We start from the raw sequence: 41,665 nt of genomic DNA on the forward strand, positions 1-41,665 counted from the left end.
CCCCACCCCCGCCCCGGGTCCGCGCCAGCTGCCGCGCGCCTCGGACGTGCTGCGGTAGAAGTCTCGCAGCTCGATCTGTTTGTCCCGCAATACCAGGGCCGTGCCCGGTGTGGCGGCCGCCGCCTCCTGTTCCGCGTCCTGCTTGGCCTCCGCCAGCCGCCGGCCGATCCGCGCCGCGAACGCCGACTGGAAGTTCAGCCGCGCGGTGACGGCCGCGACGGGCCGGCGCACCCGGGTCCGCACCCGCCGTCCCCCGCGGGTCTCGACCACCGTGCGCACCGTCGTCTCCTCCTTGTAGGTGCCCGAGCGCAGGTACGCGTCGGAGGCGCGGACCATCTGCACCAGCAGCGACGAGTACAGCGCCTCACACACGTCGATGTCGGAGGCGAAGCCGTAGGCGTAGATCACCGTCGACGTCGTGGTGATGTCGCACTGCACGTCGTTGGCGGCGGCGATCGCCAGGAACAGCTGCGCGTACGTCCGCAACCCCTTCCGGCCGGCCTCGCCGATGGTGATCAGGCGCTGCACGGGGGTGGCCCGGCGCTCCCGGCCCGCCGTGTGGGCACGCGCCACCGCCAGATCCACCGACGCCGCCGTGGCCAGCCGCTGTGCGGCGGCGAGGAACGCGTCGGCCTCGTGGGGGTTGTCGGTGGATTCCGCCTGACGGAGCAGGCCACCGATGCGGGTCAGCATCTTCTCCGAACTCACCCAGGCAGGCTACGCCCGCCGGGGTGCCCTTTCGGACCCGTGGTGATCCGAAAGGACACCACGGCGACGGGGTCGCCTATTCTCCTGCCATGGCCCCAGTGACCTTCGACCACGCGACCTGCCTGTTCCCCGGGTCGACCACGCCTGCCGTCGACGCGTTGAACCTGGAGATCGAGGACGGGGAGTTCCTCGTCCTGGTCGGTCCGTCCGGCTGCGGCAAGTCCACCTCCCTGCGGATGCTCGCGGGACTCGAACAGGTGCACAGCGGACGCATCCTCATCGGCGGCCGCGACGTCACGGCGCAGGAGCCCAAGGACCGGGACATCGCGATGGTGTTCCAGAACTACGCGCTCTACCCGCACATGTCCGTCGCCGAGAACATGGGCTTCGCCCTCAAGCTCGCCAAGACACCGAAGGCGGAGATCCGCGCGCGGGTCGAGGAGGTCGCGAAGATGCTCGATCTCGAGCAGTACCTCGACCGCAAGCCCAAGGCGCTGTCCGGTGGGCAGCGGCAGCGTGTCGCCATGGGCCGCGCCATCGTCCGCCAGCCGCAGGTGTTCCTGATGGACGAGCCGCTGTCCAACCTCGACGCGAAGCTGCGCGTGCAGACCCGCACCCAGATCGCGCAGCTGCAGCGACGCCTCGGCACCACCACCGTCTACGTCACGCACGATCAGGTCGAAGCCATGACGATGGGCGACCGCGTCGCCGTGCTCGACAAGGGGATTCTGCAGCAGTGCGCGTCGCCGCGCGTGCTCTACAACAAGCCCGTCAACGTGTTCGTCGCCGGGTTCATGGGCTCGCCGGCTATGAACCTGTTCAGGCTGCCGGTCTTCGACCGCGGGGTGATGCTCGGCGACACCACCGTGCAGGTGCCGCGCGACGTCGTCGGCCGGGTCACCGAGTCGGAAGTGGTGGTCGGCATCCGTCCCGAGCATTTCGAGATCGCGCCCGACGGCCTGGAGATGGATGTCGACGTCGTCGAGGAACTCGGCTCCGACGCCTACATCTACGGCCGCGCCCAGATCGCCGGCCGCCCGCAGCAGGTCGTCGCGCGCGGGGACTGGCGCAATCCGCCCCACAAGGGCGAGCGGGTGCACCTTCGGTTCGACCCGGACCAGGTGCACGTCTTCACCACGTCCGACGGCCGTCGCCTGGGCTGAACCGGGTGGCAGGGCACGACACGGAACCGATCAAGGTCGTGTGGAATCCCTGCAGTCCGGTGCCCTCCATGCCAGAGTAAGGGCCGATGTCGGTGGCCGGGTGCCGCCGACGAGGCTTTTCTCACGATCTCAACGGGGAGTCATTCATGATTCTGAACTCGAAGGCGATGCGCCGCGCGGCGGTCGCGGCGTCCGCCGCGTCGATGCTGGTGCTCACGGCCTGTTCCTCCGACGGCGGCTCGGACGCGGGCAGCGAAGGGGGCACCGCCGCCGGCGGTGAGGGCCGCGGCCCCATCACGATCGTCGAGGGTCAGGATCCGCTGAACACGGCGCTCGAGAGCATCATCGCCGACTGGAACGCGGAGCACCCGGACGAGCAGGTCACCTTCAAGCCGCTGGGCAAGGAAGCGGACCAGCAGCGCGACGACATCACCCAGCGCATGCAGGCCCAGAGCGACGAGTACGACCTCATCGCGGTGGACGTCACCAACACCGCCGAGTTCGCGGCCAACGGCTGGCTGCGGCCGCTCGAGGGTGACTACGCGATCGAGACCGACGGCCTGCTGCCCGCCACGGTCGACTCCGCCACCTACAACGGCACCGTGTACGCGGCGCCGAAGAACACCAACGGCGCGTTCCTGTACTACCGCACCGACCTGGTCGACCGGGCACCCACCACGTGGGCGGAGCTGAAGGAGCAGTGCCCGAAGGCGCAGGAGGCGGGCATCGACTGCTACGTCGGCCAGTTCAAGAACTACGAGGGCCTGACGGTCAACGTCTCCGAGATCGTCAACGCCTACGGTGGCAGCTTCGTCGCCGAGGACGGCACCACCCCGGCCATCGACGACAAGACCGCCGAGGGCCTGCAGTTCATCGTCGACTCGTTCGAGGACGGGACCATCCCCGAGGCCGCACAGACCTACACCGAGGGCGAGTCGCAGAACGCCTTCGGCGAGGGCCGCGCCCTGTTCATGCGCACCTGGCCGGGCTTCTTCACCGACGGTGAGTCCTCGTCGGTCGCCGGCCGCTACGGCATCGCCGTGCTGCCGGGCGTGGACGGCCCCGGCGCCTCCACACTGGGCGGCTACAACGTCGGCATCAGCGCGTTCTCCGATGCGCCGGCGACCGCCCGCGACTTCCTCGAGTTCATGCAGACGCGCAAGTCGCAGACCTACTACGCCGAGGCCGGCGGTGCGCCGGTCCTCGAGGAGGTCTACGACGACCCGCAGATTCTCGAGCAGTACCCGTACTTCGCGACGCTGAAGGAATCCCTGGCCAACGCGCAGCCGCGTCCGGTCACCCCGTACTACTCGCAGGTCTCCAAGGCCATCCGCGACAACGCCTACGCGGCGATCCGCGGTGAGAAGACGGTGGATCAGGCGCTCGCGGACACCAAGGCCGGCATCGAGACCGCCGGCAACTGATGCAGGAGTAGTACATGGCGAAGCCGCAGGTCGAGCCCGCGGACCAGTCGCCCACCACCACGGTCGGGACCGCAGTGATCGGTCCCGACCGTGGCCGTGGAGGCGGCCGGCACCGGGCTCCCGAGCCCCCCGAGCCGCCGGCCGCGGCAGCGAAGGCGCGCCGGCGGATACCGGTGTGGGCGTTCGTCGCGCCGACACTGGTCGTGCTGGCCGTCGTCATCCTGTATCCGCTCGGCCGGGCGGTGTGGATGTCGTTCCACGGCGACGCGAAGAAGCTCGATCCCGAGACGGGGCGGTTCGTCACCGGCGGCTTCGTCGGCGTCGAGAACTACGTCCGCTGGATCACGCAGAGCTGCGGCACCGCGACGGGCTCGATCCCGTGCCCACCGGGCACCCTCGGTTCGCAGTTCTGGGGTTCGGTGGGCAACACCTTCTTCTTCACCGTGGTGACGGTGGCGCTCGAGACGGTCATCGGGTTCGCGATGGCGCTGGTGATGGCGAAGTCGTTCCGCGGCCGCGGCCTGCTGCGCGCGTCGGTGCTGGTGCCGTGGGCGATCCCCACCGCGGTCACCGCGAAGCTGTGGTTCTTCATCTTCGCCAACGACGGCATCGCCAACCAGATCCTCGGCACCGAGATCCTGTGGACGGCCGACCCGTGGCCCGCGCGGTTCGCGATCATCGTCGCCGACGTGTGGAAGACCGCGCCGTTCATGGCGCTGCTCATCCTGGCCGGCCTGCAGATGATCCCGTCGGACGTGTACGAGGCCGCCAAGGTCGACGGCGCGTCCGCCTGGCAGCGGTTCACCCAGATCACGCTGCCGCTGGTGAAGCCCGCGCTCATGGTCGCGATCCTGTTCCGCACGATGGACGCGCTGCGCATGTACGACCTGCCCGCCATCATGATGGGCTCCAATCCGGCCACCTCCACCATCTCGGTGCTGGTGGTGGACCAGATGCGCCAGGGCGCGAACTCCGCGTCGGCCCTGTCGACGATCACGTTCCTCATCATCTTCGCGGTGGCGTTCGTCCTGGTCCGGTTCCTCGGCGCCAACGCGGTGCGCACGCAGGAAGAACAGCGGAAGGGGACCCCGGCATGAGCCACCCGGGCACCGGCAAGGCCCTGCGCGGCAGGATCGGCACCTACGCCGGCGTCGCGCTCATCGTCGTGTGGGGCCTGGCCCCGTGCTACTGGATGATCGTCACCGCGCTGCGCGACCCGGCCGACACGTTCAGCACCACGCCGTGGCCGTCGAACCCGACGCTGCAGAACTTCGCGGATGCCCTGGACCCGTCGGCAAAGGTCAACTTCTCCCGGGCGCTGCTCAACAGCGTGATCATCGCCGGGGCCACCACCGCGATCGCGCTGCTGGTCGGTGTCTTCACCGCCTATGCGCTCTCGCGGTTCGACTTCCGCGGCAAGTACTTCGTCACCGGCATCATCCTCGGCGCATCGATGTTCCCCGTGGTCGCGCTGGTGACGCCGCTGTTCCAGCTGTTCACCGACATCGGCTGGATCGGCAGCTACAAGGCCCTGATCATCCCGAACATCTCGTTCGTGCTGCCGCTGACGATCTACACGCTGACCTCGTTCTTCTCCGAGCTGCCCTGGGAACTCGAGGAGGCCGCCCGCATGGACGGCGCCAGCCGGGGCCAGGCGTTCCGGATGATCATGCTGCCGCTCGCGGCGCCGGCGCTGTTCACCACCGCGATCCTCGCGTTCATCGCGACCGTCAACGAGTTCCTGCTCATGTCGCAGCTGTCGAGCGAGAAGACCGCCCCGGTGACGGTGGCGATGGCCCGGTTCACCGGGACCGACCCGTATGTGACGCCGTATGCGTCGATCATGGCGGGCGGCACCCTGGTGATGGTGCCGCTGGTGGTGATGGTGCTGATCTTCCAGCGTCGCATCATCGCGGGCCTGACCGCCGGCGGCGTCAAGTCGTGAGCCGCCGGCCGTCGCGCCGGCAGCGGCTCGAGCTGCTGCTCGGGTTCCTGACGATGTTCACGCTGCTGGCGCTGGTCGGTGCGGTCGCCGAGCTGCTGTCCGCCGCGCCCGGGGTGGTCCCGTCGCTGGTGCTGCTCGGGTGTGCGGTGGCGTGGGGGCTGACGTTCCGGGCCTGGCGGCGCGCGGGCCCCTGAGGGGCGCAGTATCGCCGCAGCTCGGAGGCGGTTTCTCCGCCGGAGCGCGGGGGCCGGGCGGTGTCCGTGCGCCCTGCGGTACCCGTCACATCGGGTCGGAACTCCGTACCATGCGATCGAGAGGGTGCGATCATTCGTCGGACCCGGATCTTCCGAGAAAGTGGTACGTGTGAGTTCTACGACCCCGTCGAACCCCCAGCACAGGAAACCCACCGCCGCTGCGAAAGCGCGGCGGTGGCGCATCGTCGGCAATGTCGCGCTCGCCGTGGTGGCCGTGCTGGTGCTGGTGCCGGCGCTGGCGTTCGCGGTGGCGTACATGTCGACGGACGTGCCCCGCCCGTCGGACATGAGGACCAACCAGGTCGCGACGGTCTACGCCGCGGACGGTACCACCGAGTTGAGCCGGATCGTGCCACCCGAGGGCAACCGAGTCGAGGTCGACCTCGCGGAGATCCCGGAGCACGTGCGCAACGCCGTGCTCTCGGCCGAGGACCGCAACTTCTACAGCAACCCGGGCTTCTCGGTGAGCGGTTTCGCCCGCGCGGCCCGCGACAACGTGCTCGGCAAGGACACCGCCGGCGGCGGGTCCACCATCACCCAGCAGTACGTCAAGAACGTGCTCGTCGGCGCCGACCGGACCGTCACCCGCAAGATACGGGAGCTGGTGATCTCGACGAAGATGGCCAAGCAGTGGTCCAAGGACGAGATCCTGCAGGCGTACCTGAACACCATCTACTTCGGCCGCGGCGCCTACGGCATCGCCGCCGCCGCGCAGGCGTACTTCGGCAAGCCGGTCGGGGAGCTGTCGGTGGCCGAGGGCGCTGTGCTCGCCGGGGTGATCCAGACACCGTCGGCGCTCGACCCCGAGTTCAACCGGCCGGCGATCGAGGCGCGCTGGAACTACGTCCTCGACGGCATGGTCGAGATGGGCGAACTCGACACCGCCGAGCGCGACGCCCAGGAGTTTCCCCTGACGGTGCCGGCCGCGCAGGCGACGCAGACCAACGAGGCCGGCGGGCCGGAGGGGCTGCTGCGCACCCAGGTGATCCGCGAGCTCGAGGCGGCGGGCATCAGCGGCCAGGTACTCAGCACCGAGGGCCTGCAGATCACGACGACGATCGATCCGCGGGCGCAGCAGGCGGCGATCGACTCGGCTCGCGAGACCCTCGAGGGCGAACCGGCGAACCTGCGCACGGCCGTCGTGTCGATCGATCCGCGCACCGGCGCGGTCCGGGCGTACTACGGCGGCGAGGAGGGTGCCGGGTTCGACTTCGCGCAGGCACCTGTGCAGACCGGCTCGGCGTTCAAGGTGTTCGGCCTCGTCGCGGCGCTGAAGGACGGCATCGGCCTGAACGCCCGGTTCAGCAGCGCACCGCTGACCGTCGGCAATCTCGAGATCGGCAACGTCGAGGGCGAGTCGTGCGGCGTGTGCACCATCGCCGAGGCGCTGAAGCGGTCGCTGAACACCAGCTTCTACCGGCTGATGCTGGCCATGGAGAACGGGCCGCAGAAGATCGCCGATGCCGCGCACGAGGCCGGCATCCCGCTCGAGATTCCCGGCATCGAGGGTCCCACGCTCAGCCACAACGGCGGCGCACCGGAGGGCGGCGTCGTGCTGGGCCAGTACCAGTCGCGGGTGATCGACATGGCGTCGGCCTACGCCACGCTCGCCGCGTCGGGGACCTACCACCAGCCGTACTTCGTGCAGCGGGTCGTCAACGCGGAGGGCGAGGTGCTGCTGGACCGGCCCGCGTCTCCGGGCGAGCAGCGCCTCGACCCGGCCGTCGCGGACAATGTCACGCAGGCGATGCAGCCGATCGCCGCGTACTCGCGCGGACACGCGCTCGCGGGCGGGCGGCCGTCGGCGGCGAAGACCGGGACCACCCAGCTCGGTGACACCGGCCTGAACAAGGACGCCTGGATGGTCGGGTACACCCCGTCGCTGTCGACCGCGGTGTGGGTCGGCACGCCGGATGGCACCGCGATCACGAACAGCTGGGGCGGGTCGATCTACGGTTCGATGCTGCCGTCGGACATCTGGAAGGGCACGATGGACGGCGCCCTCGAGGGCACCGAGGTCGAGAGCTTCCCGTGGCCCGAGCCGATCGGCGGGCAGGCGGGCGTGCCGGTCGACACCGGGGTGACGGCGCCGTCGAACAATGCCCCGGCGCCCGTGCAGCTGCCCCAGCTGCAGCTGCCGGAGCTGCCGCCGATCACGATCCCGGCGCCGCCGGTGGAGCTGCCGCCGGAGATCCAGGTGCCGCAGCAGATCGAGGTCCTGCCGGGAGTGACGATCCAGATCCCCGGATAGGTGATGGCGCCGCCGTAGAGGTGAGCGGCACCGCCGCCGTGGGGGTGAGCGGCACCGCCGCCGTGGGGGTGAGCGGCACCGCCGCCGGACCCTCGGGTCGGACCGGCCTGGGGTCCGAGAGACGCCACGGCCGCGCCGCGGCCTCGAACGTGGCGAACGCCTGCGCGGCCGTCAGCTCGCCCGCGGCGACAGGACCGAACAGGCCGACGATCCCCCACGCGAGGAACCGCACCGCCGGATCGCACTCCGTCTCCTCCGCGTCGCGCTGTTCCCGCAGGTGGCCGGCAAGGACCTCGTGGACCATGTGGGTGGTGGCGCGCACGAGCACGGCGTCGCTGCGCCGGCCGGCCAGCGCTTCGTACAACCGCGGGTGCTGCTCGCACAGGTCGAACACGGTGCGCACCGGTCCCCACGGCGTCTGTCGTCCCCGAGCGCGTTCCTCGACGGCCCGCTGCACGTATTCGGTGCAGCTGACCACCAGCAGGTCGTCCTTGTCGCGGAAGTGGTGGTAGAACGTGGAGCGGCCGACGTCGGCGCGATCGAGGATGTCGCGGACGGAGACGCGGTCGTAGCCCTTTTCGGTGAGCAACTCGATCAGCGCTCGGTGCAGTTCGTTGCGGGTCCGTCGGACACGGCGGTCCTCGGTGGGCGGCACGGGTTCTCCTGCGGTCGTCGGCGTTACCGCACATTGTGCGCCCGAGTGTCCGGAACCGGACACTTTCCGGGGTTTCGCTCCTGGCGTCGCGCGGCGACCGTCGTAACCATGGAACCATGAGACACAACGACTTCCAGCGACAGTCCACCGTCCACGACGACGGACCGGGGGTGCTGATCACCCGGGTCCGTGGGTATGCCGCCTTCAACACGATCTTCTTCGCCGGCCGGCGGTCGCGGGTCGACGCCGCGGCGGCGGACCTGCTCGACCTCCGGCGGGGGCAGGCAGTTCTCGACATCGGATGCGGACCGGGGGCATTCGCTCGCGTTCTGGCCGAGCGGGTCGGTCCCACGGGGCGCGTGGTGGGGGTGGACCCGTCGCGGCAGATGATCGACCACGCGACCGCACGGGCGCGAAGGCTGCCCCACTGCGAGTTCCGCGTCGGTACGGCGCAGGAGCTCGACGACCCCGACGAGTCGTTCGATGCGGTGACCGCGATGTTCTCGATGCACCACATCCCCGAAGGCCGGCGCGACGATGCGCTGGCCCAGTTCTTCCGGGTGCTCCGTCCGGGCGGCCGGTTGCTGCTCGCCGACATGTACCCCACCGACCGGATCCGCCCGATCGCGGTGCGGGTCCTGACCCGTGCGATGCGCCACCGTCACGACGAGACCGGCACCTCGGACGTCGCCCGGGCGGTCGACCCGATCGCCGCCGTCGACGTCCGCAACTACGCCGGCGCACTGCGGAGAGCCGGATTCGACGAGCCGGCCTTCCACGAGATCCGGCCGTCGACCGGCTGCCTGGTGGCGGTCAGACCCGGTCCTCGCGGATGAGCCGGACGGCATGGTCGACGACGTCCTCGACCGACACGGACGGCTCGGCGGTCCGGTCGATCGAGAGCGACTCGACCATCGCCCACCAGCCCCGCAACCGCATGATCGTCCATGCGTCGCCCTCGGTGCCGAGCGCGGTCAGGGTCCGTTCGACCATGGTGCCCCGCATGGCCTCGCGGATCTCCCGGATCTGTGGGTCGGCGCCGAATCCGCCGTGGAACAGCGCCTGATAGTTCTGCCCGTGCCGGTCGATGAACGACACGAAGGCATACACGACGGCGCGCAACGGATCGGCGTCGTCGGGATCGGGGACCGCCGCCCGGAGCAGGCGACGAGCGGCCGCGGCCACGACCGCGACGTAGAAGTCCTGTTTGGTGGGGAAGTAGCGGAACAGCAGACCCCGGGAGATCCCGGCGATCTCGGCGACCCGGTCGACGGACAACGCGTGGATGGGCCGGGTGGCCAGTTCCTGAAGCCCGATGGCGACGAGCTGGCGCTTGCGTTCCTCCGGAGGCAGGCGTCGCCGCTTCTCGGTGCTCACGGATGGACCCTCCCTCTTGATGGTGTGCTGCGCGCCCGGCTAGTCTAACTAAGCATTGCTCAGTTAGAGCCACGGAGGCCTCATGGATTTCGGTCAATCGGAACGCTCGCGCGAGTATCTCGAGCGGCTGCGCAGCTTCGTCGCCACCGAGGTGGTGCCCGTGGAGGAGAGGCTGCGCCGGGAGCGGGTCGCCCCCTTCGCGGCACGCGGCGACAGTTCGGGTGCCGCGACGTGGTCGGTGCCCGACGAGTTCCGCGAACTGCAGCGCAAGGCCCGCGCCCAGGGCCTGTGGAACCTCTTCCTCCCCGACGCCGAACTCGGTGCGGGCCTGTCGAACGTCGAGTACGCCTCCCTGGCCGAGGAGATGGGCCGTTCCCCGTTCCGGTCGTCGATCTTCAACTGCGACGCCCCGGACACCGGCAACATGGAGGTGCTCTACCACTACGGCAGTCCCGAACAGAAGGAACGCTGGCTGCGTCCCCTTCTCGACGGCGAGATCCGCTCGGCGTTCTGCATGACCGAGCCCGGTGTCGCCTCCTCGGATGCGACGAACATGGCGGCCACCGCCCTCGTCGAGGGCGACGAGGTGGTGCTCAACGGAAGCAAGTGGTGGAGCACGGGCATCGGCAGTCCCGACTGCAAGATCCTCATCTTCATGGGCCTCACCGACCCCAAGGCGCCCAAGCACCAGCAGCACTCGATGGTGCTGGTGCCGATCGACACCCCCGGGGTGAAGGTCGAGCGGATGCTGTCCACCATGGGCTTCTACGACGAGCCCGGCGGCCACGGCGAGGTGTCGTTCACCGACGTGCGCCTGCCGCTCGACGCGATCATCGCCGGCCCCGGCCGCGGATTCGAGATCGCCCAGGGCCGCCTCGGTCCCGGCCGCGTCCACCACTGCATGCGCCTGATCGGGCTCGCCGAGCACGCCCTCGAACTCGCCTGCCGCCGGGGCCTCGACCGCGTCGCGTTCGGCAAGCCCCTGGTCAACCTCGGCGGCAACCGCGAACGCATCGCCGACGCGCGCATCGCGATCAACCAACTGCGGCTGCTCGTGCTGCACACCGCCTGGCTGCTCGACACCCAGGGCCTGTCCGGCGCGCGTTCCGCCGTCTCCGAGATCAAGGTCGCCACCCCGCGCGTGGTGCAGCAGGTGATCGACTTCGCCATCCAGATCCATGGCGGCGCAGGTCTTTCGGATGACTTCCCGCTCGCCGGTGCCTGGACGGCCGCGCGGGCGCTGCGCCTGGCCGACGGTCCCGACGAGGTGCACCAGGGCCTGGTGGCCCGCTTCGAACTCGGCAAGTACACCAACCCGGAGGGGCGCAAGTGACGATTCCCGACAACGCCCGCGCCGTCCGCGACGAGGACGCCTTCGACGTCGCGGCCGTCGCGGCCTGGCTCGGCGAGCACGCCGGCATCGCCGGAACCCCGGAGGTCCACCAGTTCTCCGGTGGTGCTTCGAATCTCACCTACCTGTTGCGCTACCCCGACCGGGACCTCGTGCTGCGCCGGCCGCCGGTGGGGGCCAAGCCGTCCTCCGGTCACGACATGGTCCGCGAGTACCGCATCCAGTCGCTGCTCGCGCCCGCCTACCGGTACGTGCCGCGCATGGTCGGCCTGTGCACCGACCACAGCGTGCTCGGCAGCGACTTCTACGTGATGGAGCGGGTACCGGGGACCATCCTGCGGGCGAACCCGCCGGCCGAACTCGGCCTGACACCCGAGCGCACCCGCACGCTGTGCCTGCGGATCGTCGACCTGCTCGTCGAGCTGCACGGCGTCGACCCCGCGGCCACGGGGCTTAGCGAATTCAGCCGCGGCTCCGGATACGTCGCGCGCCAGATATCGGGATGGACCGCGCGCTACGAGAAGGCGCGCACCGAGAACGTTCCGGACTTCGCCCGGGTCACGAAGTGGCTGAACGACACCCAGCCCGCCGACGTGGCCTCGGCCGTCATCCACGGCGACTTCCGGCTCGACAACGTGGTGCTCGACGAGAACGACCCGCTGCAGCCCGTCGCGGTGCTGGACTGGGAGCTGGCCACCGTCGGCGATCCGCTCATGGATCTCGGCTCGTCCCTCGCCTACTGGGTGCAGGCCGACGACGATCCGATGCTGCTCGCCACCAAACGGCAGCCGTCGGACCTGCCGGGCATGCTCACCCGCCGCGAGATCGTCGACTACTACTCGCAGAAGACCGGCCTCGCCGTGGACAACTGGGGCTTCTACGAGGTCTTCGGGCTCTTCCGGCTCGCGGTGATCGCCCAGCAGATCTACTACCGCTACCACCATGGACAGACCACCAACCCGGCGTTCAAGGACTTCTGGGTGATCGTCGGCTACCTGGACTCGCGGTGCAACACACTGATCGACGACATCGAGGCGGGACGCGCATGAGCACGCGGAGGAACATTCTCATCACCGGCGCGAGCTCCGGCCTCGGCGCCGGCATGGCCCGCGAATTCGCCGCGCGGGGCCGCAACCTCGCCCTCGCGGCGCGACGGACCGAGCGGCTCGAGGAGCTGCGCGACGAACTGCTCGCGAAGCACCCGGGCATCACCGTCGCGGTGCGGCGGCTCGACGTGGACCGGCACGAGGACGTGTTCACGGTCTTCCGGGAGTTCGACGACGAACTCGGCGGCCTCGACCGGGTGATCGTCAACGCGGGCCTGGGCAAGGGACAACCGCTGGGCACGGGCTACTTCCGCGCCAATGCGCAGACGGCGAACACCAATTTCCTGGGCGCGCTGGCGCAGAGCGAGGCCGCCCTCGAGCTCATGCGCCCCCGCAACGCCGGTCACGTGGTGCTGATCTCGTCGGTGAGTGCGGTGCGCGGAATGCCGCGCAATCTCACGACGTACGCGGCGTCGAAGGCCGCCGTCGCGGCGCTCGGCGAGGGCATGCGTGCGGACCTGGCCCGCACGGGCATCCGGGTGAGCACGATCTTCCCGGGGTTCATCCGCTCGGAGATCAACGAGAAGGTCGAGAACGTGCCGTTCATCGTCGACACCGAGACCGGGTGCCGCGCGCTGGCGGCCGCGATCGAGAAGGAACCGCACAAGGCGTACGTCCCGAGCTGGCCGTGGACGCCGCTCGCCTATGCGATGAAGGTGCTGCCGCTGTCCGTCGTCAGCCGGATGGTGTGAGTTCCTGCCCCGACGCGAAGTGGCCGAATGTCACATTCCTTCAGTCGAATCGAAGGAATGTGACATTCGGCCACAGAGGCGGTGGAAGCCGCGGATCAGGCGTCGGCGCCGATGATGAAGGCCTCGAGCTCGGCGCGAGCCTTGTCGTCGGCCATCTGGACCGGCGGGGACTTCATCAGGTAGGCGGAGGCCGGCAGGACGGGGCCGCCGATGCCACGGTCCTTGGCGATCTTCGCGGCGCGGAGGGCGTCGATGATGATGCCGGCCGAGTTGGGCGAGTCCCACACCTCGAGCTTGTACTCGAGGTTCAGCGGCACGTCGCCGAAGGCACGGCCCTCGAGGCGGACGTACGCCCACTTGCGGTCGTCGAGCCAGCCGACGTGGTCGGACGGGCCGATATGGACGTCGTTGGCGCCCATCTCCTTCTTGAGGTTGGAGGTGACGGCCTGGGTCTTGGAGATCTTCTTCGACTCGAGGCGCTCGCGCTCGAGCATGTTCTTGAAGTCCATGTTGCCGCCGACGTTGAGCTGCATGGTGCGGTCGAGCTGCACGCCGCGGTCCTCGAACAGCTTCGCCATCACGCGGTGGGTGATGGTGGCGCCGACCTGCGACTTGATGTCGTCGCCGACGATCGGGACGCCGGCCTCGGTGAACTTGGCGGCCCACTCCGGGTCGGAGGCGATGAACACCGGCAGCGCGTTGACGAAGGCGACGCCGGCGTCGATGCAGCACTGGGCGTAGAACTTGTCGGCCTCTTCGGAACCGACGGGCAGGTAGGACACGAGCACGTCGACCTTCGCGTCCTTGAGCGCCTGCACGACGTCCACGGGCTCGGCCTCGGAGAGCTCGATGGTCTCGGCGTAGTACTTGCCGATGCCGTCGAGGGTGTGGCCACGCTGGACGGTGACGCCGCTCGGCGGCACGTCGGCGATCTTGATGGTGTTGTTCTCGCTGGCGAAGATCGCCTCGGAGAGGTCGAAGCCGACCTTCTTCGCGTCCACGTCGAATGCGGCGACGAACTGGACGTCGCGCACGTGGTACGGGCCGAACTCGACATGCATCAGACCGGGAACGGTGGTGCCCCGCTCCGCGTCCTTGTAGTACTCGACGCCCTGGACCAGGGACGAGGCACAGTTCCCCACGCCTACAATGGCCACGCGCACCGCGGTGCTGTTCTCACCCATGGTCGGGTTCTCCTTCTGTGTTGCGTTGTGCTGTCGACTGCTCGGCGGCGATCAATTCGTTGAGCCAGCGGACCTCGCGCTCGCTGGACTCCAGTCCGAGCTGATGAAGCTGACGGGTGTAGCGGTCCAAGGTGCCGCTGGCCCGTCCGATTGCGTCGCGGAGCCCTTCTCTGCGCTCCTCGACCTGGCGGCGCCTGCCCTCGAGGATCCGCATCCGCGCCTCGGCGGGGGTGCGGCTGAAGAAGGCGAGGTGCACGCCGAAACCGTCGTCGGTGTAGTTCTGTGGCCCGGTGTCGGCCACGAGCTCGGAGAAGCGCTTACGGCCCTCCGGGGTGAGCTGGTACACGCGACGGGCTCGTCGCTTGACGGGGCCGGGTATTCCCGAGTCCTCCTCGATGAGTCCGTCGACTTGCATGCGTCGCAGCGTCGGGTAGAGGGAACCGTAGGAAAACGCGCGGAACGCGCCGAGCAACCCGGTCAGTCGTTTGCGGAGCTCGTAGCCGTGCATGGGCGACTCGAGGAGCAGCCCGAGGATTGCCAGCTCGAGCAAAGGGCCTCCTCCACCGTGTCGATGAACTTATCCGAGTGATGCGATTGTCGATTATATCGCACCGATATATAGGACGATACTGGAGGAGAGTGCATGTGACAACGAGTAGCGGTAAATCGGTCAGGGTTCGTAGGGGAACACCGCGATCGGCGTGCCGTCGAACGCGAAGACGACATGCCCGCCCTGATCCGTGCCGGGACGCTGAGCGTGGACCGCGACCGTGGCCCGGCCCTCGTCGTCGACGTCGAAGCCGACCAGTTCCACCCGGCCGTCGGGCACCCGCAACGTCGCGGGGGCACCGAGGATCATTTCCGACACCGCGACCAGGTCCAGACCCGCCAGATCGAAGGCCACCGCATCCGACGGCCGGGTACTCGGACTGCTCCACGAGTCGAACTCGCCGTCGAAGCTGTACGAGAGGTACCGGTGCGGATCGCCGGCCGCCGCCCGATCGAACGACGCATGCTCCGGGAACAGGGTCAGGTCGTCGACCAGCGTGTCGCCGAACTCGGCCCGATAGTCCGCCACGAACCGGGCCAGCCCCTGCGGCGACGTCAGGTCCGGCAGCGGCTCCGGTCCGTCCGCCGCGTTCCCGACGAGCCCCGCCAGCGCGCCCGTCACGGCCCCCACCGCGACGGTCGTCGCCGCGATCACCACACGCCGGATCCTCACCGGGTCCCCTGGTTCTCGAACCGATGCAGTTCGATCAGGTCGCCCTGCGGCGTCACCTCGAGGAAGCCGGTCTCGCCCGCCGCGTTGCGCACGAAGATGCGCACCGACGGCTGGTCGTACGAGAAGCCGACGGCGATGTGGCCGACCGTGCCGTCCGGCACGCCGACGCTCTGCGGCGCCCCCGCGACGTAGCGGGCGATCTCGTCGACATCCAGCGACGCCAGGTCGACCACCGGGGTGTCCACGGCGCGGGTCCGGGGCGCATCGTCCGGGTCGAAACCGCCGCGGTAGGTGTACGACACCGTGCGGTCCGGGACGTCGGGGACGGAGCGGGTGACGCTCGCGTGCTGCTCGAAGAAGTTCACCTCGTCGACGAGCGTGTTCCCGAACGCCGCCAGGTGGTCGGCCCGGTACTGCTCGAGGCCGGCCCGGGTCACCAGGCTCGGCGTCGGCACCACGACCGGGTGCAGCGCCGCCGGATCGAGGTACAGCGCCTGCTGCGCCTCGGCGGGGGGCGGGTCGGCGCGCACCCAGCGGAACGTCGCCACCCCCGCGACCACCGCCACCGCCACCACGGCCCCGGCGAACACCCGGGGACCCCAGGCGCGGACCTGTGCCGCCGCGGCGACGCCCGGGCTCGCCTGCAGGTCGGCGACCAGTTCGCCGAGTTCGCCGAGCGTGTCGGCCGCACCGGCACGCGCATCCCGGGCCTCGTGCTCGGTGCCCGAGAGCTGTCCGTCCGCATACGCCGCGTCGAGCCGCGCCCGGACCGCAGCCCGATCGGCGTCGCGTGCCCTGATGGAAGGCGAATGGCGGCCGATCATGCGGGAGATCGTAACGACGCAGCTCAGAACACGCGCAGCACGGTGCCGTCGAACAAAATCTTCACGTACCGCGTGGCGTCGCCGGACTCGACGTAGATGTTCATCGCCGGGGTGCCGTCGTGGGCGAACGACACGTGCGAGACCGCGCCGTCGGGCAGGCCGACCAGCGCGGGTGCCTCGGCGATCCGGGCGGACACGGCCCCCGCGTCGACCGCGCCGAGGTCGAAGTCCTGGTAGCCGGGGAAGCGCTGCACCGTCACCGGTTGGGCCCGCATCGCCCCACCCGCGTAGGTGTACGTCGCGATCCGGCCCGGCTCGTCCGGTAGCGCCCGTTCGATGTGGGCCCGCTCGGGATAGAGGACCAGCCGGTACACGACCGTGTCGCCGAAGCGGTCCCGCACCGACGCGAGAACCGCCTCGAACCCGCCGGGCTCGAGCGGCCGGACCGGGGTCACCACGATCGGGTCGACACCGTCGTCGGGGGCCGCCACCGGCGCGGCGGGCTGCTCCCGCGCCGCCGCGGGCCCCGGCACCGGGCCGTCCCGATCCGACAGCATCACCGCCGCGCCGACCGCCGCAGCCGTCACCGCGACCGTCACGGCGACGGCCCGGCGCAGACCCGACCGTCGGCCCGGCGGCGGCACCGCGAGGCCCCCGGGATTCTCCGGTGGCTGCAGGTCGCGGACCAGGTCCGCGAGCTCGCCCAGCGTCTTCGCGGACATCGCCCGGGTCGTCCGATCCCGGTGCTCCCCGAAATCGAGCTGACCGTCGGTGTAGGCGGTGTCGAGACGTCCGCAGACCAGTGCCCGGTCGATGTCGCGTGCCCGCGTTCGCGGCGTGTGTCGGCTCACCACCCGGGCAGCCTAGAACGCCCGATATGGGCGTGTCGCGCAGTCACGCGCCCCACACCCCGCCCACCCACGTGCCGTCCGCACGTACTCTGGACCCGTGCGGATACAGCGGCAGGTGGTGGACTACGCGCTGCAGCGCAGGTCGCTGCTCGCCCAGGTCTACTCGGGGCGGACCGGCGTCTCAGAGGTGTGCGACGCCAGCCCCTACCTGCTCCGCGCCGCCAAGTTCCACGGTCGGGGCAGTGACGTGGTCTGCCCGATCTGCCGCAAGGAGCAGCTGACACTCGTGTCGTGGGTGTTCGGCGACAAGCTCGGCCCGGTGTCCGGGTCGGCCCGCACCGCGGAGGAACTGGTTCGCCTGGCCGCCAGCCAGGAGGAGTTCTCCGTCCACGTGGTCGAGGTGTGCCGCACGTGCAGCTGGAACCACCTGGTCCAGTCCTATGTCCTGGGGGCGGAACCCGCGCCCAAGCGGCCCCGCCGCAGGTCGACCGGCCAGAGCCGCCGCACCGCGAGCGAGTGAGCCGTGCGCGACCCCTGCTGAACCGCCCCGTCCCCGGTGACCCCGTCCCCTGTGACACTGCACTGCCCGAAGAACACTGCACTGCCCGAACGCGCGCTGCCCGACGAGACCGAAGTCTGCAGACGTGAAACGAGGACGCGTGCCACCGCGTCCGCGCTACCGGTTGGAGATGAAGTACGTGAGTTCCCCCCACAACGATCCGCAGGGCGAACGGCCGAGGCCGCCGCACGGGAACGGACCGGCAGGTCCCCCGCCGCCGCGGCGACCGGGACCCGTGGGGGGACCCCCGCCCGGACGCACACCCGGGGGTGTGCCGCCCATGGATCGGCGGATGCCGCCGCAGGGACGCCCCTATCCGCCGCAGCCGCGCCCCCGGCAGGGTGGGCCGCAGCCGTACCCGCCGCAGCAGTTCGCCGCGGGGAACCCCCAAGCGCCGCGACCGCAGCACCCACCGCAGGACCGAACCCGGCAACTGCCGCCCCAGAACCGGCCCCCGGTGCCGAACCAGAACCGTCAGCAGCCGCCCGACCGGCCGGCCGGCGGCCCACCCGGGCCCGGCGGGCGTCCCCCCACGCCTCCGCCCACCGCGCGCGGTGGTGGCGACGAGCCACCCCGCGGTGGTGGCGAGCCCAAGTCGACGCGCTGGCGCACCGTGCGGCGCGTCGGCTACGTGGCCGTGGCGCTGGCTCTGGTGCTGCCCATCCTCGCGTTCATGCTGGCCTACGTCGTCCAGGAGGTCCCGCGACCCGGTGACCTGAAGACCAACCAGGTGGCCACCGTCTACGCGGCCGACGGCTCGACCGTCATCACCAAGGTGGTGCCGCCCGAAGGCAACCGCACCGAGGTGGGGCTCGACGAGATTCCCGAGCACGTCCGCAACGCCGTGCTCGCCGCCGAGGACCGCGACTTCTACAGCAACCCGGGATTCTCGGTCAGCGGCTTCGCCCGCGCGGCCCGCGACAACATCCTCGGCCGGGAGAGCGCCGGCGGTGGTTCGACCATCACCCAGCAGTACGTGAAGACGGCGCTGGTCGGCTCCGAGCGCACCCTCACCCGCAAGATGAAGGAACTCGTCCTCGCGTCCAAGATGGCCAACCAGTGGTCCAAGGACGACATCCTCGCCGCCTACCTGAACACCATCTACTTCGGGCGCGGTGCGTACGGCATCGCCGCCGCCTCCACGGCATACTTCGGCAAGCCGGTCGGCGAGCTCAGCGTCGAGGAGGGCGCGGTGCTCGCCTCCTCCATCCAGCTGCCGTCGCTGCTGGATCCGGAGACCAACCCCGAGGGCGCCCAGGCACGCTGGAACTACGTCCTCGACGGGATGGTGTCCGCCGGCACCCTGAACGCGGCCGACCGGGCGTCGATGCAGTACCCGCGGTACGTGCCGCTGGCCGAGGTCGACAACGGCGGCCAGTCCAACGGGCCGGAGGGCCTGCTGCGCAACCAGGTGCTCCGGGAGCTCTCCGAGGAAGGCATCGACGAGAACCTGCTCAACACCGAGGGACTCCAGATCACCACCACGATCGACCCGCAAGCGCAGGAGGCCGCGCTCGACGCGGTCCGCTCGAACATGGAGGGCGAGCCGGAGGAGCTGCGCACCGCCGTGGTGTCCGTCGATCCGCGCAGCGGTGCCGTCCGCGCCTACTACGGCGGCGACGACGGGGCCGGGTTCGACTTCGCCCAGTCCGGCCTGCAGACCGGCTCGTCGTTCAAGGTGTTCGGCCTGGCCGCCAACCTCGACCAGGGCAACCCGTTGTCCGCCATGTACGACAGCGGCCCGCTCACCGTCAACGGCATCTCGATCGGCAACGTCGAAGGCGAGAACTGCGGTACCTGCACCATCGCCGAGGCGCTGAAGCGGTCGCTCAACACCAGCTTCTACCGGATGATGCTCGAGATGGACAACGGCCCGCAGGCCATCGCCGACATGGCGCACCAGCTCGGCATCCCCGAGGAGCTCCCCGGTATCGGCGAGACCCTCACCGAGCCCGGCGGCGTCGGCCCCAACTACGGCATCGTGCTCGGCCAGTACCAGTCCCGCGTGATCGACATGGCGTCGGCGTACGCGACGCTCGCCGCGTCCGGCACCTACCACGAGCCCTACTTCGTGCAGAAGGTCGTCACCGCCGACGGCACGGTGCTGCTCGACCGCGGCACCCCGGCCGGCGAGCAGCGGGTCGACGAAGCCGTCGCCGACAACACCACCGCCGCGATGATGCCGATCGCCGCGTACTCCAACGGACACGCCCTCGCCGGCAGCCGGCCGTCCGCCTCCAAGACCGGCACCGCCCAGCTCGGCGACACCGGCTCGAACAAGGACGCCTGGATGGTCGGCTACACGCCGTCGCTGTCCACGGCCGTGTGGGTCGGCACCGAACAGGGCCTGCCCCTGGAGAACAGCTGGGGCGGCATGATCTACGGCTCCGGCCTGCCGTCGGACATCTGGAAGGACACGATGGACGGCGCCCTCGACGGCACCGACGTCGAGAAGTTCCCGACGCCCGAACCGATCGCCGGACAGGCCGGCGTGCCGGCGTACTCCGCGCCGGCGCCGCCGAAGACCGCGACCCCGACCCCGACGACGACCGAGCGGACGACGCCGGAGCTGCCCACGCCGCCGGAGATCACGACCCGCAACGTCGAGATCCTCCCGGGCGTGACCATCCCCATGCCGGGGGTGGCGCCGCAGACCACTACGCAGCGGGTGCCCACGCCGACCCCCACCACGGAGGAGGACACGCCGGGCTTCGGGACACAGGACGACTCGACCGGCACCGGCGAAGACCCGCAGTCCGGCAACGGCCGGCTCCAGGAGGACCCGGTCGGCGCCACTCCCGGCGGGTAGCCTCGCGGGGTGACCGAGAAGAGAGAGCTCGCGTCGCCGGGTCCGCTCGCCGCCGACCGCCGATCCGCGGACTGGCGCGACGCGCCCGGATGGACCGATCCGACGGTGTCGCGCCTGTCCACCGTCATCGGCGGTCCCGTCGGGCGGTACGCCCTGCTCGGACGCACTCGCTTCTTCACGCCGCTGCGCGCGATGCTGCTCCTCGCGGTGGTGTTCCTCGCCCTCGGCTGGTTCACCAAGGCCGCCTGCATCCAGCAGGGACCGGTCGGGGAGGGCGGCGCGCTCGGACTGGACTGGAGCGACAACCGGCAGTACGTCGCCATGTGCTACTCCGACGTCGTCCCGCTCTACGGGGCCGAACGCCTGAATACCGGCGCCTTTCCGTACAAGACGTCGTGGGAGGAGCCCGGCCCGGACGGGCAGACCCAGGTCCGGTACATGGAGTATCCGGTCCTCGCCGGCCTCTACCAGTATGTCTCGATGCGGGCCGCGAAGGCCTGGGACGCCACGTCGTGGCTTCCGGGCGGCCTGCAGGTGGCGATCTACTTCGACATCGTCGCCGTGGGTCTCGCCATGGCCTGGCTGGCCACCGTGTGGGCCACCGCCCTCTCCGCCGGCCGCCGCATCTGGGACGCGGCGCTCGTCGCCGCCTCGCCGCTGGTCGTCGTGCACGCCTTCACCAACTTCGACGCCCTCGCCACCGCCTTCGCGGCCGGCGGGTTGCTGGCCTGGGCGCGGCGACGGCCGGTACTCGCCGGGGTGCTGCTCGGGCTCGGTGCCGCCACCAAGCTGTATCCGCTGCTGCTGTTCGGCCCGCTCCTGCTGCTGTGCCTGCGCACCGGGAAGCTGCGGGCGCTCGGGCAGGCGGCCGGTGCCGCGGCCGTCGCGTGGCTCGTGGTGAATCTGCCGATCATGGTCCTCTACCCGCGCGGCTGGGCCGAGTTCTTCCGGCTCAACACCGACCGCGGCGCGGACCCCGATTCGATCTACAACGTCGTGCGGTCGCTGACCGGCTGGTCCGGCTGGGACACCTCCACGCTGAACTCGGTGTCGCTGCTGCTGTTCGCCGTGGCCTGCGCCGGCATCGCGTGGCTCGCGTGGACGGTTCCGCGCCGCCCCCGCCTCGCCCAGTTGTGCTTCCTCGTGGTTGCCGCGTTCCTGCTCACCAACAAGGTGTGGAGCCCCCAGTATTCGCTGTGGCTGGTGCCGCTCGCCGTGCTGGCCCTACCGCACCGGCGGATCCTGCTGGCGTGGATGACGATCGACGCCCTCGTCTGGGTGCCGCGCATGTACTTCTATCTCGGAGCCGAGAACAAGGGCCTGCCCGAGCAATGGTTCACGACCACCGTCCTGCTGCGCGACCTCGCGGTCGTGGCGCTGTGCGCACTCGTCGTCCGGCAGATTCTCCGGCCGGCCGAAGATCTCGTGCGCTACGGCTTCGTCGACGACCCCGTGGGTGGCGTGCTCGACCATGCCCCCGACGCTCCCCCGCGCCGGCTCCCGGACCGTCTCCGGCCCGGCATCCGGCGGACATCACCGCCCGAATCGGCCGAGCGGCAGGCACCCGCGACGAGCACCGTCCCGTAGCCCCGGCCGGAGCCGCGCGCGACGGGTGCCGCCTGCGCGCGTAAAAACGCAACGGGTGCCGCCTGCGCGCGTAAAAACCTGCGCGGAAGAAATTTTCGCGCGCGAGTGCTCGTCCGCGAGAAGCGCCGTCTACACGCGGAGGGCGGTGAAGGACGCGACGGGGAGGTTGCGGACGACGAACCAGCCCAGCACGACCCACAGCACGATCTGCGGCGCCCACCGCCACTGGTACCACTGGGCGATCCGGTGGCCACGGACTCGGCCGGCCGTCCACACGGCGAACGACCACCCCAGGAGGAGCACGGCGAGCACCCCGAGGGCGTTGTACCGCAGGGCGGCCGGAACGTCGAGATGCAGCAGCGAATACAGCATCCGCGACGAACCGCACCCGGGACACCAGATGCCGAACAGGACGCGGGTCGGGCACGGAGGGATCGGTCCGCCCGGCGTCGTCGGGTCGGCCCACGCGACGGTCGCGCACACGCACGCCGACACGGCCGCAACCCCGACGGGTGCGGCGAGCCGGGCGGCGAGCGTCTGCACGACCGATGCCTCAGTAACTCGACGACGAGACCGCCGCGGCGATGACGACGAGGTAGAAGACGACGATCACCGCCCACACCGCCACGCTCGCCACCACCGACCAGATCGCCCACTTCTTCGCGTCGTCGGCCGCCCGGCGTGCGGCATCGAACTGGCCCTGCGCCCACAGCGAGTTGACCTGGCTCGCCTTGATGATCGAGACGATGCCGAGCGGCAGGCAGCACAGGATCGTCGTGAGGATTCCCCACACCAGGTTGTTCTCGGGCGGCGGCCCGAACTGCGGCCCCGGGTAGTACCCGTATCCGCCCGGCGGGGGATAGCCGCCCGGATTGTTCGGCGGGTACTGCGGATAGTCGCTCATCGTCGTCCTCGATCACCCCGTCGGGATCCCGGCCTGTTCCGGGTCCCCCCGCGCGGAAGGGTAGACCAGCCTCGGTGCTGCCGCACTCACGACGACCGCGCCGACCACCCGGACGAGGACGTGCTCACGTGCGCTCGCCGCTCATCGCCGGCATCCGGGGCCGCTCCTCGTCGGGTGGGATCGGGTCGGGCCGGCGCAGCGGTGCGCCGGCGAACACGAAGAACAGTACGACGAGCAGCACGGCCCGGCCCCACACCCCGACGAGGGTGAGCAGCAGCGGGATCGTGGTGTCGCTCCGGGTCATGGTCGCGTCGAACCAGAGGAACACCCCGATGCCGATCGCGAGGTCCACGGTGAGGTACGAGACGATCAGCGGCCACCGCACCCGCAGCAGCACCAGGAACGGCAGCAACCACAGGGTGTACTGCGGCGAATGCACCTTGTGCAGCAGCAGGAATCCGCACAGCATCGCGGCGCCGACCGCCACCCACGGATAGCGGCCGTCGCGGCGGTACCGCCGCCACCCCAGCCACAGCGCCAGCGCGAAGGCGGCGCAGATCAGCAACGGCGAGACGACGGAGACGATGTCGTTGTACTCGGCCGTGACCTCGGTGTCCTGGTAGCCGCCGACGAGAGGCCGCAGCCCCCAGTACCAGATCGAATTGCTCGTGGCGTCGGCCGCGCGGTTGCCCTGGAACTCGAACGATGCGCGCCACCCCGGATACCCGAGCAGCGCGAACGGCAGGTTCACGGCGATCACCGTCGCCGCCGCCGCGGCGCCCACCGCCACCGCGCCCCGCACGTCCCGCCGCGGCCCGGGCTCGTCACCGCCGGTGAGGACGTACGCGATCAGCGGCAGCACGAAGATGCCGGGATACACCTTGAGGCAGAACCCGACGGCGAGCAGGACGGCGGCGACCACCGCGCGCGTGCGCAGCGGCCAGCGGCGCACCCCGAGCACGGCGACGGCCCCGACGGTGGTCGCGACGACGGGCAGGTCCCAGTTCAGGAACGCGTACATCACGAGGGGCGGCGTGGCCGACCAGAGCAGCGCGGCCCACCCGGCGAGCCGGCCGAGGTACCAGGCGACGAGCAGGCCGAACGGTGCCAGCAGCAGCGCGGAGTGCAGGAGGAACTCGGCGTCGGTGTCGGCGCGCAGGGCCCCCACCCACATGAGGATGCCGCTGAGCACCGGGTACTCGACGGTGCCGCCGGTGAGCACGCCGTCGCGGGTGATGCCGCCGTCGAGGAACGGGAACAGGTGCAGGTTGATGCCGCGACCGATCCACAACTGCTGGATGTCGGAGTAGCAGACCGTGGCGTCCTTGACCGCGTCGAAACGCACGCTGCAGCCTTGGGGATCGAACGGCGGTGCGGCACAGCGGGCCTTGTTCAGGTAGCCGAGCCACATGGCGAACGCGCACGTCACCACGGCGACGAGCGCGGGCGTCCGGGAACTCGTGCGCATGTTCTTCACCCTAGGCGAATTTCGCTGGTCAAGGGCGCATCGTGTAGCCTGCATGGGTTGCTGACGCAACGACCCTCCTGTCACGGACCGTCCGTGACCGCCCATAGTCCATAGGAGGTGATGAGGTCTTATGCGTCATTACGAACTGATGGTCATTCTCGACCCCAGCCTGGACGAGCGCACTGTCGCCCCGTCGCTGGATACGTTCCTCAACGTCGTTCGCCAGGACGGCGGCAAGATCGACAAGGTCGACGTGTGGGGTAAGCGTCGTCTCGCGTACGAGATCGCCAAGCACAGCGAAGGCATCTACGCGGTGATCGACATCAGCGCTACGCCCGCCACGGTTGCGGAGCTGGATCGCCAGCTCGGCCTGAACGAGTCGGTGCTCCGCACCAAGGTTCTGCGCCACGGCAAGTGAGTCTGTCGGCGTCCGGCCGTAGGCTCGGGCGCATCAGGACTCCACACACAGCAGGAGGAACCACATGGCAGGCGACACCGTCATCACCGTCATCGGCAATCTGACGGCTGATCCCGAGCTGCGTTTCACCCCGGCGGGAGCTGCGGTCGCGAACTTCACGGTCGCGTCGACGCCCCGCATCTTCGACCGTCAGTCCAACGAATGGAAAGACGGCGAGGCGCTGTTCCTGCGCTGCAACATCTGGCGCGAGGCGGCGGAGAACGTGGCCGAGAGCTTGACCCGTGGCTCGCGCGTGATCGTGCAGGGCCGCCTCAAGCAGCGCAGCTACGAGACGCGTGAAGGCGAGAAGCGCACTGTCGTGGAGCTCGAGGTCGACGAGATCGGCCCCTCGCTCCGCTACGCGACGGCCAAGGTCAACAAGGCCAGCCGTGGCGGTGGCGGGGGCGGCTTCGGTGGTTCCTCCGGAGGATCGGGTGGGGCTCGTGCCAGCGCGAGCACCGGCGGGGACGACCCGTGGGGCAGCGCGCCGGCGGCGGGCTCCTTCGGCGGGGACGACGAACCCCCGTTCTGATCCGACCTTCGATCGGAACATTCGGAAAGTACGGAGAAAGACCATGCCTAAGGCGCCCGCGCGCGAAAAGGTTTTGAAAAAGAAGGTCTGCACCTTCTGCAAGGAAAAGAACGTGCAGATCGACTACAAGGACACGACGCTGCTGCGTAAGTACGTCAGCGACCGCGGCAAGATCCGCGCTCGCCGTGTCACGGGCAACTGCGTGCAGCACCAGCGCGACGTTGCCATCGCTGTGAAGAACTCGCGTGAGGTGGCCCTGCTCCCTTACGTCTCGACGGCTCGCTAAGGAAAGGGAGGGACACACGATGAAGCTCATTCTCACCGCTGACGTGGACAACCTCGGTGCGCCTGGCGACACCGTCGAGGTCAAGGACGGCTACGGCCGCAACTACCTGCTGCCTCGCGGCCTGGCGATCGTCGCCACCCGTGGTGCCCAGAAGCAGGTCGAGGGCATCCGCCGCGCCCAGGAGGCTCGTGCGGTGCGCGGCCTCGATCATGCCAAGGAGCTCAAGGCCGCCATCGAGGGCCTCGAGAACGTCTCCCTGGCCGTGAAGACCGCCGGGGACTCGGGCAAGCTGTTCGGCTCGGTCACCGCGGCCGACGTTGCCGGCGCCGTCAAGGCCGCCGGTGGTCCGGTCGTCGACAAGCGCATCATCGAGCTGCCCAAGGCGCACATCAAGTCGACCGGCAAGCACACGGTCGTAGTGAAGCTGCACCCGGACGTGACCGCGAAGTTCGACCTGAACGTCGTGGCCGCCTGATTCGGCTCTCGAAGAGCCCTGCACACGCCGTGTGCAGGGCTCTTCGTCGTATTTCCACAGGGGCTGTGGATAACCCCACAGGGGGACCGGTAGGTTTGTGATCCGCGGCACGGCATTTCGATGCCGGGAGGGCGGAACACGCCCGGAAACACATCCGCGGCGACACGCCGAGTCGTTTGTTCTCCACACCTGTGAAAGCCGATTTCCCCGGTCTGAACAGCATCGATGCGAAGTGTGAGATGTGTTGTCCCCAGGTTGTCCCCAAGGGGTGCACAAGGCTGTCCTCCTGTTTCCACAATTCATCCACAGTTGTGTGCACAGGCGGATTTGGACGCCGCCCTCCCAGTGCCTAACGTCGAGCGCGCGCGTCCAGAAGACGTGTCGGTGGGGCCGGGTAGAAGTGGTGTCGAGAGCCGGTGGACGGGGTCTGTCCGCGGCGGAGGTGCCGAGAAGGGGAAGGACGGCGTCGCGTGGCTGTAGTTGACGATCGGGGCCATTCCGACTACCCGGGACCGCCCGAGGAGCCGGCCGGCGACTTCGGCCGCCAGCCCCCGCAGGACATGGTTGCGGAGCAGTCCGTGCTCGGCGGCATGCTGCTCAGCAAGGACGCCATCGCCGATGTGCTCGAAGTGCTGCGGCCCGGCGACTTCTACCGTCCCGCCCATCAGGCCGTCTACGACGCCGTCCTCGACCTCTACAGCCGGGGTGAGCCCGCCGACCCCGTCACGGTGTCCGCGGAACTCGACCGGCGCGGCGAGCTCCGCCGCATCGGCGGCGCCGCCTACCTGGTGACGCTGACCCAGACCGTGCCCACGGCTGCGAACGCGAGCTACTACGCCGAGATCGTCGCCGAGAAGGCCATCCTGCGCCGCCTCGTCGAGGCCGGAACGCGCATCGTCCAGTACGGCTACGCCGGCTCCGAGGGCCAGGACGTCGCCGAGGTCGTCGACCGGGCCCAGGCCGAGATCTTCGAGGTCTCCGAGCGCCGCACGTCCGAGGACTTCGTCCCGCTCGAAGAGTTGCTGCAGCCCACCATGGACGAGATCGACTCGATCGCCAGCCGCGGCGGCATCTCCCTCGGTGTGCCCACCGGATTCGCCGAGCTCGACGAGGTCACCAACGGCCTCCATCCTGGGCAGATGATCATCGTCGCCGCCCGTCCGGGCGTCGGCAAGGCACTGGCCCTGGACACTTCCCTGCCCACCCCCGGCGGTTGGACGACGATGGGCGAGGTCGCCGTCGGCGACGAACTCCTCGACGCTCACGGCCGCCCCACCCGGGTGCTGGCCGCCACCGAGGTGCTGCACGGCCGGCCGTGCTTCGAGGTGGAGTTCTCCGACGGCACCGTCCTCGTCGCCGACGAACAACACCAGTGGGTCACCTCCGACGGCGGCCCGGCGCGCGTGCGGACCACCGGGGAGATCGCCGCCTCGCTCGGGCACGGTCACGTGGTCGGCAACGTCGCCGCGCTGCAGCTGCCTGTCGCCGATCTGCCCGTCGCCCCGTTCACTCTCGGCGCCTGGCTCGGCGGCCCCTCTGCCGATCCCCACGTGCACATGCGGGTGCAGGGCGAGGGCGGGTTCGCTGAGGAACTCATGACGCTCGGCGCTCGCATCCCCGGCGCCTACCAGCGGGCGTCGGAACGGCAGCGGCGCGAACTGCTCGCCGGCCTGCTCGACGCCGGCGGCCACGTCGGCGACGACGGCACCGTCCGCTTCGAATCCGACTGCACAGGTCTGCGCGGCGACGTCGCCGAGCTCCTGGCCGGCCTCGGCTACGCCTGCACCACCACCGGCTCCACGGTGCGCTTCGCCACCGACGACGACGTGTTCGTCCTCCCCAGCAAGGCCAAGGCGCACAAGGAGACCCGCAGGGCGGTGCCGCGGGAACGCCGCATCGTCGCCGTCCGCCCCGTCGAGTCCGTGCCGGTGCGGTGCGTCGAGGTCGACGGCGAGCACCTGTACCTCGCCGGACGGTCCATGATCCCCACCCACAACTCCACGCTCGGCATGGACTTCCTGCGGTCCTGCTCCGTCAAGCACGGCATGGCCTCCGTCATGTTCTCCCTCGAGATGGGCAAGACCGAGATCGTCATGCGGCTGCTCTCGGCCGAAGCGAAGATCAAGCTCGGAGACATGCGCTCGGGCCGCATGACCGACGACGACTGGACCCGGCTCGCCCGGCGGATGAGCGAGATCAGCGAAGCGCCGCTGTACATCGACGACTCCCCCAACCTGACGATGATGGAGATCCGCGCAAAGGCGCGGCGGCTCAAGCAGAAACACGACATCCGGTTGATCGTCGTCGACTACCTGCAGCTGATGACCTCCGGTAAGAAGGTCGAGTCCCGCCAGCAGGAGGTCTCCGAATTCTCCCGTAGCCTCAAGCTTCTCGCGAAGGAGCTCGAGGTCCCGGTGGTCGCGATCTGTCAGCTCAACCGCGGTCCCGAGCAGCGCACCGACAAGAAGCCCATGGTCTCCGACCTTCGTGAGTCGGGATGCCTCACTGCGAGCACCCGCGTCCTGCGCGCGGACAACGGCTGTGAGGTCACCCTCGGTGAGTTGCTGGCCAGTGGGGAACAGCCCGTCGTCTGGTCGCTGGACGAGCGCATGCGCATGGTCGCCCGCCCGATGACCAAGGTGTTCCCGAGCGGACGCAAGGAGGTGTTCCGGCTGACGCTCGACTCCGGGCGCCAGGTCGAGGCCACCGCGAACCATCCCTTCCTCACCGTGGACGGGTGGATTCCCCTCGGCGAGCTGACGGCCGGGGAGCGCGTGGCAGTGCCCCGCGCGGTTCCTGCCCCCCTCGAGACGCACGCCGTCTCGGCGGACGACGTCGTCGCGCTGGCCGAGCGCACCGTCGCCGATAGCTCTGTTCCGCCACAGGCGTTCTCGCTGCCGAAGGAACAGATCGCCGCGCTCGTGTGCCACGTGTGGGAGGGCAACGGGATCGTCGCGTGGGACGCGGTCGAAGGACGAGCCGCTGTCCGGTATCCGTCCGCAGACCGGCGCCTCGCCGACGACCTGGCCCGCCTTCTCCTGCGAATCGGTGTCTTCGCTCGGATCGCTGTAGCTGAAACAGGCTGGGGTTGGGATGTTGTCGTCACCGGTCCGGAGAATCAGGCCGTCTTCCTGCACGACGTGGGTGCACACGGCACCGCGGCACAGTGGGTGCTCGCTCAGCTCGGGCCGAAGCTCGTACGCCACGGCGCCGACACCGTGACACCCGACGTCGAGGCGACGCTGAGCTGGCTCCTCGCTGTCGAGGAGCTCGCCCCCCGTGAGCTGGTCGCGGCCGCGGCTTCGCGGTCCGCAGGGGGTTCGCGGTCGAGTCTGGCCCAGGTGGCGGGCGTCCTCGACACCGCCGACATCGAAATGCTCGCCACCAACAATGTGTACTGGGACGAGATCGTGTCCATTGTCAGCATCGGTGAGCAGGACGTGTTCGACGGGACCGTCCCGGGCACGCACAACTTCGTTGCCGACGGCATCTCGGTGCACAACAGCCTCGAGCAGGACGCCGACATGGTGATCCTGCTGCACCGGCCCGACGCATTCGAGCGTGACGACCCGCGCGGCGGCGAGGCGGACCTGATCCTCGGCAAGCACCGCAACGGTCCGACGGCCACCATCACCGTCGCGCACCAGTTGCACCTGTCGCGGTTCGTGGACATGGCGCGGGGCTGAGACGGCCGCGTCTCCGTGCAGAGCCGAAAATTCCCGCGCCGAACCGGAATTCGCTGCGACAGTTCAGCGCGCGAATTCCGGTTCGGCGTGCGGATCACGGTCCACGGTCGTCGTCGCGCCCTGGGCGACCCGGGAACCAACGGTACGAACGTGCGGCTCAGGTTCCGGTGTCCGAGGGATGTCGGAACGGGAGGTCCTGCAGGTGAACTCGCTCGGGCTCGATGAGCGACACGATCGCCGAGCGCATGGGGAAGTCGCTGCCGATGTAGCGGTTACTCATCCGGTCCATGATCGCGACCGCTTCGTCGCCTTCGAGTTCCTCGACGACCCGGCCGCGGACGACGACCGCCCGATACGGGTTGTGCTCGTCGCAGACCGACACGGCGACGCGCCCGTCACGGCGCAGATTGGCGACCTTCCGGTTCTCCTGGGCGGAGAATATCGCCAAGTGATCACCTTCGACCGCGATCCACACAGGGGAGACGTGCGGCGAGCCGTCGGGCATGAGCGTCGCGACGTGCGCCATGTTCCGCGCCCCGAGCAGAGCCCGCACGTCGCCGGACAGATCGGCCATGACCGGCAGCCTACTCGCGCCCACGGCGGTGCCGAGGCTCTTTGCCGGGCGAGTCAGCCCGCCGCGTAGCGGGAAAAGGTGATGCCCGAGCGGAAGGACGTGGCGGAGACGAGCCTCAGCCGAGGCAACTCGAAACCGCCCGGGAACAACCGGCGTCCGCGGCCCTGCACGACGGGATGGACGAACAGCCGGTACTCGTCCACGAGTCCGGCCTCGATCAGGGCGTGGCACAGCGAGATGCTGCCGGTGACCACGATGTCCCGGCCCGGGCGCGCCTTCAGGGCGCGTATCGCGGCCAGAGGCTCGGCGGAGAGGACGGTGGTGTGCTGCCACTGCGGATCCGTCACGGTCGAGGACACCACGTACTTCTGCACCTGGTCGAGATACGCGGAGATGCCCGTGGGATCGTCGGTCCGCCCCGGCCAGTAGCCCCGGAAATCCTCGAACGTTCGTCGGCCGAGCACCAGCGCGTCGGACTCGCTGTCCTGCCGGTGCAGTTCCGCCAGGTGATCCGAATTGTCCACCTCCGCCTGGCCCTGGGGGTCGAACCAGTCCCCCAGCATCTCGATCGAACCGTCGAGGGTGACGTTCTGGGTGATGGCGAGTGTCCGCAACGGGTCCTCCTTCCGGCGTGATGCCCGTGTCGCTCCGCTTACCGGATACCGACCGTCCGGGCGCCGGGAACTCATCGCGACCACGCCTACGACGCGGACATGTAACACGATTGCCGTCTCGAACGACTTTCCGACCGACGCGTCGACACCACAATCAGGGTCGTCGGCACGGACCGACTTCGGATGGGGATTGACCATGGCACTTGACTGGGCGGTGCGAAACAAGCGGATTGTCGCGGCTGCGGTGGCACCCGTGGCACTGGGCGCGGCGGCGGTGGTCGCCGTCGCCGTCTCGGAACCGTCGACTCCGTCGACGGCCCCGACGACGCTGACCGCCTCGGTCACCGAGTGCCACGACATGGTCAGCATCGCGGTCGGGGGGCGCAACGACAGTCCCCGTCCCGGCACGCACGCGATGCTCCTCGACGCCGACGGGAACCCCCTGCCGGCCGCATCGTCCACCGACTTCAGCAGCCCCTGGGTCGACGAGGTCGTGAACGCGCCGCGGGACGACGTGCCCGAGGGGTCCTACTCCGCCGTGTACGTCGAGTACCCGGCGAACATGTCGTCGTACGACGACGCCGTCGAGGCAGGTGTGGACAACGCCGAGACCGTGATGCAGGCGATCCGCCAGGCTTGCCCCGACACGAAGTTCGCCGTCGTCGGGTACAGCGAGGGCGCCGACGTGGCGCGCCGGGTGGCGATGGAGATCGGCAACCAGGAGGCCGCCGAGGACGGGTCGTACGAGATCGTCGATCCGGATTCGGTCGTGGGTGTGGTCATCCTGGCCGACGCCGGGCGCGAGGCGGGCGAGGGACCGTTCCCCGGCGCGGAGGACGAGTTCCGCAACCCGGACGGATTCGACCTCGCCTACCAGTCGGGCCGGAACAGCGCGTCGGGCAGCGGTTCGCTGCCGGGCACGTCGGGGAGCTTCGGGGCGCTGGACGGCAAGGTGGCGTCGTTCTGCTCGGAGGGCGACCTGACCTGCTCCGCTCCGGAGAACATTGCCCTGCTGCAGCTCGCGGTGAACGTGGGCCGGCAGTTGAACGTCGACGCGCTCGAGCGCGACGGCCTCACCCCGGAGACCGCGCTGGACGTCGCCACGGTGCTCGGCCGGATCGCCATGGCCGCGTTCGCCGACATCCAGTCGCAGGAGAACTGGATGCAGAGCGACGAGACCTTCCTCGACGTCCTCATCAAGGTGTCGGATCCGTCCTACGAGCCGGCCGTCCGCGACGTCGCCTCGACCGGCACGGACGGCGAGATCACCTCCGGTGAGCTGATCGACCTGACCTATCTGCCCGCGAAGCTGCGCAACGAGGTCATCGGGTTCATCGCCGACAACGAGAACACCCTCGAGGTGGCGCTGAGCGATCCGTACCAGCAGACCCTCGGTCCGGACACCGGGCACCACTTCGACTACTGGCGCGATTCCGACCCCGAGAACGGAAAACCCCTCACCTCTGCGCAGTACGCGGCGGCATGGCTGACGCACCTGGCGAAGCAGGCCGAGAGCGGCGAGCTCGACAAGGCCGAGGCAGAGGCGACCGCTCCGCAGCTCGTCGTCTCGTCGAAGCCGATCGATCCGGCGCCGCTCCCGCCGACGACGGACGGCGACGTGGAGAAGGCCGCCGCCGAGGCCACCACGACCGCGCCGACGACCACCTCGTCGACCCCGGCGTCGCCGAATCGGGCCGTGACCTCCTCGTCGGCTTCTCCGGCCCCGGTGCCGCCCGTCCCGGCGGCGGCCCCGGCGCCCTCGCCCGCAGCCCCCTCGCCCGTGGCGTCGTCCCCGACGCCGACCGTGGAGCCGCTGCCGACCGTGGAGCCGCTGCCGGCCGTGGAGCCGCTGCCGACCGTCGAGCCGACGACCGGTGCCCCGACGACCGCGGAGTCGAGTGTCCCCGGGACCACGACGCCGGCCGTCACCACCACCCCGTCGACTACGCCGGTGCCTCAGCCGTAGGCCGGCTGGGGGCTCGCCTCGCGGATCGTCCTTGCCCTGGTCGTCGACGTGACGACCAGGGCCGCCGCGGCGAAGGCGGGCAGCGGATGGCCGAGCAGAGTCGCGACGGCGAGATCGGCGGCCACTGCGCCGGTCGCCATGGCGAAGACCCACGGCGGCGCGGCGGGCAGTTTCGCCTTCCCGGCCGACCACGGGGTGCGGGCCCACGGTTTCGCGACCGACAGCCACGCCTGGAAGGCGAGCGCGCTGATCATCAGAGCGGTGCCCGCGATCATCGGTCCCGCCGGTCCGGACACGCCGTCGCGAGCGGCGGCCACCGAGCCGTTCAGGCCCGCCGACAGCAGGAAGATCCCCAGGTTCACCTGGACCACGGTGAGGACGAACTTGATCGCCACCCACCAGTAGCGCAGGAATCCCCACGGCGTCGCCGCCGCGAGCAGAAAGCCCGTGAACGCCGACGCGTTGGCCAGCGGGGCGAGCAGCGTGCTGTCGAGGTGCTGCGCCATTGTCGTGCCGGCCACCCGCACGGCGGGATCCACCGCGGTGCGGCTCAGCGTCAGCAGGACGAGCAGCGCGAGGGCCTGCCCCATCCATCCCACGGACGTGACCACGTGCAGCCACACCGTCGCCTGCCGCCACCGCTGCCCCGGACGCTTCGCCATGTGTCCACTGTCGTCCGGCGGGCGCGCCGGGGTAATCCGGGATCACCCGGAGAATCCCCCTGAAATCCGGTGTCCGGGTTCAGCCGTGCTCGATGTACGACTCGAGCTGGTCGCGTTCGCACTGCAGTTCGTCGATCCGGCTCTTCACGACGTCACCGATGCTGACGATGCCCACCATGTGGCCGTCCACCACGACGGGCAGGTGCCGGATCCGGCGTTCGGTCATGGTCTCGGCGAGGCTGTCCACCGTGTCGGTGGGCAGGCAGGTGGACACCGTCGTGCTCATGATGTCCCGGACCCGGGCGTCGAGCAGGGCGGGACCGTGCTGGTGGAGCCGGCGCACGACGTCGCGTTCGGAGACGATGCCGATCACGGCGCCGCCCTCCATCACGACGAGGGCACCCACATTGTTGCGGGCCAGCTCGCCGATCATGTCTTCGACCGAGAGGTCCGGATCCACCGTGGCCACGACCGGCCCCTTGTTCCGCAGCACGTCCGCGATCCGCATCCGGGCACCCCGATCCATCCGCTCCCAGTCACCTGCCGTGACGGTGATCGATGGTTGTCGATCTTATTCCCGCAGGTCGACGAGACCCCGTGTGGTTATCCAGTCGTGACTCGATGGGCCGGACCGCGCATCGGATCGTTATCCGGTGGCGTCGCCCATCACGGCGCCTTCGCGACGGGGGTCCGCGCCGCCGACCCACCTCGCCTCGTCCCGGCGGAGCGCACTCAGCCCACTGGACTGCGGGAGCACCGCCACCTGATGGCCCCGCGCGCGCAGCTCGGCGACCAGCGGATCGCGTGCGCCGTCGTCGCTGCCGTCGATCGCCGGATGCTCGCCGCCGACCCCGGTGACCGGGGTGTTCGCCGCGCCGAAGGCCACCGCCGAGACCGCCTGCTGCGGGTCCAGGCCCCAGTCGAGCATCCCGACGAGCGTCTTGACCACGTACTGGATGATGACGGAACCGCCCGGCGAGCCGACGACGATCCGCAGGTCGCCGCGGGTGCCGTCGGGAGTGCGATCGAAGACGAGCGTCGGTGCCATCGAACTGCGCGGTCGCTTGCCCGGTTCGACGCGGTTGGCCACCGGCACCCCGGCCTTGTCCACGGGTTCGGCGGCGAAGTCCGTCAGCTGGTTGTTCAGCAGGAAGCCGTCGACCATGTGGAACGAGCCGAACGCCGATTCGATCGTCGTGGTCATGGAGGCCACGTTGCCGTATTCGTCGGCGATGGAGATGTGGCTGGTGCCGTGTTCGCGGTCCTGTGGTGGGATGCCCAGGGGCACCGGCCCGAAGTCGCCGGGCTGTGCCGTGCCCATGCTCCGGCCCGGGTCGATGAGATCGGCCCGTGCGCGCAGGTAGTCGTCGTCGAGCAGCGTCTGCGGCGAATTGCCGGGCAGGGGAACGAAGTCCGAGTCCGCCACGTACTTGTCGCGGTCCGCGTACGCGAGGCGCTCGGCCTCGGAGATCAGGTGCACGGCGTCGGCGGTCGGCTCGCCACCGTTCTCGTCGACCTCGGTCGGGCCCAGCGCGGACACGTCGAAGTTCTCGAGGATGCCCATGGTCGCCGCCACCGCGATCCCCCCCGAGGACGGATTCGGCATGCCACAGACCTCGTGCGCCCGATAGGGCGTGCAGATGGGGGTGCGCTTCTTCACCTCGTAGCCGGCGAGATCGTCGACGGTCATCGTCCCGGCGGTGCGGCCGCCCGTCTCGGTGGCGGTGGCGTCGACGATGTCCCGGGCGAGGGCTCCGGTGTAGAAGGCGTCGGCGCCGCCGGACGCGATGGCGCCGAGCGTCTTCGCCATGGCCGGATTGACCAGGACGGTGCCCGCGGTCTTGGGCGTGCCGTCGGGGTTCAGGAAGTACGCCCGCGCCTCGTCGTCGACGGCGAGGTCGGGCGCCGAGTCGGCGATCGACTCGGCCATCCGGTCGCTGATCACCACCCCGTCGTCGGCGAGGGAGATGGCCGGGTCGAACAACCGGGCCCACTCCGTGCCTCCGTGTTCGCGGTGCACCTCCTCGAGCAGGCGCACCACTCCGGGCACTCCGATCGAGCGGCCGCTGGCCCGGGCGTCGGGCCGGGGCGCGGTGCGGTCGGTGTCGCTGATCCAGCGCAGGTAGTTCTCGGTGGCCGACATCGGTGCCGTCTCCCGGCCGTCGTACGCCTGCACCTGCCCGGTCTCCGCGTCGTAGTACAGCAGGAAGGCCCCGCCGCCGATCCCCGACGACTGGGGTTCCACGAGTCCGAGGACCGTCTGCGCGACGACCAGTGCGTCGGCGACGGTGCCGCCGTCGCGCAGCACCTTGCACGCCGCCTCCGTCGAGACCGGGTTGGCGGTGGACACCGCGTACGACGCGGTCGTCACCGCCGTCATGTCGTCGCGGTAGCCGGTGGCGACCTCGGGGTTGGTGGCCAGGTCCCTCTCGGACGTCGACGGGGCGGGCGTGGCGGCGGACAGCGGGGTGCCGTTGGGGACGTGGATGCATTCGGCGGTCCCCGACGAGTCGTCCCCGGCCGACGTGCAGGCGCCGAGCAGCGCGACGGACAGTGCCGCGGCGATCGCGACGCGGATCGTGGAGCCCACCTTCGCCACCGGTGTCATCTCGCCGACGGTAACAGCGGCCACCGGTGCCCGAAGTGCTTCCCGCGAGATCCGTTTCAGCCGGGCCGTCGTGCCGAGCCACCGCCCCCAGCCGCGAACCTTCCGGTCACCCGCGTGCGGCACGACTGTTGTACGTGTCCGATCGGCGCGCGGCTGCGGAGCGTATCTGCTATCCCAGCAGCAGGATTCCCGTGAGGGCGATCGCCGAGACCCACATTGTGGATGCGGCGGCGAGCGCGAAGGGCCGCCAGCCCACGCCCCGCAGGACGTCGATGCGTACGCCGGTGCCGAGCGCGAACATGGCGGCGGTGAGCAGCGCCGTCTGCGTGAGCCGGGCGACGTCCAGAGCCGGGTCGGGGAGCAGTCCGGTGGCGCGCAGGGCCACGCAGCCCAGGAAGCCGAGCAGGAACAGCGGCACCAGCGGTGGTCGCCGCATTTCGGTCTGCTCGCGGCTGCGGCGGCGGGACGCCGCGCCGATCCAGGCGACCACGGGCGCGAGCATTGCGACCCGGGCGAGTTTCACGGTCACGGCCACCGCAAGGGCACTCGCGCCAAGCGCCCCCGCGTTGCCGGCGTCCACGGCTTCGCCCGCGGCGACGACCTGCGCCACCTCGTGGATCGCGGCGCCGGCCCACATGCCGGCCTGCGTGGTGTCGAGTCCCAGCGCGGAGGCCGCGAGCGGAAGACCGGGAATCATGGCGGTGCCGAAGACGACCACGAGTGCGACGGCGGTGACCACCTGCTGTTTGCGGGCGTCGACGACCCCGTCCACCGCGGCGACGGCGGCGGCACCGCAGATCGAGAAGCCGCAGGCGACGAGCAGGCGCTGGGTCCAGTCGAGGCCGAGGATCCTGCCCAGTGCCATCGTGCCGGCGATGCCGCCGACCACCACGGCCACGACGAGGCCGAGCACGCCCCAGCCGAGGGCGAGCACGTCCGTGACGAGGAGTTGCAGACCGAGGAGGGCGACCCCGATCCGGAGCAACCGGCGGGAGGCCACGGCCAGGCCGGGTGCGGTGGCCGCCGGGAGCGAGGTCGTGTTGGCCAGGAGTGCGCCGAGGACGATCGCGATCAGCAGGGGGCTGATGCCCCCGGCGAACCGGGCGGCGACGAGCGCCGCCGCTGCCGCCGCGGCACAGACGGCGAGTCCCGGAAGCGGAGCGCGCAGGCGTACCGCGGCCGGAGCCGAGAGCGCCTGGAGAGAAGTGGCCATGGTCTCCACCCTGGCGGGTGGCGCGCGTCGCGGGTAGACGGCATTTCGGCATCACCTCATATCGATTCGATATGAGGTGATGCGCCGGCTTCCCCGGTCCGCAGCGCCTGCACGAGCACGATCGACATCACTGCGACCCTCCGGACGGGATGTCGAATCGCTGGTACCCGTCGTCGACGGCGAAGTCGCCGGGTCGGGCCCTCGCGGAGTGCCCGACCGACAGGATCGGTTCCGATCACCTCGAGGACAACCCTGCGCAGACGCCTGCCGGGACGGCAGACTCTGTAGTTCGTGAGCTTCCCGATCCTGGGTGTCGTCTTCGACCTGCCGCATCCGGTCATCGCCCACGGTCGACTGCGGACGGGTCCGGATCGCGCACTATGACCGCAACAAACGTGGAGCCGCGGGCGCGTGAACCTGTGCCGCACCCGCCCGTGTCTCTGTGCCTCCCGACCTGAGTACGTGTCCGCCCGATACCTCCCTCCGTCTCGGTATGTACCTCCTTCAAGGAACGGCTATGTCCCTGTCGATGTCGAATACCCTCGAATGCTCCGCCACCGCCGCATCGGAGCACGCTCCGGGCGTCCGTGGCGACGAATACCGTTCGGCCCTTCGCCGGCACCCCGCCGGGGTCACGATCGTCACCCTCGAATCCGGCTCCGGACCGGTCGGGTTCACTGCGACGTCCTTCGCTTCGCTCTCCCTCGATCCGCCGCTGGTCTCGTTCAACATCACCGACACGTCGTCGAGCATCGGCGCCGTCCGCTCGGCGGAGTCGTTGGTGATCCACCTGTTGGGTGTCCATCAGCAGCATCTCGCACGGCGCTTCGCGCGCAGTGCGGCGGAGCGGTTCTCCGACGAGACGCTCTGGTCCCGGCTCGAGTCCGGTGAACCTGTCCTGCACGGCACGCCGGTGTGGCTCCGGGTTGTCGTCGACCGGTTGATTCAGCTCGGTGACAGCACTCTTGTCGTCGGTGTCGTGGTTCGTGCGCACGAGGACCCGAATCCGGAGGAGGGCAAGCGTATTCCGTTGCTCTACCACGAGGGCTCCTACCACCGCCCCGTCGCATCGGAGGAGTGAATCATGAGTCGCCTGCCGAGTCTCCGGAACGAGTGTCCGAGCTGTCGCCGCACCGCATCGTCCGTCAGCTTGCCGAATCCCCTCCTCGACCGGAGTCTCACATGGAAATCCTCGACACTCGCAATGACGTAGTCACCGACGCCGGTGCCGAACTCGTTCTCGTCCTGCGACTGCCCGACATCGGAACACACTCCTCGCGTGACCTGGCGGCGCTCGCCGATGCCCTTCGCGAGGCCGCCCAGGATCTGGTTCCGGGCGTGAGCACCCATACGGTGCTCAGCCCGACTCCCATCCCGTTGATCATCGACCTTCCCGCCCGCGACGTCCTGCTCGACGGCCGGCGAGTGCTGCTCAGCCACAGTGAATTCGAGATCCTCGCGTATCTCGTCCGCAACCCGAGGACCGTGGGGGCGACGATGCCGTCGAGTCCGCGGTGGATACCGTCGCCGCCTCGGACCGCGCAAACGCTGAATGCGGGGCGAGAGAAAGAACTCTCGCCCCGCGTCTCGGACAACGGTCAGGAGGCGGGAACGAGCCCGCGGTCCCCGGTGCCGAAACGCCGCAGGACCTCCACCACAGCGGGTGACGGCGTTGCCAGACCCTGTGATTCGAGCCACGGCAGGGTGCCGTCGACGATGTGCTCGATCGTGAACTCGGCGCCGAGCGGGAGAAGGGTGACGCCGTCGGCCACGCGGGTGGTGTGGATGTCGGCGATCAGTCCGGCGAGCCCGTGCGGGGTGCCGATGTAGGACAGGGTGTCTGCGCGACGGCGGCCGTCGAGCAGCGCATACTGCTTGCGGGCGCTGCGGGCCTCCTCGGCGACGAGCACCTCGAGATCGACCAGGACGCTGATGCTGTCGGGATCGCGGCCGTCGGCGCGGGCTTGGGAGCGCGCCCGTTCGCGGAGTTTCGCGCTCTCCCTCAGGTCGGCAGCGCGGATGCGGACCACGTTCGACGGCGAGGCGCTCAGGTCGAGCGCCGGTTCGTCGGCGCGTCCGGTGGTCAGATCGGCCCAGTAGTGCGGGCCCTCGGGTCCGGCGAGTTCGACGGCGATGCGCAGGGGACGGTCGAAGGATCGGGTATCGTTGTGCGACAAGGATGTTCTCCTGGATCTGTCGACGCACCGGTGAGTTGTTCCGGTGCATCGCGCGGAAGGGGCTGTGAGCGGTCAGCCCGTACAGATACCCGAGGAGATCCGGCCCAGATCGATGTGACGACGGCACCAGCGGGCGACGAAGGTCGCTGCGGTCTCGGGTGCCATGGGCGATATCCTACACAATCGGTCGGGAATGCTCGATTCGGTGGTGGACCCGTCGTTCGGGGTCGTGGAGGTGCCGACGGACCCGGCGGTGCCCGCGCCCCGGGCGCGGGCGAGATCGGTTTCGCTGCCGGGGCGGTGATGAGACGCTAGTCGGCGCGGATGGCCTTCTCGACCGCCTCTTCGCTGATCTGCTTGGTGCAGAAGAACCAGTCTTCGCACTCGACGCCTTCCTCGGCGCCGGCCATCCGGTCCGCCGCGACACCGCAGGAACCGGCGGTCGGGACGATCACGCGGTCGCCGGGACGCCAGTCTGCGGGCGTGGCCACCTCAAACGCGTCTGCGGTCTGCAGGGCTTTGATCACGCGGAGCAGCTCGTCGAAGTTGCGGCCCATGCTCAGCGGGTAGTAGATGATCGTGCGGATGATCCCGGCGGGGTCGACGACGAAGACCGCCCGGACGGCCTTGGTGGAGTCTTCGCCCGGCATGATCATGCCGTACTTGCGGGCCACCTCCATCGTGACGTCCTCGATGAGCGGGAACGTCACCTCGACGTTGCTCATGCCGTTGAAGGTGATCTTGTCCTTGATGGTGCGCAGCCAGGCGATGTGGCTGTAGAGGCCGTCGACGGACAGTCCGACGAGTTCGGTGTTGTACTTGCGGAACTCGTCCTGCATCGAGGCGAAGGTGATGAATTCGCTGGTGCACACGGGGGTGAAGTCGGCCGGGTGGGAGAACAGGATCACCCACTTGCCCTGGTAGTCGCCGGGGAAGTTGATCTCCCCCTGGGTGGTCACCGCCGTGAATGCCGGTGCCGGGTCGCCGATCCGGGGCATCGAGGTGGTGGTCTGGGCGGGAAGGTCTGCGGCGGTCATCGGTCACCTCGTCGATCGGAAGTCGATGGTGGATCAATGTCAGTGTATACCCCTCGGGGTATGCTGACCAGGGTGCGTACCAGCGGATCGCCGGTCTCGGGATCGGCATTCCGGTCGAACCGGCCCTCGGGTCGTGAGCGTGCGCCCGCGGGGCCCGTTGCCGGACGCTCGCGCCGGGGGCGAAGGCGGGTCGTACAGTGGGATCGGTCCGGCCGGGGTTCGGCCGGTGGAACGGAAGCGGTGACACGGACGTGATGGGCCTCGGTGAGCTGGAATCGGCGGTCATGGACGTGTTGTGGCAGGCAGAGGAGCCGCTTCGGGTGCGTGACGTGATGGCACGTCTGGATCCGACGCGGGCATTGGCCTACACGACGGTGATGACTGTCCTGGACAATCTGCACACCAAGAACATGGTCTCGCGCAGCCGGATCGGGCGGGGCTACCGCTATCGTCCGGTGCGCAGCCGGGAGGAGGCGGCGGCCGAGCTCGTGCGCCAGGTGCTGCAGGCGAGTGGGAACCCCGAGCAGGTGATGTTGCAGTTCGCCAGTTCCGCCACCGAGGACGAATCCCGGATCCTGCGCCGGGCCGCCCGCCGGACGACCCGCGGACGTGGGGACGTGTCCTCGTGATCGTGGCCGTCGCGCTGTTTGCGGCAGCGCTCGTGCTCGGGTTCGGGGCGCCACGGTGGTTGCCACGCCTGGCGGCTCCGGGGGTGGATCCGCGTCTGGCATTGGCGGCGTGGGTGTCGACCCAGGTGTTGTTCGTCGCGGCGCTGGTCGGCGGTCCGCTCGCGGTGGCCACCCGCCCCGGTCTGCGGCTGGAGCAGATGCCGCTGCTGGCCGCGACGTGCGTGCGCACCGCCCGGGACGAGGGGCTGCTGCCGTGGCTGCCCTACGCGGAGGTGGCGCTGTGGATCGTGGCCGGCGCCCTGCTCGGGCGGATCTTCCTGGTGGTCGGCCGGTCGTATCGGCGGCATCGCCGTGACACTGCCGCGCACCTGAACCTGGTCCGGATCCTCGGCGAGACCCGGCCGACCACCAGGAA

At 69.8% G+C, this 41,665-nt stretch carries 41 protein-coding genes and 1 pseudogene; 22 read left to right on the plus strand and 20 right to left on the minus strand.

What is annotated here, in order from left to right:
- A partial coding sequence (locus tag G6038_RS19365; protein ID WP_165039417.1) for a DUF2786 domain-containing protein occupies positions 1–708 on the minus strand: 708 nt, incomplete at its 3' end.
- A gap of 89 nt (positions 709–797) precedes the next feature.
- Here G6038_RS19365 and ugpC point away from each other — a divergent pair.
- From ugpC to G6038_RS19395, 6 genes are all read left to right on the plus strand, one after another.
- Positions 798–1,871, plus strand: coding sequence for a sn-glycerol-3-phosphate ABC transporter ATP-binding protein UgpC (gene ugpC / locus G6038_RS19370; protein WP_165039418.1), 1,074 nt, complete (start codon positions 798–800; stop codon positions 1,869–1,871).
- 146 nt (positions 1,872–2,017) lie between these two features.
- Positions 2,018–3,295, plus strand: coding sequence for an ABC transporter substrate-binding protein (locus G6038_RS19375; RefSeq protein ID WP_165039419.1), 1,278 nt, complete (start codon positions 2,018–2,020; stop codon positions 3,293–3,295).
- A 14-nt stretch (positions 3,296–3,309) separates the two neighbouring features.
- Positions 3,310–4,392 carry a sugar ABC transporter permease gene (locus G6038_RS19380; protein WP_165039420.1) on the plus strand — a complete coding sequence of 361 codons (1,083 nt, stop codon included), beginning with the start codon at positions 3,310–3,312 and terminating at the stop codon, positions 4,390–4,392.
- Positions 4,389–5,240: a carbohydrate ABC transporter permease gene (locus G6038_RS19385; RefSeq protein WP_165039421.1), complete on the plus strand. Its 852-nt coding sequence runs from the start codon at positions 4,389–4,391 to the stop codon at positions 5,238–5,240. Before G6038_RS19380 ends, G6038_RS19385 begins: the two co-directional genes overlap by 4 nt.
- Positions 5,237–5,434 carry a hypothetical protein gene (locus G6038_RS19390; protein ID WP_165039422.1) on the plus strand — a complete coding sequence of 66 codons (198 nt, stop codon included), beginning with the start codon at positions 5,237–5,239 and terminating at the stop codon, positions 5,432–5,434. Before G6038_RS19385 ends, G6038_RS19390 begins: the two co-directional genes overlap by 4 nt.
- Positions 5,435–5,603: 169 nt before the next feature.
- The gene (locus G6038_RS19395; protein WP_165039423.1) at positions 5,604–7,745 is read left to right on the plus strand and encodes a transglycosylase domain-containing protein; all 2,142 of its coding nucleotides are present in this window, start codon (positions 5,604–5,606) and stop codon (positions 7,743–7,745) included.
- On the opposite strand, the gene G6038_RS19400 is transcribed toward G6038_RS19395, so the two are convergent.
- A complete protein-coding gene (locus G6038_RS19400) occupies positions 7,648–8,400 on the minus strand; it encodes a TetR/AcrR family transcriptional regulator (protein WP_346772861.1) in 753 nt (250 codons plus the stop codon). The genes G6038_RS19395 and G6038_RS19400 overlap by 98 nt on opposite strands.
- Positions 8,401–8,516: 116 nt before the next feature.
- Here G6038_RS19400 and G6038_RS19405 point away from each other — a divergent pair, with 116 nt between their 5' ends.
- Complete coding sequence (locus G6038_RS19405; protein ID WP_165039425.1) at positions 8,517–9,236, plus strand: class I SAM-dependent methyltransferase; 720 nt, start codon at positions 8,517–8,519, stop codon at positions 9,234–9,236.
- On the opposite strand, the gene G6038_RS19410 is transcribed toward G6038_RS19405, so the two are convergent.
- Entirely contained in the window at positions 9,214–9,777 is a 564-nt protein-coding gene (locus tag G6038_RS19410) for a TetR/AcrR family transcriptional regulator (protein ID WP_165039426.1), read from the minus strand. The two genes, G6038_RS19405 and G6038_RS19410, sit on opposite strands and share 23 nt — an antisense overlap.
- A gap of 82 nt (positions 9,778–9,859) precedes the next feature.
- Here G6038_RS19410 and G6038_RS19415 point away from each other — a divergent pair, with 82 nt between their 5' ends.
- From G6038_RS19415 to G6038_RS19425, 3 genes are read left to right on the plus strand one after another with little or no spacing between them, the layout of a single operon-like run.
- The gene (locus G6038_RS19415; protein ID WP_165039427.1) at positions 9,860–11,110 is read left to right on the plus strand and encodes an acyl-CoA dehydrogenase family protein; all 1,251 of its coding nucleotides are present in this window, start codon (positions 9,860–9,862) and stop codon (positions 11,108–11,110) included.
- The gene (locus tag G6038_RS19420; protein WP_165039428.1) at positions 11,107–12,177 is read left to right on the plus strand and encodes a phosphotransferase family protein; all 1,071 of its coding nucleotides are present in this window, start codon (positions 11,107–11,109) and stop codon (positions 12,175–12,177) included. Before G6038_RS19415 ends, G6038_RS19420 begins: the two co-directional genes overlap by 4 nt.
- The gene (locus tag G6038_RS19425; RefSeq protein WP_165039429.1) at positions 12,174–12,926 is read left to right on the plus strand and encodes an SDR family oxidoreductase; all 753 of its coding nucleotides are present in this window, start codon (positions 12,174–12,176) and stop codon (positions 12,924–12,926) included. The genes G6038_RS19420 and G6038_RS19425 overlap by 4 nt, the downstream gene beginning before the upstream one ends.
- Before the next feature lie 95 nt (positions 12,927–13,021).
- On the opposite strand, the gene G6038_RS19430 is transcribed toward G6038_RS19425, so the two are convergent.
- The 5 genes from G6038_RS19430 to G6038_RS19450 all read right to left on the minus strand — a co-directional run bounded on the left by G6038_RS19430 (position 13,022) and on the right by G6038_RS19450 (position 17,010).
- Positions 13,022–14,110 carry an inositol-3-phosphate synthase gene (locus G6038_RS19430; RefSeq protein WP_165039430.1) on the minus strand — a complete coding sequence of 363 codons (1,089 nt, stop codon included), beginning with the start codon at positions 14,108–14,110 and terminating at the stop codon, positions 13,022–13,024.
- The gene (locus G6038_RS19435; protein ID WP_165039431.1) at positions 14,103–14,660 is read right to left on the minus strand and encodes a PadR family transcriptional regulator; all 558 of its coding nucleotides are present in this window, start codon (positions 14,658–14,660) and stop codon (positions 14,103–14,105) included. The genes G6038_RS19430 and G6038_RS19435 overlap by 8 nt, the downstream gene beginning before the upstream one ends.
- Before the next feature lie 120 nt (positions 14,661–14,780).
- Positions 14,781–15,332, minus strand: a complete 552-nt coding sequence (locus G6038_RS19440; protein ID WP_346772862.1) for a hypothetical protein — start codon at positions 15,330–15,332, stop codon at positions 14,781–14,783.
- Positions 15,329–16,156, minus strand: coding sequence for a DUF1707 domain-containing protein (locus G6038_RS19445; RefSeq protein WP_165039432.1), 828 nt, complete (start codon positions 16,154–16,156; stop codon positions 15,329–15,331). The genes G6038_RS19440 and G6038_RS19445 overlap by 4 nt, the downstream gene beginning before the upstream one ends.
- Positions 16,157–16,179: 23 nt before the next feature.
- On the minus strand, positions 16,180–17,010 hold the full coding sequence (locus tag G6038_RS19450) for a DUF1707 domain-containing protein (RefSeq protein ID WP_165039433.1): 831 nt from the start codon (positions 17,008–17,010) through the stop codon (positions 16,180–16,182).
- 94 nt (positions 17,011–17,104) lie between these two features.
- Here G6038_RS19450 and G6038_RS19455 point away from each other — a divergent pair, with 94 nt between their 5' ends.
- The 3 genes from G6038_RS19455 to G6038_RS19465 all read left to right on the plus strand — a co-directional run bounded on the left by G6038_RS19455 (position 17,105) and on the right by G6038_RS19465 (position 21,962).
- Positions 17,105–17,527: a DUF5318 domain-containing protein gene (locus G6038_RS19455; protein WP_048771266.1), complete on the plus strand. Its 423-nt coding sequence runs from the start codon at positions 17,105–17,107 to the stop codon at positions 17,525–17,527.
- A gap of 331 nt (positions 17,528–17,858) precedes the next feature.
- Positions 17,859–20,375 (plus strand): transglycosylase domain-containing protein, encoded by a 2,517-nt coding sequence (locus G6038_RS19460; protein WP_240918593.1) that lies wholly within the window; start codon positions 17,859–17,861, stop codon positions 20,373–20,375.
- Between the two features lie 9 nt (positions 20,376–20,384).
- Positions 20,385–21,962 (plus strand): glycosyltransferase 87 family protein, encoded by a 1,578-nt coding sequence (locus G6038_RS19465; RefSeq protein ID WP_165039434.1) that lies wholly within the window; start codon positions 20,385–20,387, stop codon positions 21,960–21,962.
- Positions 21,963–22,091: 129 nt separating this feature from the next.
- Here the strand turns inward: G6038_RS19465 and G6038_RS19470 are convergent, their stop codons facing one another.
- The 3 genes from G6038_RS19470 to G6038_RS19480 form a co-directional block, all read right to left on the minus strand.
- On the minus strand, positions 22,092–22,505 hold the full coding sequence (locus G6038_RS19470; protein ID WP_165039435.1) for a DUF2752 domain-containing protein: 414 nt from the start codon (positions 22,503–22,505) through the stop codon (positions 22,092–22,094).
- 10 nt (positions 22,506–22,515) lie between these two features.
- Positions 22,516–22,866, minus strand: coding sequence for a CD225/dispanin family protein (locus G6038_RS19475; RefSeq protein WP_165039436.1), 351 nt, complete (start codon positions 22,864–22,866; stop codon positions 22,516–22,518).
- 124 nt (positions 22,867–22,990) lie between these two features.
- The gene (locus G6038_RS19480) at positions 22,991–24,334 is read right to left on the minus strand and encodes a glycosyltransferase 87 family protein (RefSeq protein ID WP_206025177.1); all 1,344 of its coding nucleotides are present in this window, start codon (positions 24,332–24,334) and stop codon (positions 22,991–22,993) included.
- A gap of 130 nt (positions 24,335–24,464) precedes the next feature.
- Between G6038_RS19480 and rpsF the strand changes: the two genes are divergently transcribed.
- The 5 genes from rpsF (at position 24,465) to dnaB (ending at position 29,770) form a co-directional block, all read left to right on the plus strand.
- Positions 24,465–24,752 (plus strand): 30S ribosomal protein S6, encoded by a 288-nt coding sequence (gene rpsF, locus G6038_RS19485; protein WP_003938619.1) that lies wholly within the window; start codon positions 24,465–24,467, stop codon positions 24,750–24,752.
- A gap of 64 nt (positions 24,753–24,816) precedes the next feature.
- The gene (locus G6038_RS19490) at positions 24,817–25,323 is read left to right on the plus strand and encodes a single-stranded DNA-binding protein (protein WP_029546705.1); all 507 of its coding nucleotides are present in this window, start codon (positions 24,817–24,819) and stop codon (positions 25,321–25,323) included.
- Between the two features lie 43 nt (positions 25,324–25,366).
- Complete coding sequence (gene rpsR, locus G6038_RS19495) at positions 25,367–25,609, plus strand: 30S ribosomal protein S18 (protein ID WP_003938621.1); 243 nt, start codon at positions 25,367–25,369, stop codon at positions 25,607–25,609.
- A gap of 19 nt (positions 25,610–25,628) precedes the next feature.
- Positions 25,629–26,084 (plus strand): 50S ribosomal protein L9, encoded by a 456-nt coding sequence (rplI, locus tag G6038_RS19500; protein WP_029546704.1) that lies wholly within the window; start codon positions 25,629–25,631, stop codon positions 26,082–26,084.
- Positions 26,085–26,554: 470 nt separating this feature from the next.
- Positions 26,555–29,770, plus strand: a complete 3,216-nt coding sequence (gene dnaB / locus G6038_RS19505) for a replicative DNA helicase (protein ID WP_165039438.1) — start codon at positions 26,555–26,557, stop codon at positions 29,768–29,770.
- A gap of 157 nt (positions 29,771–29,927) precedes the next feature.
- Here the strand turns inward: dnaB and G6038_RS19510 are convergent, their stop codons facing one another.
- Together G6038_RS19510 and G6038_RS19515 are read right to left on the minus strand one after the other, a co-directional pair.
- On the minus strand, positions 29,928–30,344 hold the full coding sequence (locus G6038_RS19510; RefSeq protein ID WP_165039439.1) for a TIGR03618 family F420-dependent PPOX class oxidoreductase: 417 nt from the start codon (positions 30,342–30,344) through the stop codon (positions 29,928–29,930).
- A 53-nt stretch (positions 30,345–30,397) separates the two neighbouring features.
- Complete coding sequence (locus G6038_RS19515) at positions 30,398–30,958, minus strand: dihydrofolate reductase family protein (protein ID WP_165039440.1); 561 nt, start codon at positions 30,956–30,958, stop codon at positions 30,398–30,400.
- A 196-nt stretch (positions 30,959–31,154) separates the two neighbouring features.
- Between G6038_RS19515 and G6038_RS19520 the strand changes: the two genes are divergently transcribed.
- Positions 31,155–32,924: a cutinase family protein gene (locus G6038_RS19520; RefSeq protein WP_165039441.1), complete on the plus strand. Its 1,770-nt coding sequence runs from the start codon at positions 31,155–31,157 to the stop codon at positions 32,922–32,924.
- On the opposite strand, the gene G6038_RS19525 is transcribed toward G6038_RS19520, so the two are convergent.
- The 4 genes from G6038_RS19525 to G6038_RS19540 form a co-directional block, all read right to left on the minus strand.
- Positions 32,915–33,586: a hypothetical protein gene (locus G6038_RS19525; RefSeq protein ID WP_165039442.1), complete on the minus strand. Its 672-nt coding sequence runs from the start codon at positions 33,584–33,586 to the stop codon at positions 32,915–32,917. The genes G6038_RS19520 and G6038_RS19525 overlap by 10 nt on opposite strands.
- A 79-nt stretch (positions 33,587–33,665) precedes the next feature.
- Positions 33,666–34,094: a CBS domain-containing protein gene (locus G6038_RS19530; RefSeq protein ID WP_165039450.1), complete on the minus strand. Its 429-nt coding sequence runs from the start codon at positions 34,092–34,094 to the stop codon at positions 33,666–33,668.
- Positions 34,095–34,232: 138 nt separating this feature from the next.
- A complete protein-coding gene (ggt, locus tag G6038_RS19535; protein WP_165039443.1) occupies positions 34,233–36,194 on the minus strand; it encodes a gamma-glutamyltransferase in 1,962 nt (653 codons plus the stop codon).
- Between the two features lie 169 nt (positions 36,195–36,363).
- Entirely contained in the window at positions 36,364–37,407 is a 1,044-nt protein-coding gene (locus tag G6038_RS19540; protein WP_165039444.1) for a putative sulfate exporter family transporter, read from the minus strand.
- Between the two features lie 517 nt (positions 37,408–37,924).
- On the opposite strand from G6038_RS19540, the gene G6038_RS19545 reads away from it, so the two are divergent.
- The gene (locus G6038_RS19545; protein ID WP_165039445.1) at positions 37,925–38,488 is read left to right on the plus strand and encodes a flavin reductase family protein; all 564 of its coding nucleotides are present in this window, start codon (positions 37,925–37,927) and stop codon (positions 38,486–38,488) included.
- On the opposite strand, the gene G6038_RS30960 is transcribed toward G6038_RS19545, so the two are convergent.
- From G6038_RS30960 to G6038_RS19560, 3 genes are all read right to left on the minus strand, one after another.
- Positions 38,458–38,847, minus strand: coding sequence for a hypothetical protein (locus G6038_RS30960; protein WP_206025179.1), 390 nt, complete (start codon positions 38,845–38,847; stop codon positions 38,458–38,460). The genes G6038_RS19545 and G6038_RS30960 overlap by 31 nt on opposite strands.
- A gap of 158 nt (positions 38,848–39,005) precedes the next feature.
- Positions 39,006–39,584: a hypothetical protein gene (locus tag G6038_RS19555; protein WP_165039446.1), complete on the minus strand. Its 579-nt coding sequence runs from the start codon at positions 39,582–39,584 to the stop codon at positions 39,006–39,008.
- A gap of 311 nt (positions 39,585–39,895) precedes the next feature.
- Entirely contained in the window at positions 39,896–40,621 is a 726-nt protein-coding gene (locus G6038_RS19560) for a peroxiredoxin (RefSeq protein ID WP_240918594.1), read from the minus strand.
- Between the two features lie 254 nt (positions 40,622–40,875).
- On the opposite strand from G6038_RS19560, the gene G6038_RS19565 reads away from it, so the two are divergent.
- Both G6038_RS19565 and G6038_RS19570 read left to right on the plus strand, forming a co-directional pair.
- Positions 40,876–41,250 carry a BlaI/MecI/CopY family transcriptional regulator gene (locus G6038_RS19565; protein WP_206025196.1) on the plus strand — a complete coding sequence of 125 codons (375 nt, stop codon included), beginning with the start codon at positions 40,876–40,878 and terminating at the stop codon, positions 41,248–41,250.
- A pseudogene (locus G6038_RS19570) lies at positions 41,247–41,665 on the plus strand (M56 family peptidase); the annotation flags it as partial. The gene G6038_RS19565 and the pseudogene G6038_RS19570, both read left to right, overlap by 4 nt.

It is taken from the genome of Rhodococcus sp. 14C212, assembly GCF_011058195.1.
In the GTDB taxonomy this organism is placed as follows: domain Bacteria; phylum Actinomycetota; class Actinomycetes; order Mycobacteriales; family Mycobacteriaceae; genus Rhodococcus; species Rhodococcus aetherivorans.

What these genes read in the sequence shown, in the direction of transcription:
- G6038_RS19405 (WP_165039425.1), top strand. Translation starts at nt 8,517, where the DNA reads ATGAGACACAACGACTTCCAGCGACAGTCCACCGTCCACGACGACGGA.
- rpsR (WP_003938621.1), top strand. Translation starts at nt 25,367, where the DNA reads ATGCCTAAGGCGCCCGCGCGCGAAAAGGTTTTGAAAAAGAAGGTCTGC.
- ugpC (WP_165039418.1), top strand. Translation starts at nt 798, where the DNA reads ATGGCCCCAGTGACCTTCGACCACGCGACCTGCCTGTTCCCCGGGTCG.
- G6038_RS19480 (WP_206025177.1), bottom strand. Translation starts at nt 24,334, where the DNA reads ATGCGCACGAGTTCCCGGACGCCCGCGCTCGTCGCCGTGGTGACGTGC.
- G6038_RS19375 (WP_165039419.1), top strand. Translation starts at nt 2,018, where the DNA reads ATGATTCTGAACTCGAAGGCGATGCGCCGCGCGGCGGTCGCGGCGTCC.
- G6038_RS19475 (WP_165039436.1), bottom strand. Translation starts at nt 22,866, where the DNA reads ATGAGCGACTATCCGCAGTACCCGCCGAACAATCCGGGCGGCTATCCC.
- G6038_RS19510 (WP_165039439.1), bottom strand. Translation starts at nt 30,344, where the DNA reads ATGGCCGATCTGTCCGGCGACGTGCGGGCTCTGCTCGGGGCGCGGAAC.
- G6038_RS19565 (WP_206025196.1), top strand. Translation starts at nt 40,876, where the DNA reads ATGGGCCTCGGTGAGCTGGAATCGGCGGTCATGGACGTGTTGTGGCAG.
- G6038_RS19530 (WP_165039450.1), bottom strand. Translation starts at nt 34,094, where the DNA reads ATGCGGATCGCGGACGTGCTGCGGAACAAGGGGCCGGTCGTGGCCACG.
- G6038_RS19445 (WP_165039432.1), bottom strand. Translation starts at nt 16,156, where the DNA reads ATGATCGGCCGCCATTCGCCTTCCATCAGGGCACGCGACGCCGATCGG.
- G6038_RS19525 (WP_165039442.1), bottom strand. Translation starts at nt 33,586, where the DNA reads ATGGCGAAGCGTCCGGGGCAGCGGTGGCGGCAGGCGACGGTGTGGCTG.
- ggt (WP_165039443.1), bottom strand. Translation starts at nt 36,194, where the DNA reads ATGACACCGGTGGCGAAGGTGGGCTCCACGATCCGCGTCGCGATCGCC.
- rplI (WP_029546704.1), top strand. Translation starts at nt 25,629, where the DNA reads ATGAAGCTCATTCTCACCGCTGACGTGGACAACCTCGGTGCGCCTGGC.
- G6038_RS19380 (WP_165039420.1), top strand. Translation starts at nt 3,310, where the DNA reads ATGGCGAAGCCGCAGGTCGAGCCCGCGGACCAGTCGCCCACCACCACG.
- G6038_RS19425 (WP_165039429.1), top strand. Translation starts at nt 12,174, where the DNA reads ATGAGCACGCGGAGGAACATTCTCATCACCGGCGCGAGCTCCGGCCTC.
- G6038_RS19540 (WP_165039444.1), bottom strand. Translation starts at nt 37,407, where the DNA reads ATGGCCACTTCTCTCCAGGCGCTCTCGGCTCCGGCCGCGGTACGCCTG.
- G6038_RS19520 (WP_165039441.1), top strand. Translation starts at nt 31,155, where the DNA reads ATGGCACTTGACTGGGCGGTGCGAAACAAGCGGATTGTCGCGGCTGCG.
- G6038_RS19460 (WP_240918593.1), top strand. Translation starts at nt 17,859, where the DNA reads ATGCCGCCGCAGGGACGCCCCTATCCGCCGCAGCCGCGCCCCCGGCAG.
- G6038_RS19545 (WP_165039445.1), top strand. Translation starts at nt 37,925, where the DNA reads ATGTCCCTGTCGATGTCGAATACCCTCGAATGCTCCGCCACCGCCGCA.
- G6038_RS19490 (WP_029546705.1), top strand. Translation starts at nt 24,817, where the DNA reads ATGGCAGGCGACACCGTCATCACCGTCATCGGCAATCTGACGGCTGAT.
- G6038_RS19415 (WP_165039427.1), top strand. Translation starts at nt 9,860, where the DNA reads ATGGATTTCGGTCAATCGGAACGCTCGCGCGAGTATCTCGAGCGGCTG.
- G6038_RS19560 (WP_240918594.1), bottom strand. Translation starts at nt 40,621, where the DNA reads ATGACCGCCGCAGACCTTCCCGCCCAGACCACCACCTCGATGCCCCGG.
- rpsF (WP_003938619.1), top strand. Translation starts at nt 24,465, where the DNA reads ATGCGTCATTACGAACTGATGGTCATTCTCGACCCCAGCCTGGACGAG.
- G6038_RS19385 (WP_165039421.1), top strand. Translation starts at nt 4,389, where the DNA reads ATGAGCCACCCGGGCACCGGCAAGGCCCTGCGCGGCAGGATCGGCACC.
- G6038_RS19430 (WP_165039430.1), bottom strand. Translation starts at nt 14,110, where the DNA reads ATGGGTGAGAACAGCACCGCGGTGCGCGTGGCCATTGTAGGCGTGGGG.